The sequence below is a fragment of the Streptomyces ficellus genome (assembly GCF_030406405.1).
Taxonomy (GTDB): Bacteria; Actinomycetota; Actinomycetes; order Streptomycetales; family Streptomycetaceae; genus Streptomyces; species Streptomyces ficellus_B.
In genome coordinates this window covers 1-57,097 of sequence record NZ_JAUEPL010000025.1, presented here as the reverse complement: position 1 = coordinate 57,097, position 57,097 = coordinate 1, and the positions used below count along the sequence as shown (strand labels likewise).

At 71.3% G+C, this 57,097-nt stretch carries 48 protein-coding genes and 3 pseudogenes (1 of these 51 cut by a window edge); 30 read left to right on the top strand and 21 right to left on the bottom strand.

Going from position 1 to position 57,097, the window contains the following annotated elements; genetic code table 11:
• A protein-coding gene (locus QWM81_RS17685; protein ID WP_290113000.1) for a lysophospholipid acyltransferase family protein crosses the window boundary here: on the top strand, positions 1-409 show its 3' portion. Its footprint begins 578 nt before the window's first position; 409 of the gene's 987 nt are visible here — the last part of the coding sequence; the start codon falls outside the window, past its left edge; its stop codon occupies positions 407-409.
• Here QWM81_RS17685 and egtD read toward each other — a convergent pair.
• The 4 genes from egtD to egtA are packed head-to-tail and all read right to left on the bottom strand — an operon-like array spanning position 304 to position 4,647.
• Positions 304-1,269, bottom strand: a complete 966-nt coding sequence (egtD, locus tag QWM81_RS17680; RefSeq protein ID WP_290112998.1) for an L-histidine N(alpha)-methyltransferase — start codon at positions 1,267-1,269, stop codon at positions 304-306. The two genes, QWM81_RS17685 and egtD, sit on opposite strands and share 106 nt — an antisense overlap.
• Complete coding sequence (gene egtC, locus QWM81_RS17675; RefSeq protein WP_290112997.1) at positions 1,266-2,036, bottom strand: ergothioneine biosynthesis protein EgtC; 771 nt, start codon at positions 2,034-2,036, stop codon at positions 1,266-1,268. The genes egtD and egtC overlap by 4 nt, the downstream gene beginning before the upstream one ends.
• Positions 2,036-3,349 carry an ergothioneine biosynthesis protein EgtB gene (gene egtB / locus QWM81_RS17670; RefSeq protein ID WP_290112996.1) on the bottom strand — a complete coding sequence of 438 codons (1,314 nt, stop codon included), beginning with the start codon at positions 3,347-3,349 and terminating at the stop codon, positions 2,036-2,038. Before egtB ends, egtC begins: the two co-directional genes overlap by 1 nt.
• The gene (gene egtA / locus QWM81_RS17665) at positions 3,346-4,647 is read right to left on the bottom strand and encodes an ergothioneine biosynthesis glutamate--cysteine ligase EgtA (RefSeq protein WP_290112995.1); all 1,302 of its coding nucleotides are present in this window, start codon (positions 4,645-4,647) and stop codon (positions 3,346-3,348) included. Before egtA ends, egtB begins: the two co-directional genes overlap by 4 nt.
• A 135-nt stretch (positions 4,648-4,782) precedes the next feature.
• Here egtA and QWM81_RS17660 point away from each other — a divergent pair, with 135 nt between their 5' ends.
• From QWM81_RS17660 to QWM81_RS17650, 3 genes are all read left to right on the top strand, one after another.
• A complete protein-coding gene (locus tag QWM81_RS17660) occupies positions 4,783-5,613 on the top strand; it encodes a TIGR02452 family protein (RefSeq protein ID WP_290112994.1) in 831 nt (276 codons plus the stop codon).
• A gap of 47 nt (positions 5,614-5,660) precedes the next feature.
• A complete protein-coding gene (locus QWM81_RS17655) occupies positions 5,661-5,915 on the top strand; it encodes a hypothetical protein (protein ID WP_290112993.1) in 255 nt (84 codons plus the stop codon).
• A 91-nt stretch (positions 5,916-6,006) separates the two neighbouring features.
• Complete coding sequence (locus QWM81_RS17650; protein WP_290112992.1) at positions 6,007-7,191, top strand: thiolase family protein; 1,185 nt, start codon at positions 6,007-6,009, stop codon at positions 7,189-7,191.
• Positions 7,192-7,287: 96 nt separating this feature from the next.
• On the opposite strand, the gene trxA is transcribed toward QWM81_RS17650, so the two are convergent.
• Positions 7,288-7,656: a thioredoxin gene (trxA, locus tag QWM81_RS17645; RefSeq protein WP_290112991.1), complete on the bottom strand. Its 369-nt coding sequence runs from the start codon at positions 7,654-7,656 to the stop codon at positions 7,288-7,290.
• Positions 7,657-7,781: 125 nt separating this feature from the next.
• Here trxA and QWM81_RS17640 point away from each other — a divergent pair, with 125 nt between their 5' ends.
• Positions 7,782-9,212, top strand: a complete 1,431-nt coding sequence (locus QWM81_RS17640) for a dihydrolipoyl dehydrogenase family protein (protein WP_290112990.1) — start codon at positions 7,782-7,784, stop codon at positions 9,210-9,212.
• 15 nt (positions 9,213-9,227) lie between these two features.
• Here QWM81_RS17640 and QWM81_RS17635 read toward each other — a convergent pair whose 3' ends face one another.
• Complete coding sequence (locus QWM81_RS17635) at positions 9,228-9,707, bottom strand: hypothetical protein (RefSeq protein ID WP_290112989.1); 480 nt, start codon at positions 9,705-9,707, stop codon at positions 9,228-9,230.
• Positions 9,708-9,812: 105 nt separating this feature from the next.
• Positions 9,813-11,426 carry an alkaline phosphatase D family protein gene (locus tag QWM81_RS17630; protein WP_290112988.1) on the bottom strand — a complete coding sequence of 538 codons (1,614 nt, stop codon included), beginning with the start codon at positions 11,424-11,426 and terminating at the stop codon, positions 9,813-9,815.
• Positions 11,427-11,576: 150 nt separating this feature from the next.
• Here QWM81_RS17630 and QWM81_RS17625 point away from each other — a divergent pair.
• Positions 11,577-11,884 (top strand): annotated as a pseudogene (locus tag QWM81_RS17625) (pirin family protein); the annotation flags it as partial.
• A 224-nt stretch (positions 11,885-12,108) separates the two neighbouring features.
• Here QWM81_RS17625 and map read toward each other — a convergent pair.
• Positions 12,109-12,891, bottom strand: a complete 783-nt coding sequence (gene map, locus QWM81_RS17620) for a type I methionyl aminopeptidase (protein ID WP_290112986.1) — start codon at positions 12,889-12,891, stop codon at positions 12,109-12,111.
• Positions 12,892-12,957: 66 nt separating this feature from the next.
• Between map and QWM81_RS17615 the strand changes: the two genes are divergently transcribed.
• On the top strand, positions 12,958-13,260 hold the full coding sequence (locus QWM81_RS17615) for a helix-turn-helix domain-containing protein (RefSeq protein WP_290112985.1): 303 nt from the start codon (positions 12,958-12,960) through the stop codon (positions 13,258-13,260).
• Positions 13,261-13,467: 207 nt separating this feature from the next.
• Positions 13,468-13,769: pseudogene (locus QWM81_RS17610) on the top strand (potassium-transporting ATPase subunit C); the annotation flags it as partial.
• Positions 13,770-13,922: 153 nt separating this feature from the next.
• On the opposite strand, the gene QWM81_RS17605 reads toward QWM81_RS17610, so the two are convergent.
• Complete coding sequence (locus tag QWM81_RS17605) at positions 13,923-15,005, bottom strand: hypothetical protein (RefSeq protein ID WP_290112984.1); 1,083 nt, start codon at positions 15,003-15,005, stop codon at positions 13,923-13,925.
• A gap of 606 nt (positions 15,006-15,611) precedes the next feature.
• Here QWM81_RS17605 and QWM81_RS17600 point away from each other — a divergent pair.
• The 11 genes and pseudogenes from QWM81_RS17600 to QWM81_RS17550 all read left to right on the top strand — a co-directional run.
• Positions 15,612-17,846, top strand: a complete 2,235-nt coding sequence (locus tag QWM81_RS17600) for a S8 family serine peptidase (protein WP_290112983.1) — start codon at positions 15,612-15,614, stop codon at positions 17,844-17,846.
• Between the two features lie 672 nt (positions 17,847-18,518).
• Positions 18,519-19,142 carry an N-acetylmuramoyl-L-alanine amidase gene (locus QWM81_RS17595; protein ID WP_290112982.1) on the top strand — a complete coding sequence of 208 codons (624 nt, stop codon included), beginning with the start codon at positions 18,519-18,521 and terminating at the stop codon, positions 19,140-19,142.
• 127 nt (positions 19,143-19,269) lie between these two features.
• Positions 19,270-22,878, top strand: coding sequence for a PLL family lectin (locus QWM81_RS17590; protein ID WP_290112981.1), 3,609 nt, complete (start codon positions 19,270-19,272; stop codon positions 22,876-22,878).
• Positions 22,879-22,880: 2 nt separating this feature from the next.
• A complete protein-coding gene (locus QWM81_RS17585; protein ID WP_290112980.1) occupies positions 22,881-26,654 on the top strand; it encodes a hypothetical protein in 3,774 nt (1,257 codons plus the stop codon).
• 44 nt (positions 26,655-26,698) lie between these two features.
• Positions 26,699-27,796, top strand: a complete 1,098-nt coding sequence (locus tag QWM81_RS17580) for a hypothetical protein (RefSeq protein WP_290112979.1) — start codon at positions 26,699-26,701, stop codon at positions 27,794-27,796.
• A 7-nt stretch (positions 27,797-27,803) separates the two neighbouring features.
• Positions 27,804-28,529 carry a hypothetical protein gene (locus QWM81_RS17575; protein ID WP_290112978.1) on the top strand — a complete coding sequence of 242 codons (726 nt, stop codon included), beginning with the start codon at positions 27,804-27,806 and terminating at the stop codon, positions 28,527-28,529.
• Positions 28,526-29,455 (top strand): ATP-grasp domain-containing protein, encoded by a 930-nt coding sequence (locus QWM81_RS17570; RefSeq protein ID WP_290112977.1) that lies wholly within the window; start codon positions 28,526-28,528, stop codon positions 29,453-29,455. The genes QWM81_RS17575 and QWM81_RS17570 overlap by 4 nt, the downstream gene beginning before the upstream one ends.
• Positions 29,456-29,695: 240 nt before the next feature.
• Positions 29,696-30,472 (top strand): IclR family transcriptional regulator, encoded by a 777-nt coding sequence (locus QWM81_RS17565; protein WP_435372388.1) that lies wholly within the window; start codon positions 29,696-29,698, stop codon positions 30,470-30,472.
• A gap of 344 nt (positions 30,473-30,816) precedes the next feature.
• Positions 30,817-30,942 carry a hypothetical protein gene (locus QWM81_RS17560; RefSeq protein ID WP_290112974.1) on the top strand — a complete coding sequence of 42 codons (126 nt, stop codon included), beginning with the start codon at positions 30,817-30,819 and terminating at the stop codon, positions 30,940-30,942.
• A 178-nt stretch (positions 30,943-31,120) separates the two neighbouring features.
• The gene (locus QWM81_RS17555; RefSeq protein ID WP_290112973.1) at positions 31,121-31,564 is read left to right on the top strand and encodes a MarR family winged helix-turn-helix transcriptional regulator; all 444 of its coding nucleotides are present in this window, start codon (positions 31,121-31,123) and stop codon (positions 31,562-31,564) included.
• Between the two features lie 88 nt (positions 31,565-31,652).
• A pseudogene (locus QWM81_RS17550) lies at positions 31,653-31,868 on the top strand (MerR family transcriptional regulator); the annotation flags it as partial.
• A gap of 167 nt (positions 31,869-32,035) precedes the next feature.
• Here the strand turns inward: QWM81_RS17550 and QWM81_RS17545 are convergent.
• From QWM81_RS17545 to QWM81_RS17535, 3 genes are all read right to left on the bottom strand, one after another.
• Positions 32,036-32,296: a GlsB/YeaQ/YmgE family stress response membrane protein gene (locus tag QWM81_RS17545; protein ID WP_290112972.1), complete on the bottom strand. Its 261-nt coding sequence runs from the start codon at positions 32,294-32,296 to the stop codon at positions 32,036-32,038.
• Positions 32,297-32,509: 213 nt separating this feature from the next.
• Complete coding sequence (locus QWM81_RS17540) at positions 32,510-33,733, bottom strand: PP2C family protein-serine/threonine phosphatase (protein WP_290112971.1); 1,224 nt, start codon at positions 33,731-33,733, stop codon at positions 32,510-32,512.
• Positions 33,734-34,041: 308 nt separating this feature from the next.
• The gene (locus QWM81_RS17535; protein WP_290112970.1) at positions 34,042-35,745 is read right to left on the bottom strand and encodes a RecQ family ATP-dependent DNA helicase; all 1,704 of its coding nucleotides are present in this window, start codon (positions 35,743-35,745) and stop codon (positions 34,042-34,044) included.
• 480 nt (positions 35,746-36,225) lie between these two features.
• Between QWM81_RS17535 and QWM81_RS17530 the strand changes: the two genes are divergently transcribed.
• The 3 genes from QWM81_RS17530 to QWM81_RS17520 all read left to right on the top strand — a co-directional run bounded on the left by QWM81_RS17530 (position 36,226) and on the right by QWM81_RS17520 (position 38,554).
• Positions 36,226-36,993, top strand: coding sequence for a helix-turn-helix domain-containing protein (locus tag QWM81_RS17530; RefSeq protein WP_290112969.1), 768 nt, complete (start codon positions 36,226-36,228; stop codon positions 36,991-36,993).
• Entirely contained in the window at positions 36,990-37,778 is a 789-nt protein-coding gene (locus tag QWM81_RS17525; RefSeq protein WP_290112968.1) for a helix-turn-helix domain-containing protein, read from the top strand. The genes QWM81_RS17530 and QWM81_RS17525 overlap by 4 nt, the downstream gene beginning before the upstream one ends.
• A gap of 314 nt (positions 37,779-38,092) precedes the next feature.
• Positions 38,093-38,554 (top strand): hypothetical protein, encoded by a 462-nt coding sequence (locus QWM81_RS17520; protein WP_290112967.1) that lies wholly within the window; start codon positions 38,093-38,095, stop codon positions 38,552-38,554.
• 192 nt (positions 38,555-38,746) lie between these two features.
• Here QWM81_RS17520 and QWM81_RS17510 read toward each other — a convergent pair whose 3' ends face one another.
• Positions 38,747-39,043 carry a con-10 family general stress protein gene (locus QWM81_RS17510; RefSeq protein ID WP_353938312.1) on the bottom strand — a complete coding sequence of 99 codons (297 nt, stop codon included), beginning with the start codon at positions 39,041-39,043 and terminating at the stop codon, positions 38,747-38,749.
• A 264-nt stretch (positions 39,044-39,307) separates the two neighbouring features.
• On the bottom strand, positions 39,308-40,036 hold the full coding sequence (locus QWM81_RS17505; protein WP_290112966.1) for a TetR-like C-terminal domain-containing protein: 729 nt from the start codon (positions 40,034-40,036) through the stop codon (positions 39,308-39,310).
• Positions 40,037-40,430: 394 nt separating this feature from the next.
• Between QWM81_RS17505 and QWM81_RS17500 the strand changes: the two genes are divergently transcribed.
• From QWM81_RS17500 to QWM81_RS17490, 3 genes are all read left to right on the top strand, one after another.
• Positions 40,431-40,823 (top strand): STAS domain-containing protein, encoded by a 393-nt coding sequence (locus QWM81_RS17500; protein WP_290112965.1) that lies wholly within the window; start codon positions 40,431-40,433, stop codon positions 40,821-40,823.
• A 136-nt stretch (positions 40,824-40,959) separates the two neighbouring features.
• Positions 40,960-41,379, top strand: coding sequence for a hypothetical protein (locus QWM81_RS17495; protein ID WP_290112964.1), 420 nt, complete (start codon positions 40,960-40,962; stop codon positions 41,377-41,379).
• A gap of 219 nt (positions 41,380-41,598) precedes the next feature.
• Positions 41,599-43,002, top strand: a complete 1,404-nt coding sequence (locus QWM81_RS17490; RefSeq protein ID WP_290112963.1) for a condensation domain-containing protein — start codon at positions 41,599-41,601, stop codon at positions 43,000-43,002.
• 20 nt (positions 43,003-43,022) lie between these two features.
• On the opposite strand, the gene QWM81_RS17485 is transcribed toward QWM81_RS17490, so the two are convergent.
• The 7 genes from QWM81_RS17485 to benA form a co-directional block, all read right to left on the bottom strand.
• Positions 43,023-45,185: a SpoIIE family protein phosphatase gene (locus QWM81_RS17485; RefSeq protein ID WP_290112962.1), complete on the bottom strand. Its 2,163-nt coding sequence runs from the start codon at positions 45,183-45,185 to the stop codon at positions 43,023-43,025.
• A gap of 133 nt (positions 45,186-45,318) precedes the next feature.
• On the bottom strand, positions 45,319-48,099 hold the full coding sequence (locus QWM81_RS17480; RefSeq protein ID WP_290112961.1) for a helix-turn-helix transcriptional regulator: 2,781 nt from the start codon (positions 48,097-48,099) through the stop codon (positions 45,319-45,321).
• Complete coding sequence (locus QWM81_RS17475) at positions 48,092-49,486, bottom strand: MFS transporter (RefSeq protein ID WP_290112959.1); 1,395 nt, start codon at positions 49,484-49,486, stop codon at positions 48,092-48,094. Before QWM81_RS17475 ends, QWM81_RS17480 begins: the two co-directional genes overlap by 8 nt.
• A gap of 173 nt (positions 49,487-49,659) precedes the next feature.
• Positions 49,660-50,442, bottom strand: coding sequence for a 1,6-dihydroxycyclohexa-2,4-diene-1-carboxylate dehydrogenase (locus QWM81_RS17470; protein WP_290112957.1), 783 nt, complete (start codon positions 50,440-50,442; stop codon positions 49,660-49,662).
• Positions 50,439-51,458 carry a benzoate 1,2-dioxygenase electron transfer component BenC gene (gene benC, locus QWM81_RS17465; RefSeq protein WP_290112956.1) on the bottom strand — a complete coding sequence of 340 codons (1,020 nt, stop codon included), beginning with the start codon at positions 51,456-51,458 and terminating at the stop codon, positions 50,439-50,441. Before benC ends, QWM81_RS17470 begins: the two co-directional genes overlap by 4 nt.
• A 38-nt stretch (positions 51,459-51,496) precedes the next feature.
• Positions 51,497-52,024, bottom strand: coding sequence for a benzoate 1,2-dioxygenase small subunit (gene benB / locus QWM81_RS17460; protein WP_290112955.1), 528 nt, complete (start codon positions 52,022-52,024; stop codon positions 51,497-51,499).
• Positions 52,025-52,053: 29 nt separating this feature from the next.
• Positions 52,054-53,451 carry a benzoate 1,2-dioxygenase large subunit gene (gene benA, locus QWM81_RS17455; RefSeq protein ID WP_290112954.1) on the bottom strand — a complete coding sequence of 466 codons (1,398 nt, stop codon included), beginning with the start codon at positions 53,449-53,451 and terminating at the stop codon, positions 52,054-52,056.
• Positions 53,452-53,690: 239 nt separating this feature from the next.
• Between benA and QWM81_RS17450 the strand changes: the two genes are divergently transcribed.
• The 5 genes from QWM81_RS17450 to QWM81_RS17430 all read left to right on the top strand — a co-directional run.
• Complete coding sequence (locus QWM81_RS17450; protein WP_290112953.1) at positions 53,691-54,605, top strand: LysR substrate-binding domain-containing protein; 915 nt, start codon at positions 53,691-53,693, stop codon at positions 54,603-54,605.
• Entirely contained in the window at positions 54,602-55,705 is a 1,104-nt protein-coding gene (locus QWM81_RS17445) for a mandelate racemase/muconate lactonizing enzyme family protein (protein ID WP_290112952.1), read from the top strand. Before QWM81_RS17450 ends, QWM81_RS17445 begins: the two co-directional genes overlap by 4 nt.
• Before the next feature lie 39 nt (positions 55,706-55,744).
• Complete coding sequence (catA, locus tag QWM81_RS17440) at positions 55,745-56,611, top strand: catechol 1,2-dioxygenase (protein WP_290112951.1); 867 nt, start codon at positions 55,745-55,747, stop codon at positions 56,609-56,611.
• A 55-nt stretch (positions 56,612-56,666) separates the two neighbouring features.
• Entirely contained in the window at positions 56,667-56,966 is a 300-nt protein-coding gene (gene catC, locus QWM81_RS17435; protein ID WP_290112950.1) for a muconolactone Delta-isomerase, read from the top strand.
• Between the two features lie 5 nt (positions 56,967-56,971).
• The coding region (locus QWM81_RS17430; RefSeq protein WP_290111028.1) for a CoA-transferase at positions 56,972-57,097 on the top strand (126 nt) is incomplete at its 3' end.

The window sequence follows — 57,097 nt, the reverse complement described above, 5'->3', positions numbered from 1 at the left end:
ACGCATCAGCTACCACCCGACCGGTCCGGCGGCGTTCGTCGGGGACGACCCGCTCGCCGCGTCGCTGTGGCGGGTGGCGGCGGCCCGGGGGCTGACGGCGGAGATCCGGATCCTGCCCCCGATCCCCGCCGGCTCCCACACGGACCGCCGCTCACTGGCCAGGGCGGCCCAGACGGCCGTCCGAACGGCCGTGCGGACCACGCACCGCACCGCCGACCCCACCACGGGCCGGATCCCCGTCCAGCGCACCGAAGGGACCGCCCTTCGGGCCACCGACCGGACCACCGACCGGGAGGCCGCGGTTCACACCGCCGTCGCCAGCGACAGCGCGAACCTCCCCTCACCGTCGGTCCACCAGTGCGCCAGCTCCATCCCGGCGCCCGCCAGCTCCCGCCGCACGCCCTCCTGACGGAACTTCGCCGACACCTCCGTACGCAGCTCCTCACCGGCCCCGAACGGGATCGCCAGATCGAGCTGCGGGATCTTCACGGTCAGCGCCTCCCGCGCCCGCAGCCGCATCTCGATCCACTCCTTGTCCCGGTCCCACACCGCCACATGGTCGAAGTCGGCCGGGTCGGCGTCCGCGCCCAGCTCGCGCGCCAGCACGGACAGCACGTTCTTGTTGAACTGGGCCGTCACGCCCGCCTCGTCGTCGTACGCGGCGATCAGCGTCCGCTCGTCCTTCACCAGGTCGGTGCCCAGCAGCAGCGCGTCACCGGGCGCCAGCAGCGACCGCACCGAGCGCAGGAACGCCTTCCGCTCCTCGGGCAGCAGGTTGCCGATCGTGCCGCCCAGGAAGGCGACCAACCGGGGCCCGGGCGTGCCGGGAAGAGCCAGGCCCCGGGTGAAGTCGGCGATCAGCGCGTGCACCAGCAGCCCCGGCCGCTCGGCGGTCAGCGCCTCGGACGCCGCCCGCAGGGCGCTCTCGCTGACGTCCACCGGCACGTAGTTCTCCAGCCCCGGCAGCAGCGCGTCGATCAGGTGCCGGGTCTTCTCCGAGGAGCCGGACCCGAGCTCCACCAGGGTCCGCGCCGAGGTGGCGGCGGCTATCTCCGCCGCCCGGTCGATCAGGATCTCCCGCTCCGCCCGCGTCGGGTAGTACTCGGGCAGCCGCGTGATCTCCTCGAACAGTTCGCTGCCCCGCGCGTCGTAGAACCACTTGGGCGGCAGTTCCTTCGGCGTACGGGTCAGGCCGTGCAGCACATCCGCCCGCAGATCGGCGCCGGTGGCGTCCTCGGGGAGGGTACGGGTCAACAGGAACGGGCTCACGCGGGTGGCTCCTTGAGCGGGGTCAGCAGAACATCGGTACGGGTCGCGGCGAGCACGGTGCGGTCGGGGACCTCGCGCCAGCCCGGATCGTCGTCGTACGGCTCCGAGGCCACGACCGTGCGGGCACGGCCGGGACCGGCACCGGGGCCGGTCAGGTACCACAGGGTGTCGCCCCAGGCGGTGGCGGCGATGGTCTCGCCGTCGCCCAGCAGCAGGTTCAGCCGCGAACCGGGCGCCGCGGCCGCGACGTCCAGCACGGTGTCGGCCAGCGCCTGAGCCGGCTCGTCCCCGTCCCGCAGCCGGTGCAGGACCAGCGCCCACACCAGGGCGGAGTCGTTGCGCGCCTCCAGCGACAGCAGCTCCTCGGCCGGCAGTCGCGCCGCGAGCCGCGCGAGCGAGCCGGGCCAGCCCCCGACCGCCCCGTTGTGGCTGAACAGCCACCGCCCGGCGCAGTACGGCGCGGCGGCCGCCTCCGCGTCCGCGCCGGCCAGCGTGGCGTCCCGGACGGCGGCCACCAGCGCCCCGGTGCGCACCACCCGCGCCAGGTCGGCGAAGGACAGGTCGGCCCAGATGGGCCCGGCGCGGCGGTAGCGGGCGGGCACCGGGTCCCCGTCCGCGTACCAGCCGACGCCGAAGCCGTCCGCGTTCACCGTGCCGTACCGCTGGCGGCGCGGCGCCCAGGACTGCCGGTACAGCCCGTGCGCGGGCTCCACGAGCACCTCACCGAGCGGTACCGCAGGCCCCACGTAGGCGATATGACGGCACATCAGGCGCCCTCCCCGTCCCGCGCCGTACGGAACCCGGAGAAGATCTGGCGCCGCACCGGCAGGTCCCAGTTGCGGAAGGTGCCCCGGCACGCCACCGGGTCGACCGCGAACGAACCGCCGCGCAGCACCTTGTGCCCCGGACCGAAGAAGACTGCCGAATACTCCTTGTACGGGAAGGCGACGAACCCCGGGTACGGCAGGAAGTCGCTGGACGTCCACTCCCACACGTCACCGATCAGCTGCCGCACACCGAGCGGCGACTGCCCGGCCGGATAGCTCCCGGCGGAGGCGGGGCGCAGATGCCGCTGCCCCAGGTTGGCGTGCGCGGGCGCCGGATCGTCGTCGCCCCACGGGTAGCGCAGCGAGCGGCCGGTGACCGGGTCGTGGCGGGCGGCCTTCTCCCACTCCTCCTCGGTCGGCAGCCGCCGCCCCGCCCAGCGCGCGTAGGCGTCGGCCTCGTACCAGCTGACGTGCAGCACGGGCTCGTCGGCGGGCACGGGCTCGACGACACCGAAGCGCCGCCGCAGCCACTGCCCGCCCTCACGCCGCCAGAACAGCGGCGCCTCGATGCCGTGTTCGCGGATCTGTGCCCAGCCCGCCGGGTCCCACCACCGCTCGTCGCGGTAGCCGCCGTCATCGATGAAGTGCTGGTACGCGCCATTGGTGACGGGCACCGTGTAGATGAAGAATTCCGGCACCACGCGCGCGTGCGCCGGCCGTTCGTTGTCCAGTGCCCATGGCTCGTTGGACGTCCCCATCGTGAAGACCCCGCCGGGCACCCGCACTTCGGCCGGCAGCCCGGTCGCGTCCGGGGCCGGCGCAGGCTCGGGCGCGTGGAGGGCGGCCGGCCCGCGCCGCAGCTGGTGGGTGATCAGCATCGTCTCGTCGTGCTGCTGCTCGTGCTGGGCGATCATCCCGAAGGCGAACGCGGCGTCGACCAGGGGCCGGCCGTCCTCCAGCGGAGTGCGCTCCAGGACGTCCAGGACCTGGCCGCGTACGTCCGAGGCGTACGCACGGGCCTCGGCGGGCGCGAGCAGCGGCAGCGACGGGCGGGTGGCCCTCGGGTGCTCGAAGGCGTCGTAAAGGTGGTCGATCCCGGGGCGCAGCGCCTCACGCCCCGCGACGGCCCGCAGCAGCCACTGCTCCTCCTGGTTGGAGATATGGGCGAGGTCCCATACCAAGGGTGACATCAACGGCGAGTGCTGCGCGGTCAGTTCACCGTCGTCGACACAGCCGGTGAGCAGGTCGGTGCGAGCCCGGGCGGTGGTCAGCGCGTCGAGCGCCCGCCGCCTGAGCGTCTCGGGGTCGGTCACGTGCGGATGTCCTTCCCGGGCGTCCCGGACACGGTCACGGAAACGGGGGTGAGCCGGTCGTCGGCGGGGCAGCGGCCCCGTACGACATGGCGCTCGTTGAACGCGGCGACCGCGTCGCGGACGGCGGCGGTGGCGCCCATCCGGGGCAGTGCCTCCAGGGCGAGCGCGAAGCAGGCGACGGCGGCGGCGCGCAGGGCGGGGGCGGCGAGGCCGTCCCGCGCGGCACTGCGCCACAGCGCGGCACGCGGCGGCGCCGCACCGTCACCGGCCGACCCCGCCAGGCGCTCGACCACGTCGTACGCGGCCCCGGCCGCCTCCGGGTCGTCGAACAGCGCGGCCGTGACGGCGAGCGGAACGATCCAGCCGTCCTCGCCCGGCTGGGCGTCGATCATCCGCAGTTCGAGGTGACCGCGCGGCCGGACGGGCGGGAACAGCGTGGTCAGGTGGTAGTCGAGGTCCGCGCGGGTGGCGGTCCTCGGCAGCCCGTACCGCAGCCAGTCCCGTAACGTCAGCGCCTCCGGCACCGCCCAGGGCCCGTCACCGTCCCGGACGCACATCACCGGCGCGTCCAGCACGTGCGCCGCCCAGGCGGAACGCGGCTCGCGCCCGGTGTCCGGCGCCATGCCCCGCACCGGATCGAGCTCCGCCCACAGGCCCTGCCGGGCCGACCGCAGCCCGGACGGTCTGCCGTGCAGCGTGGGCGAGTTGGCGAACGCGGCGACCAGCACCGGCCCGAGCAGGTGCGCCAGGCGCCAGCGCCGCTCGAAGCCCAGCGGCCCGGGCTCCTCGTGACCGGCGTCCACACACACCTGCACGGAGGCGGAATCGCGCATCATGGCGCGTCCCGCCGGACCCGTACGGTCCAGGTACCTCTCCATCGCCTCGTACCGGGGCTCGCGCAGCAGCAGGTCGCGCGGCGGGTGCCACGGGTCGGTACCGGAGCCGGTGAGGGTGAGACCGGAGGCGGCCAGCGCGGTGCGTACGGCCGTCAGATCGGCCGAGACGGTGGCGACGCACTCCATGAGGGACGCGGCAGGCGGCGAGCTGAGCTCCAGCTGCCCGCCGGGTTCGAAGGTGAGTGCCGACTTCAGCGGCAGGGCCCGCAGCCCGTCGAAGACGGTACGGAGCCGGTCGGGAGGAACGTGCAGGTGCGGGAGGTGCAGATCGTGGACGAACCACTCCAGTTCCACCCCGACGGTCCGGGGCGGACCGGTCTTGAAACAGATGCATCGCAGCAGATCCTCGGCCTCGTCCTCGGCCAGCGGTCCGCCACTCTCCGGTGCGTCGCACAGTGGCATGTGGGCTCCTCCCGTCGAAGGCGTTCCGTCCCACCTAAGCCACCGGCCCGTGATCGCACAAGAGCGCCCTCACGCTGCTCCCAGGTGCGGAAATCCGGTTGCCTGAAGCCTGAATGATTGTCGAGCATGCCGGGTATGAGCGCACGTCTGCGAGAGATCGCGAAGAGGACCGAGGACATCGTCGAAGCGGGCTGTTACCGCGCCCCCGACGGCCGCGAGGTCACCATAGGTCCCCAGGTCACCGCCGCCCTCGCCGGAACCCGGATGTACGGCCCGCAGCCCGTCCGGGTCACCCCCGCGACCGACCGGACGACCCGCTTCGAGGTGACCGGGGAGTCCAGTACGCAGGCGGCGCGGCGGCTCACCGAAGCCGCGCCCGGCCAGGTCGCGGTCCTCAACTTCGCCTCCGCCCGCAACCCGGGCGGCGGCTACCTGAACGGCGCACAGGCGCAGGAGGAGGCCCTGTGCCGCGCCTCGGCGCTGTACGCCACGCTGCTGCGCGTCCCCGAGTTCTACGACCACCACCGCGCCGAGCGCAGCCCCTTCTACACCGACCGGGTCATCCACTCTCCCGGCGTGCCCGTCTTCCGCGACGACCGCGGCGGGCTGCTCAACTCCCCCTACACCGTGGGATTTCTCACCTCGCCCGCGCCCAACGCCGGGGTCATCACCAGCCGTACCCCGGAGCAGGCGGCGCGCATACCGGCGGCGCTCGCCTCGCGCGCGGAACGGGTGCTGGAGACGGCGGCGGCCTGCGGTTACCGGCGCCTGGTGCTGGGCGCCTGGGGGTGCGGGGTCTTCCGCAACGACCCCGGGCAGGTGGCGGGGGCTTTCCGGGCGCTGCTGACCGGGGAGGGCCGGTTCGCCCGCCACTTCGACGAGGTCGTGTTCGCGGTCCTGGACCGTACGCCCCGGGCCACCACGCTGGGCGCGTTCCGCGACACGTTCGCGGCCGTCGCGGCCTGACGGCGCCTGAGGTGCGTGGCCGCGGGAACGTCTCTAGCGTCGGCTGCATGAGCACACATCCGCAGCGTTTCGAGATCCTGCTGGTGCCCGAGCACGTGGAGGGACACGACGCGGCGCACCTTGAGGACTTCGCGATCCGGTCGGCCGTCGTGGAGGCCACCGGTGAGATCGGCGCGTCGGGCTACCCGCGCTACGTCGGCGAGGGCATGGAGGCCGACATCGACCCCGAGACCCGCGCGGTCGAGGCCCTGCTGGTGGACGGCGCCGAGCTGGACTACGGCCTGAGCGCCCGTATCCGTTGACAGCGCCCCGGCCAGGGAAGGAGACTCGGCGGCAGGCTGAAATGAACAATATTTCACCCAGCGAACAGCCGAGGCAGGTGGGAGAGACCCGATGAGCATCCGCGACGTCCACATCGTCGACGCCGTCCGCACGCCGATCGGCAAGTTCGGGGGCGCCCTCTCCTCCGTACGGCCGGACGACCTCGCCGCCCACGTCGTGAAGGCGCTCGTGGACCGCACCCCGGCCCTCGACCCGGCCCGGATCGATGACGTCTACCTCGGCGACGCCAACGGCGCCGGCGAGGACAACCGCGACGTCGCCCGCATGGCCGTCCTCCTCGCCGGGCTCCCCGTCTCCGTACCCGGCGTCACCGTCAACCGCCTCTGCGGCTCCGGCCTCGAAGCCGTCATCCAGGCGGCACGCGCCATCGCGCTCGGTGACGCCTCGGTGGTGCTCGCGGGCGGCGTCGAGTCGATGTCCCGCGCGCCCTGGGTGCTCCAGAAGCCCGAGCGCGCCTTTCCCGCCGGCCACCAGCAGCTCCACTCGACCACGCTCGGCTGGCGCATGACCAACCCGAGGATGCCCGCCGAATGGACCGTCCCGCTCGGCGAGGGCGCCGAACTGATCGCCGACAAGCACGCCATCACCCGCGAACAGCAGGACGCCTTCGCCCTGACCAGCCATCGCAAGGCGGCGGACGCGTGGGCCAAGGGGCTGTACGACGGTGAGGTCGTCCCGTACCCGGGAGCGGAGCTCACCCGCGACGAGAGCGTCCGCGACAACACGTCCATGGAGGCGCTCGCCAGGCTCAAGCCGTCGTTCCGCGCCGACGGCACCGTGACGGCCGGCAACGCCTCCCCGCTCAACGACGGAGCCGCCGCGCTGCTGCTGGTGGACGAGGAGGGCCTCAAGGCCTGCGGCCGCGAGCCGCTCGCCCGTATCCGCGCCTCCGCCGTCACCGGCATCGAGCCCCAGCTCTTCGGCCTCGGCCCGGTGGAGGCCGTCCAGCGGGCCCTGGCCAAGGCGGGCCGCACCTTCGCCGACCTGACCACGTTCGAACTGAACGAGGCGTTCGCCGCGCAGTCACTGGGCTGCCTCGCCGAGTGGCCGGACCTCGACCCGGCCGTCGTCAACCCGCGCGGCGGGGCCATCGCCATCGGCCACCCCCTGGGCGCCTCGGGCGCCCGCCTGGCCGGCTCGGTGGCCCACCAACTGGCCGCCGCGGGCTCGGGCACGGGGCTCGCGGCGCTGTGTATCGGGGTGGGGCAGGGGCTGGCGCTGGTCCTGGAACGCTGACGGCGAAGAACCCTGGAGGGCGAAAACCCTGAAGGGCGAAGAACCCTGACGGCGGCCCTGACCCGGCCCGTCCGCCTCCGTCAGCTTCCGCCTCCGTCAGCTCTGGGGATGGGCCTCCTTGATCGACTTGCGTACCTCGTCCATGTCCAGCTGACGGGCCTGCCCGATCAGGTCCTCCAGGGCCGGCTCGGGCAGCGCGCCGGGCTGGGCGAACACGGCGACCTTGTCGCGGACGATCATCAGCGTGGGAATCGACTGGATGTTGAACGCCTCGGCCAGCTCCCGCTGCGCCTCCGTGTCGACCTTGGCGAACACCAGGTCGGGATGGCGCTCCGACGCGCTCTCGAACACCGGGGCGAACTGGCGGCACGGTCCGCACCAGGCAGCCCAGAAGTCGATCAGGACGAAATCGTTGTCCGTCACGACCTGGTCGAAGTTCTCCTTGGTGAGCTCTACGGTGCTCATGCTGCCTACCTCTTCCCGGTATAGGTGGGGATCGCCCCGCACAACGGTGCCCGGGGCCGCGCTATTCCGACTCCGTACCGACTGCCCATGTGGCCACGGCGCACACGTACCACCAGACTGTGCCCATGACGCAGACGGTGGAGTACGACGTCGTGGTGGTGGGCGCGGGACCGGTCGGCGAGAACGTGGCGGACCGGGCCGCCGCGGCCGGACTGAGCGTCGCCGTGGTCGAGAGCGAACTCGTCGGCGGTGAATGCTCCTACTGGGCGTGCATGCCCAGCAAAGCCCTGCTCCGGCCGGTGATCGCCCGCGCCGACGCCCGCAAGGTGCCCGGACTGCGTGACGCCGTACGGGGCCCGCTGGACGCCGCCGCGGTGCTCGCCCACCGCGACGCGTACGTGTCGCACTGGAAGGACGACGGCCAGGTCCGCTGGCTCGACTCGATCGGCGCCCGCCTCTACCGCGGCCACGGCAGGCTGGACGGCACCAGGAGGGTCGCCGTCACCGGCCCGGACGGCGCCCGGCACGTGCTGACCGCCCGGCACGCCGTCGCCGTGTGCACCGGCAGCCGCGCCGTCCTACCCGACCTGCCCGGCCTCGCCGGTGCCCGGCCCTGGACCAGCCGCGAGGCGACGGCCGCCCAGCACGTGCCCGGCCGGCTCGTGGTGGTCGGCGGGGGAGTGGTGGGCAGCGAGATGGCCACCGCCTGGCAGGCGCTCGGCTCCCACGTCACCGTGCTGGTACGCGGAGGGGGCCTCCTGCCGAGGATGGAGCCGTTCGTCGGCGAGCACGTGGCGGACGCGCTCACCGACGCCGGCGCCGACATCCGTACCGGTGTGGCCGTCACCGCCGTCGAGCGCCCCGACCCCACCGGACCGGTCACGCTCGTCCTGGACGACGGCGGGCGCGTCGAGGCCGACGAGGTCCTCTTCGCCACCGGCCGCGCGCCGCGTACCGACGACCTCGGTCTGGAGAGCGTCGGGCTGGAACCGGGCTCGTGGCTGTCCGTCGACGACAGCTGCCTGGTCGAGGGCAGTGACTGGCTGTACGCGGTCGGGGACGTCAACCACCGGGCGCTGCTCACCCACCAGGGCAAGTACCAGGCGCGTATCGCCGGAGCCGCCATCGGCGCCCGTGCCGACGGCGGGGCCCCGCTGGACACCGGACCCTGGGGCGCCCATGTCGCGACCGCCGACCACGCCGCCGTACCGCAGGTCGTCTTCACCGACCCGGAGGCCGCGGCGGTCGGCCTGACCCTCGCCGAGGCGCAGGCGACGGGCCACCGGGTACGGGCCATCGACCACGACCTCGCCTCCGTGGCCGGCTCCGGTCTCTACGCGGACGGGTACCGGGGCCGCGCCCGTATGGTCGTCGACCTGGAGCGCGAGATCCTCCTCGGCGTCACCCTGGTGGGCCCGGCGGTGGGGGAACTGCTCCACTCGGCGACCATCGCGGTCACCGCCGAGGTCCCGATCGCCCGCCTGTGGCACGCGGTCCCGGCGTACCCCACGATCAGCGAGGTGTGGCTGCGGCTGCTGGAGACATACCGCGGATAGACCCTCCGGCACGCTTCAGCACTTCACCGCCGTCTGGGAGGCGGCGATGGCCCTGTCCAGCGCCTCCAGGTGGGGCCGGATCCGCTTGGTGGCCTGGGCGCCCGTGGCGCCGCGGGGGAGGTCGTCGATGGCCCTGCTGAGACGGTCGTACGCGTCGGAGACCGCGCCCGCCCTGGCCTTGCGGATGCCCCGCGCGCCGCGCGTCACCAGGTCCACGTGGTGGGCCACGTCCTCCCGCAGGTCCCGGAGGTCGTCGTACCCCCTCGACCGGGGGCTGAGGCCGGCCAGCTTGCCCGCGTCCATCCTCAGCCCCCCGAGGTCCTCGCAGAGCGCGTGGACGGCGGCCCTGGTCCGTTGGCGGGGGGACGGGGCGTCGGCGGAGCAGCCCGTCAGTGACAGGGGCACGGCGGCGAGAAGGAGGACGGCGAGTGGCGTACGGCACGGTATCCGGCCGCCCGAAGGCGCCGCGGCGGAGGAAGAGTTGAGGTCGCCCATGGCCCCATGCAATGCCGGGCGCCCGCCGTCTGCCCGCGGGTGGCGCCGAACGGGTGAACCGCGCGGGTCGCGCGAAGGCGCTCACGCGCCGGCGCGCCGGCGCGCTCAGGCCGGATGGAGGCCGGGCAGACCCGTACCGGTGGAGAAGGAGGCGGCCGTGCTGAGCGTGCCACCGGGTCTGGTGACGGCCGAGAGGGTCTTGAAGCTGATGTCGGCCTGGAGCATCCCCAGCGTGATCACGGTGTAGCCCCGGCGCCCGTCGTAGAACTTCAGGTGCGGATTGGCCTGGGTGAGGTTGTTCCAGTTGCCGGGCTTCTGGGCGCCGTCCCTGCCGCTGCTGACGGACGTCGTGGCGATCTCGGTGCCGACGACCCGGGAGGCGGGGTTGTTGAAGTCGGCCTTCAGGTCGAAGCCGTAGGCGACGTGCGCGTCACCGGAGAGCACCATCAGGTTGTCCACGCCCGCCGCTGTCGCCCCGTCCAGGATGCGCTTGCGGGAGGCGGGGTAGCCGTCCCAGGCGTCCATGGAGAGCTTGTAGTCGGGGGTCGGGACGTTGCGCCGCTGGGCGAAGGTGACCTGCTGTGGCACGACGTTCCACGTGGCGTCGGAGTTCTTCCACCCGTCGAGCAGCCAGCGCTCCTGCTCGGCGCCGATCATGGTCCGCGAGGGGTCCTCGGACTCGGGTCCCGGGGTCTGCCAGCCGTCGCCGTAGGCCTGGTTGGAGCGGTACTGGCGGGTGTCGAGGATGTCGAACTGGGCGAGCTGTCCGAAGCGCAGCCGCCGGTACAGCCGCATGTCGGGACCCGACGGATGCTGGGGGGCGCGCAGTGGCTGGTTCTCCCAGTACGCCCGGTAGGCGGCGGCCCGGCGCAGCAGGAACTCCTCGGGCGGTACGGCGTTCTCGGGGATCGCGCCCGCGTAGTTGTTCTCCGTCTCGTGGTCGTCCCAGGTGACGACGAACGGGTGCGCGGCGTGGGCGGCCTGGAGGTCGGCATCCGACTTGTAGAGGGCGTAACGCAGCCGGTAGTCCTGCAGCGTGACGGTCTCGCGGTTGAAGTGCGCGGGCAGCTGCCGATCGGTATAGCCCCGGTGGCCGCCCGCCGCGTCGACGCCGTACTCGTAGATGTAGTCGCCCAGATGCAGCACCATGGCCAGGTCCTCGTTGGCGAGGTGCCGGTACGCCGTGTAGTAGCCGTCGAAGTAGGCGGCGCAGGCGACCGCGGCGAAGGACAGGTCGGGGGTGAAGAAGGCGTCGGGCGAGGGGGCGGTGCGGGTGCGGCCGACAGGGCTGATCCAGGTACCGGTGCGGAAGCGGTAGTAGTACGCGCGGTCCGCGTCCAGCCCCGGCACCTCCACATGGACGCTGTGACCGTACTCGGGATGGGCGGTGGCGACACCGCTCTTGATGACGGCGAAGAACCGCTCGTCGTAGGCGACCTCCCACTGCACCGTCACGCGCTCGGCCGGCAGGCCGCCATCGGCCTCGTACGGACTCGGCGCGAGACGGGTCCACAGCAGGACGGAGTCCGGCAGCGGGTCCCCGGAGGCGACCCCCAAGGTGAACGGGTCCTTGGTGATCTTCCTGGCCTCCAGCTCGGCGGCGCTCGCGGCACCGGCGGCCGGCAGGTTCGTGGTGAACGCGAGCGCGGCGGCGGCACCGGCGACGGTCAGGAAGCGACGGCGCCCCATACGGCGGGCGGCGGCACGGATCTCGGGCATGTGAGTTCTCATATGGCTCGTCATATGCCCGCTTTACACCTGTTGTTGCCCTGGCATCCGGGTGGTTACCTGACGGCCCGTAAGGTGTGACGGTCTTATCAATGGCCTCCCCCTCCCGGCGCTCGCCCGGGCGGGGCTGGGTTGGGTGGCGTGAGCAATCTTGATCGTCAGGCCGCGCTCTCCGTCTGCGGGGGCCGGGGGTTCGGGGTCGCCGAGCCGGTCAGGGAGCTCCTGAGCCCCCGCCGCGTACGCCTGGGGGAATCCACCGAGGTACGCCGGCTGCTCCCCAACCTCGGCCGCCGCATGGTGGGGGCGTGGGCCTTCGTCGACCACTACGGGCCGGACGGCATCGCGGACGACCCCGGCATGCAGGTGCCGCCGCACCCGCACATGGCCTACAGACCGTCAGCTGGCTGCACCAGGACGAGGTCCTGCACCGCGACAGCACGGGCAGCCTCCACGAGGTCGCCCTCACGGCGTGGTGCATGTACTCCCGCTCCAGCCAGAAGCCAGAAGCCAGAAGCCAGAAGCCAGAAGCCAGAAGCCAGAAGCCAGAAGCCGGGAGCCGGAAGCCGGCGGTCCAGGCCGGTAGGTGGCCGGGGCGGGAAAGTTCCGCGACAGACCCTGGCCCGTTCACATGCCCGCGGGGTGCTTGGAGGAGAGGAACACGAGGGCTCCAACCTCACGGCCGCGCCTGATCCGGCAAGGTGAGAATGTCGGCTCCGTCGTGAGTGATAGCGATCGTGTGCTCACTGTGTGCTGACCGGCAGCCTGTAGCACTTCGGAGCGTCCACCCATCGGCATCAGTGACGAGTTGAGCGGTGTCCGCCATGACCCACGGCTCCAGCGCCAGCAGCAGCCCAGGGCGCAGTTTGTATCCACGGCCCGGCCGTCCGGTGTTCGCAACGTGCGGGTCCTGGTGCATCGTCGATCCGATGCCGTGACCTCCGAACTGGGTGTTGATCGGGTACCCCGCCCCGCTGAGGACCGTGCCGATGGCGTGGGAGATGTCGCCGATACGTGCCCCGGGCCCGGCAGCGGCGATCCCTGCGGCTAGCGCGCGTTCGGTCGCACTGATCATCGCGACACTCTCCGGGGGCCTTGCGTCGCCCACGATGAAGCTGATGGCGGCGTCTGCGGCGACTCCGCCTCTGGAGACGGCGAGGTCGAGGGTCAGCAGATCGCCGTCAGCAAGCGTGTAGTCGTATGGCCGTCCGTGGAGCACGGCGTCGTTGACGGCCGTGCAGATGTAGTGGCCGAACGGACCGCGTCCGAAGGACGGCTCGTAGTCGACGTAACAGGACGTGGCTCCCGCCTCGACGATCATGGCCTGGGCCCATCGGTCGATGTCCAGAAGGTTCGTGCCGATCGTGCTGCGGCTCTTCAGCGCCTGCAGGATGTCAGCGACCAGGGCGCCCGAGTCTCGTGCTCGGGCCAGCAGGGTGGGGTTCAGGATCTCGATCACGGGGCGTCCTTCTCGCGCAGCCAATAACTATACCGGCCATACAGTACCGGTATTAGAATCGGAGCCATGGTCAGATTGCCGCTCACTCCCGCAGAGGTCGAACGCGGACAGCGCCTCGGTGCCCTCCTGCGACGGGCCAGAGGAGAGCGCTCGATGCTCGATACCGCGCTCGCCGCACGTGTCTCACCGGAAACCCTCCGGAAGATCGAGACGGGCCGCGTGGCCACCCCCGCCTTCCCGACCATCGCGGCGATCGCCGACGTCCTCGGCCTCTCCCTCGACGCGGTGTGGGCCGAGATCAGCCAGCCCAAACCTGGCACCAGAGCGACCGACTCTGGTCACCACGCACAAGAGCAGTTGGCTTCGTAAGTCCCCATCCCGCAGGGTCTAGCGACCGCGGGACGAGGCTCCGGCGGGGCGGCCCGTGGTCCGGCGGCCTGGCGGTGAGTACGCCTGCTGCGTGCTTCGGCCGCTGGGGAGGCGGCCGCCGGTGGCGCGAGCGCGACCGGATGGATGGGCGCATCCGGAGGCGTACCTCGCCGCGGACATCTGCGTCGGGCGGCCGTGGACGCAATGTTCCTCGAGGACGCCAAGGCCGCCGTCGTACGGACAACTCCACGGCGACGTACAAGGTCAAGCCGTCGGACGTACCCGCCGACGCCGTCACCTCCTGCGGCTCCGGCCTCGACCCCCACATCTCACCCCAGTACGCGAAGCTCCAGGCCCACCGGGTCGCCGAACGCAACGACCTCGGCGTCGACCGGGTGGAGAAGCTGGTCGCCGACCACACCGAGGAACGCATCCTGGGCTTCATGGGCGAGCCACGAGTCAACGTCCTGAAGCTGAACATCGCCCTGAAGGAACTCACCCGGAAGTGACCGCGCCATGGGCGGGAGCCGCCCGGCCCCGCCCATGGCCGCACGGTCGTTCCCGTACATCGAGGAAGGCGGGTCGGCGCGCCGACCGCGCTCGGCAGCCGTTTCCGGGACGCCTTTCCGGCCGAGTGCCGCTCGGCCTACTACGGCGAAGGATCACACCGTGGGCTGGAAACCGTTGATCGTGGCCTCCACCATGCGTGCCACCCGGGCCAGCTCCGCCCTTGTCGGGGCCGCGGGGACCTTGAGGTTCTGCCACACCACCACGAAGTCGACGCCCCGGTTGCTGTCGTGCACTTTCAGCGCCTCCGACACCACCTGCTCCACGACTCCCGCGCTGTTCGGCTTGAGGGGGCCGAGACCGATTTTCGCGTGTGTGGCGGCGATCCCCGAGTCCGGCCAGAGCAGTTCTCGGTGGAACCAGCTTCGGAAGTCACCTGCGAGCATCTGGATCAGGTCGGTGGGGCGGCCGCTCTCCAGGCTCCCGTCGAACATCCGGGTGACGAGCTTCGCCATGTCCACGGCCGTCGTGGCCTGGGCGACCTGGCCGTCGTTCGTGGACGCGATCCGCACCGGCGTCCACTGCCCCAAATAGTCGCCGGCGAGCCATGCGCCCCGTTCCGTCCCGCGGTCGAAGAAGCCGTCGTCCGCCGTTTTGGCGTTCATAAAACCGAAGGCGACACCGTGGATACAGGCCGCCGCAGGTGCGTTCTGCTGCTGGATCAGCATGCCTTTGAGGTGAGTCAGATAATCCTGGGCGAAGTCGACGTCGACCGGCTTCCCGGTCGCGTCGAGTTGCGTCTCAAGGACGGTCCGATACGCCGGCAGGATCTTGGTGTCGTCGGATCCGTGCTGCGCCTTGATCTTGGTGGGCGTGGCGGTGCGTATCTGCCCGTCGAATTCTGAGGAAAGCGATGCGAAGAACATCGCGGGTGTCGCCGGTTGTCGTTCCAGGAGCAGATTGCGGGAGAAGAATCGGAGCGTGTGCGCAGCGTACATCGCGAGTACCTTGACCATGCTCCCTGAGAAGTGCACCTCATGGTGGCGATGCCCTGCCCACGCGCGCGTGTCATTGTCCTCGAGGGCGACCACGGCCAGCGAGACGCGTTCCAGGGCCGTACGATCGGCCCCGGTCAAGCCGTTCATGAAGACGTCGAGTGCGTCCTGCATGCTGCGGTTGCGGTCGGGTGCGCCTTCCGGCTGCAGATTGTCGCCGTACGCACCGGTGAACATTTCCATGATGTGCGACTCTCTCCTGTGTACGAGCCGGGGAGCGCAGTACCCCGCCTCTGCGACCGCCGCTTCCTTCTGCGCCTGTGACGGCGGGGAGTGACTGCGCATCATGTCGATCCGGCCCCCACGGCCGGGAAGGCCCGCTCGGCCCCGGGGGGTGCGGGACAGCTCGTCGGTTCCCCGGTAACTGCTCGGGATGAGGGGAGTGGTCCGAGGTGATTTACCGGACAACTGTTAGCCGCCCGCGGTGATCCGGGCCCCATGGCCCTGTTTTTCCCGCATTCCATCCTTGTATGGAATTCGGCACTCCTCAACCAGGTGACCGGCCGCCGGTCACTGGGGTGCCGGGGGCCTGACGCGGCCGTCCGGGCCTCGGTGCAGCGGGAGCGTTAGGGTGCGGCCGTGACCACGCCCGCCGCGGGCGTGCAGATCGCGACTGTGGGAGCGGGAGCTCGACCTGGTGCTCCCCGCCGGCCCTCGGGCCTTCCACCCCGCAAGGGTGTGCTCCAGGAGTTACATTGACAGTGCGTATGCCTTCGGCTTTCCGGCCTTCCCGGCCCCCTTTCATACAGAATTCAACTGAACTCCCTTGCTCCGGAAGGAGCGAACGCCATGCGTGTGATCGCCTACTACATGCATGAGCGGGAAGCCGCCAAGGCGCTGGAGATGCTCAGCAACGCCTCCGCCACCGGAAGTTTCGTCATCGGGGACATCGACGAGGGTGACCTGCACCGGCTGGAAGCGGCCGGGCTGACGATCGACCGCCTCGACCCGGACGCCCGCGCCGAAACCCCTGCCGTCACCCGCGCCACACTGGCCGGCCGCGACACCGGGGTGGAGGAGGGCCCGCAAGGCGAACCCGTTCCCCTGGAACCGGGCGTGCCGGCGCAATGGATGCTACGGCTGGGGGGACCGCTGCTCGATGACTACCGCCTCAAGATCCTCAACCTGGGCGTCGTCCTCCAGCGCGCCGTTCCCACCCACGCGTACCTGGTCACGGCCACCCCCGAGGAGGCCGAGGACCTGATCGATCTGCCGTTCGTCAGATCCGTGGAGCGTTACGGTCCGCAACTGGCCGCTCCGGTCCGGTTCACGGCCGGGGATGCCGGTGAAGAGCGAACGGTTGAATCCGGCACCTTCATGCGTACATGGGACGTGACGCTGACGGACGCGGACGCCCGCGCCGGTGTGCGGTCATGGCTCCAGGCCCACGCGGACGAAGGGGGCCCGAGGATCGTGGCGGAGGGCGGCCGCCGCCTCCGTATCGAGCTCGCCGCCGGCTCTCCTCTGGAAGGGGAGATCAAGCAGGTTCCCGGCGTCGTGGAGATGACGCAGTACGTACCCCCGAAGCTCTTCAATGACGTCGCCCGCGTGCTGATGGGTGTGACGTCATCGGGGAACCCGGGCACCGACCTGCCCTTCACCGGCAAGGGCCAGATCGTCGCCGTGGCCGACAGCGGGCTCGACGACACGCACCCGGACTTCGACGGCCGTGTCGTCGACACCGTCGCCCTCGGCCGCCCCGGCGACTCCTCGGACCCTCACGGGCACGGCACACACGTGGCCGGGTCCATCGTGGGTGACGGATCGGCGTCCCAGGGCGCCTTCCGCGGTGTGGCGCCCGAGGCGGGGCTGTACTTCCAGTCGATCATGAAAGCGAACGGTGGGCTCAAGCTGCCGCTCTCCCTGGAAGAGCTCTTCGAGCCCGCCTACCAAGCCGGCGCCCGCATCCACAACAACAGCTGGGGAGCGTCGACCGAGGCGGCCTACACAGCCAACTCCGACGACGTCGACGCGTACATGCGACGCCGGCGCGACATGCTCGTCGTCATCGCCGCCGGGAACGACGGTACGGCAGCCGTGCGCCTGCACGCGGAGAAGGGGTTCGTCGACTGGCTGTCGCTGGGCTCCCCGGGATCGAGCAAGAACGCGCTGACGGTGGGCGCGGCCCGCACCAGCAGGACCGACGGACCGGGCGCCCGAATCACCTGGGGTCAGTGGGAAGGGGGCGTGCCCTTCCCGGACGACCCGATCGCCGACGAACGGGTCTCCGGCGACCCCGAGGCGCTGGCCGCGTTCAGCAGTCGCGGCCCGTGCGACGACTGGCGGGTGAAGCCCGACGTCGTCGCCCCCGGCACCGACATCCTCTCGGCACGGGCGACCACCGCCCCCAAGCCGAACTTCTGGGGCCTCCATCCGAACACCAAGTACGCGTTCATGGGCGGCACCAGCATGGCGGCGCCGCTCGTCGCGGGCTGCGCCGCGCTGGTACGGGAGTACTACGTACGCGAACGGCAGACCAAACCGAGCGCCGCGCTCCTCAAGGCCACCCTCATCAACGGAACAAGAAGGCTCACGGCGCAGGACGCGACCGCGGAGGAGCCCCACTTCCACCAGGGCTTCGGTGCGGTGCACCTGCCCTCGACGCTTCCCGACTCGGGCAGCCCGGACCTGGCCCTCGAGTTCGCGGACACATGGGAGACCCCCGCCCGGCAACTGGCGCTGACCGGCGAGGCGATCCGCTTTTCCGTGGAGGCGGCGTCGGGCACGCCACTGCGGGTGTGCCTGGCGTACACCGACCTGCCGGGCCGGGCGCTGCAGAACGACCTCAGCATGCTGATGCAGGCCCCCGACGGCATCAAGCACGCCGGCAACGGAGATCTCCCCCACCAGCTCCTGAGCACGGACAGCACCAACAACGTGGAAGTGATCCGCATCCCGGCGCCCAAGGCCGGCCGCTACCTGATCCAGGTCTTCGCCCGCAGCCTTCTGAAGGGGCCGCAGGACTACGCCCTTGTCGTCACCGGCAAGCTGACGAGCCCCCTCGAGCGGGTGTCCGGCGGCTGACGAGTCAGCTCCGCCGGAACGAGACTTCGGCCGGGCGTCCGTTGGCGTACGACCCGCTGTGACAGGCCTGGCGGCCGTCAGCCCCCGCCGGGCTGTTGGTGGGCCCGCCCCGTAGCGCTCACGGTGCGCTTGCCGTCCTGTGGAGGTAGCGCCCGGTAACGCGGTTGACGCATGGGGTGATTCAGCATGAAGGGGGGCAATCCATGTTGCCGGAGCAGGTGTTTTGAGCGACCCTGGTAGAGAGATTCTGTATCTGACGAGACGCCTGAATGCCTGAACCAGGCGGCCCACGACGAAGCCCCTGGTGCCTTCGAAGCGCGACGTTACGACGACAGCGCGACGTTACGACGACTCCGGAAGACGACCAGTGGGCCGTGTGTCATCAAAGCGGCCAACGGTGGCCTGTTCGACGAACCCCCACGCCGTCGGCCGGCGAGTTCGGCGCGCTCGCGCCCCGCGGGTGCCCGGCTTCGCGGCCGGAGCGAGGAGCCGTCTCGGGGGCACGCGCACAGGCCGAGGCCGGCTGTCGCACGTTGACGCGCCAACGTCGCGTCGTGCGCTCCGGAGGATGAAATGACGACGACCAACGTGCAGTTGACCTGTCCGACCTGTGGAGAGGTGACGACCCATTCGGTTGAGACGGACGGAACGCAGGAGCCGTACGGAGTGCGCATGCACCAACGACTCTCCGGCCTGACCAGGCCCGACGTGGGCTACCGCAACAGTCCGCACCGGTCCGGCGGGAGCCCCATGGTCCCCCAGGGCATCGTGATCCATTACACGGCCGGCCGGTACGACGGGGCCGTCGGCTGGTTCCAGAATCCCGTGTCGCAAGTCTCGGCCCACTTCGTCGTCGCCAGGGACGGACGCCGTATCCAGATGGTCCCGCTGCCGGATCCGGACACCGGGGGGCCCAGGGACGGCAAGTACAAGGCCTGGCACTGCAAGGGTGGCAACAGCGTGTACTTCGGCATCGAGCACGAGTACGGATACTCCGGCGCGACCGGCCCCGCGGACTGGACGGAGGAAATGCTCGACTCCTCCGCCGAGCTGTCCGCCTACTTGTGCGCCCTGTACGACATCCCCATCGATGTACCACTCGACCCGGACACCCGCGACTGGTACACCGGATTCGGCGGGCACTACAACGTACCGGGCAACGACCACACCGACCCGGGGCCGCACTTCCCCTGGGACTACTACATCAACCGCGTGGAGGACTTCTCCAACAGCCTGTGGGAATCGCCGCTGCCCGTCCCTGCCACGACGCAGCAGGTGGCCCACCGGACGCTGTAGCGGCACGGGCGGCGCGCCCGCCCGCCGCGGCCCCCGCCCCGGCCAAGAGCCGCCGACCGGAGGGTGATCGCGCGTCCCGTACGCACCCCTTCACGTACCCCTTCCCAGCACAGCGGAAGGCCGTCAGATGAAAGGCTCGACAGCCCAGGCCCTCGCCGTCTGCTCACCGGCGCCCGGCAGGCTCGATGTGTTCCTCGGTACGGACGACGGAAACGTGTGGCACAAGACGTTCGATGACAAATGGAGCGCATGGCACCCACTCGGCCGCCCCTGGCCGTCCCCCCGCGCGCCGGCCCACTCGGGCTGGCTGACGGCGACGTCCTCCGGCCCCCGGCGCATCGAGTTGCTCGCCCTCACCGCCGGCGGCGAACTGCGGCACAGACGCCTCGCGGACGGGCGGTGGACCGACTGGATGCCACGGGGAGTCCTCCCCATCCGATCGTCGGCGCACAGCTGTACGGTCGCCGCGCCCGCCCCGGAGGACCTGCACCTCTTCTTCGCCGACGGCGGCGCCCACGGCGAGCCGGGCGCCGAGGTCGTGCACTGGCGGCTCGACGGCGGGAAGGCCTCCCGCCACCCCGCCCCCCGGGCCTTCGGCCGGCCCCGGGCCGTGGACGTCATGCCCGGCTGCTTCGACCTCGTCGTCTGCGACGTACGCCGAAGACGCTTCCTCCGCCGGCGCTACGAAGGGGGCTGGTCCCAGCGGTGGGACCGCCTGGAGGACCTCCCCGCAGACGCCTCACCGTCCCGCTGCTTCGCCGCCACGCGCCGCGACCTCTTCACCGCGGGCGGTACGGGCCTGTGGCACCGCACCTGGGACGACACGTCGCACTGGGAGAACCTCGGCGGGGACCTGACGACGGACGAAGGCGTTTCCACCCAACTGGCCGCGGTCTCTTCGGCCCCGGAGCAGACGCACGTATGCGCCCTCTGGGCGAACGCGGCCCTGATGCACCGCCGGTTCGACGGGGCATACGCCACATGGTCGCAGTGGGAGCTGATCGACATCTGGGCCGACACCCAGGGCTACCGCGCCCTGCGCCCCGACGACCTCGTCGCGCTCACCGTCAGGGGCGTGGGACTCACCGAACGCGTCCGGCCCGATGGGGTGGTCGAACTCGTGGCCCAGCAGCCCGGGGCCCGGCTGATCGTGGAGCTCCCGCCCCAGCACATCGCCGAAACCGTGCTGACAGCCGGGTCGTCCAGCCAGGCCAGGATGGCGGGCCCGTCGTCTCTGCGGTTCGCCGTAGGGCAGGAACCCGTGACGCTGACCGTCGACGGGGTGCTGGCAGCCATGGAACGGCTGCCCCTGGTCGCCACACCCGATACCTCGGGCACGGGACAGACACACGGGCTCGAACTGCCCTGGCGCCTACTGCTCGCCCTGCCGGCGGGTTCCCGCTGCACCCACCGCGCGCTGCCCGCCGTGAGCGGCGACGGCACCACCGAACTGTGGCACAGCCGGGTCACGGGCCCCGGCGGCGACGGGCAGCTCGGCGTACAGCCGTACAAGGCCCTGCCCGGCGAGCCCGCCCTGGACACACCACTGAAGTCGTGGACGGCGACGATAGCCGCCCTGGGCCTCCAGTATCCGACATGCCCGGTCGCGGTCGACCGCCTCATCCTGAGCGCGTACGGCGCCTGGTTCTCCGCCTCGGCCGGCTGGCCCACGCTCGACTGGACCCACGAGGCCGCCATGGGGCGCGACTACCACGTCCGGGTCCTCAAACGCGGCGCGCTGTTCCCGTTCGGACACCGCGCCTCCTACGTGGAGATGACCGAGCGCAGGTTCGAGACCGACACCCCCGCTCTGGCCGCCCTGCGCACGAAGCGCATGCTGATCGTCACCGAACCGGCCCGCGACTACGGCGTCGGCGGCAACGCACACGAGCGGGCGTTCCCCTTCCAGCACGTCACCGTCGATCCTCGGCAGGTCACGGACCTGGACGAAGCGCAATGGCTGGCGAACGGTGCCTTCTGGCCCACCCAGGGCGGGGCGGCCGTGCAGTTCACCCTGCGCGGACAGGCCGGCCACGACGTGGTCGACCTGCGGCTGCCGCTGCTGTTCGCCGACGAAGCGGCGACCACGCCCGCTGCCGCGGCCGGCCTCGACGCGGAGTACGCCGGCGGTCCGCGCAGCGGCGGCCTGCGTGACGTGGGCCGCCCGACCGCCGACATCGGCCGCCGCGTCCCCCTCGCCATGCGGACCGCGACGCAGCCCCTCGAAGGCGCGGTGCAGGAAGTGCAGTCGATGACGTTCGGGGGAGTGCGCGCCGGGCCCCTGCCCAACGGAGTGGGTTTCCATCCGACGGTGACCAGGCTCGAACTGGCGCTGCCGGCCGTACGCCAGCTCCTCGGGCCCACTCCCGCCGTGCCGGCCTCCTTCTCGCGGGCGTTCCTCCACGCGGCGGCCGGCGCCGAGCCACCGCACGTGCTGCTGGATCTGCTGGAGAAGAAAGTCCTCGACTTCGGCCCGGCCGGGGCCCGCACGGGGATGCTGGCCGCCCCCACCATGACGGTGAGCCGGCTCTCCCGCACGAAGGGGCTGCTCGTCGGGGACCGGATTCCGACCGACCCCCGCGAGGTGTTCCCCGCCGACGCCAAGCTGTTCGGCGTCGTCCCCCTCCGCGACATCATCTCCACCATCACCTCACAGCCGCAGATCACCTGGACCGAACTGGCCGGTGTGCCGTCGGCGGCGCTCACCTGGACGGAGCGGCTGTCGAGGACGGTCGGGCCGTTCGAACCCGGCGGGGCGTCATCGGTGCACCTCCACGCGGTGACGCGGATGGTCGGTGGACAGCCCGTCCTGCGCACCACCGGGGAGATCAAGGACTTCACCCTGGCGGTCCCCTCGCGAGGCGCCGCGCTCGTCATCCTCACCTTCCGCACGGTGCGCTTCACCGCGAACTCCGGGGAGCGCCCCGGACTCACCTTCGACCTGGCGGACGCGCAGCTCACCGGAGAGCTCAACTTCGTCAGGACCCTGGCCGAAGGCATCCGCCGGGCCGGCCGTGGCGGACCGCGCATCGACGTCTCGGCGGTCCGCGTCAGGGCCACGTACTCGATCGCCGTACCCACGATCCCGATGGGGGTCTTCACCCTCCAGAACCTCGGTGTCGACCTCGCCCTGACGCTGTCGCTCGAGAACCGGCCCATCCTGATCGACTTCGCCTTCGGCACGCGGGAGCGGCCGTTCCTCGTGACCGTCTCCGGCTTCGGCGGCGGCGGCTACCTGGAGCTCGGTGTGAGCGCCGGAGGCGCCGACGGCGGCCTGCAACGGGTCGTGGGCGGCATCGAGTTCGGAGCCAGTGTCGCCATGGACTTCGGCATCGCGGCCGGAGAAGTGCACGTCTTCGGCGGCGTGGTGTTCGTCAAACTGGGCGGCACCATCGAGATCACCGGCTACCTGCGGATCGGCGGCAGCGTGTCGGTGCTGGGACTCGTCCGCGTCTCCGTCGAGCTGACCATCAGCCTCACCTACAACGTCGAGGCGAACGAGATGCGAGGATCGGCCAAGCTCGTCATCACGGTGGACCTCACCTTCTGGTCCACGTCGGTCACCCTCGAATGCCACAAGAGCTTCAAGGGCCCCGACCTCTCCCTGGCCCCCTCTCCGGCCCTCTCGCCGACCGCGGCGCCAGGCCCCCGGTCCTCCTCGGTCGAAGCGGCCCTCGGGCCACAAGGCCAGTCCTATCCATGGCAGACCTACTGCCGTGCGTTCGCAGGGGAGTGAAGATGTCCACCCAGATGCGACGGCAGTTCCTCTGGACGGCCATCCCCGCCGGCCGGGCGGTCCCCCTCACCGAGGGGACCGAGCACATGGCCCTGCTGTCGGTCCTGCTCACGCCGCGGCTCATCGGGCCCGAGGACAGTGCGCTCACCGTGGCCCGCTTCGGCATGCAGAGCTGGCCGCAACGACTGGCCGCCCTCCGCTTCGACGTCTTCCGGGGAGAACAGCTCGTGCCGGCCCGCCGCGTCCCGCACACCACCGCCGCGGGACAGGAGATCACCTTCTCCGTGGCCGAGCAGCTCGCCGCCTGGCAGGGCCTCTTCCCCGGTAACACTCCCGTACGCCCGTACCACCCCGCGTCCTACGACGGACGGACGGTCAGAGAGTTCCCCGCCACGGAGGCGGCCGCCGACGTGCGCCGCGTCTACACGGACACGGCCCGCGCCCACCTCGCACACGACGGTGAGACACCCGAGGACAGCCCCGCGCTGCGCACCGCACTGCGCCAGGTGCGCGAAGGCTGGCAGAGCGGACTGTGGCCGCCGTCCGACGGGCCGGCGAGCACATCGAGCACCTCGGCCAGAGGCTCGGCACTCGCGCGGGCCTACGCCTTCTACCGGCGGGACCCCTCCGAATGCACACCGCTGACGCCGCAGTCGGAAGCGATCGACGCTCGCGAGTTCCACGGGATCGTCGCCCGCCTCGCCGACCATCCCGTCCTGCTGCGCGTCCTGGGGCTGGTGGTCGACCTCGCCGTCCCCGCCGCCCAGCTCACCCAGGGGGACCTCAAGGAACTGCGCGTCGTCCCGCGCCGGCCCGACCCCGACACCAGCCCCCCGGCCGGCTGGGGCAATGCCGCACAGCAGGACCTGTCCCCGAAGACGGCCTACCACCTGGAAGGGCGGCGCTTCGTCCCGGCGTCCTTCCCCAGGCCCGGGGCGACCGAGTTCAAGCGGGGACTGCTGCCCCTGAAGGACGCAGGCGTGGCGCCGTCGGCCAACGCCCGGTACGAAGTGATGCCCTTCGACGTGGACGGAGCGGCCCTGCGGATGGTGGGCGCCGCGGCGTCCGACCGCGACCGCCCGCCGGCCCGTGACGCGCCGGCCGCGGCCCAGGCCCTGCCCGCCCTGCGCTCCATGGGCTTCGCCCTCATCGAGCGGGACCGCGAGCAGGAGCACCACAAACAACTGCAACGAGCCAAGCAGCGCGCCACGCAGGACGGGCTCCTCGGCTCACCCCTGTCGGCGGACTCGCTCCTGGGCGGCTACCGCGTGGACATCCAGGACGCCGAAACGGGACGGTGGTATTCGCTGTGCCGCAGAAGGGTGCGCTACACCATCGGCGGGGTGGCCATGGGCCAGGACGTCTCCGGTGGCGCACGCGGCTTCCTGGAGGAGGGGTACGTCCGGCCCGGCGCGGCCACCACGGGCGCCGGCGCCGAGGACACGCTGTACGTCCACCAGGCCGTGGCGCGGTGGGACGGCTGGAGCCTGGTGGCGCAGCGGCCCGAGCGGACCGTCGACACCGGCGACGAGGTGCCCCAGGTGGCCGCCCCGCCGTTCGAGGCAGTGGTCGAGTGCGAACCGGGCTCCCTGCCCCGACTCCGCTTCGGCAACGAGTACCGGCTGCGCGTCAGGATCGCCGACCTCGCCGGGGGAGGCCTGCGCGGGGACGAGACGGGCCCCGCCGAAGAACAGACGAAGGTCTTCACGCACCACCGCTACGAACCGCTGCCGCCACCGGAACTCCTACCGACGCGCGTCCTCTCCGACGGCGAGACCCAGGACCTCATGGTCATCCGCAGCGACCGGGGGACGTCGGTGGGCGCCTATGCCGCTGCCCACGGGTACCGGCCCTTCGACCTGCGCCACCTCATCGCCCCCGCCTGCGCGCTGGAAGTCGCCATGCAGCATGAGGGCCGGTTCGACGGCGCTCTGGGCGCCGGCGTCCCGGCCGCCGAGGTGAACAGGCTCTTCGAGATCGCCAAGCGCGCCGACCGCGACGTACGGGACATCCCCGGTGTGACCATCCTGGGGGACGGAGCCGCGCCCAGCGCCTCCGCCGGTTACGCCGTACTGCCCGAGGGCGGCGTGACGGTGCCATGGCTGGCCGACCCGGGCGGCACGCACATCGCCCTCAACGCGCGGCCCCGGCCGATCGACCCGGACACCGGCGACCACGGCACCGTCACGGGCCTGCCGAAGATCGCGGTCTGGCGCGGTGAGTGGCCCGGCCTCCACTCCATCGCCCTGCGCCTGGAGGCCGCTGCCAACGGCTGTACGGTGACCAGATCGGCCGATCACCGCACCCTGACGGTCGCCCTCGGACCCGCCGAGCAAGTGACGTTCGACATCCCGTCGTGCCCGAAGACCCGGAACGTCCAACTGTTCGGCATCGCCGGCTGGCTGGGCGTCGACGTCACCGACCCCGCGACGTTCCAGCACATCGTCCAAGGACACAACCGCCTGATCACACCGCCTCGGACCGTCACCCTGGTCCACGCCGTGCAGCGGCCGCTGCGCGACCCCGGCGGGCGGCTGACCGCCCAGCGCAACGCGGGGGACACCGGCGCGGTACTCCGCACCGAGGGGCTGCTGATCGACGTACCCAGCACCGGGCGCATCGACGTCCGTGCCGAGTGGACGGATCACGAGGACGTCCGGCCCGGCCCGCCCGGGGAGCGCGAGAAGAAGGCGGCCGTGGGCTCCTACGACGTCCGTCACGTGCCGCTGTTCCAGGCGCTGGGGACCATTCGTCAGGAATTCGGCGACACGCGCCGCCGCCACGTCTCGTACACCGTGACGGGCGTTTCGCGCTTCCAGGACTGCTTCCCCCGCGCCACGGCCGCGGACCCCGGCGCCTGCCTGGCCACGGGGGTTCTGCAGACCACGGATGTGCCCAGCTCGGCCAGGCCACCCGCCCCCGAACTCCTGTACACCGTGCCCACGTTCCGCTGGAGCCGGACGGTGGACGGCCAGCGGTCGACCACTCGCCGGCGCCACGGTGGCGGACTGCGGGTCTTCCTCGAGCGACCCTGGTACGTCTCCGGGGACGAGGAGGCCCTCGCCCTGCTCACCTGGCCCGCCCCGTCGGCGCCCGCCGACACACTTCGCCACCTCAGCGTCGCCGGCCGCGACCCGATCTGGAGCACCGGTTCCCCGCCCGGCGTGCTGACCCAGGACCACGTCAACGCGCCCCTCGGCGACCGGGCCGACCTGCCGGAACTGCAGCGCACACTTGGTGTCAGCGCCTTCCCCGTCCGATTCGACGAGGAGGCGGACCGCTGGTACGCCGACCTCGACCTGTCGCCGGTCGTCAGCGGTTCGTACTTCCCCTTCGTACGCCTGGCCCTGGCCCGCTACCAGCCCCACACCGTCCCCGGGGTGGCGAACCTGTCACCCGCGGTCCAAACGGAACCGATCCAACTACCGCCCCACCGCCAACTCGTCGTCACCCGCACCACGGGGCGCGCGACGGTGGCCGTGGACGGGCTCGGGCCGTCCGGCCCGAAGACCAACGTCATCCGGACGGAACTCCAGGTCCGGGATGCTCCGGAGGGCAACCCCGACGCGGCCGCGGGCTGGACCACCATCTTCCGTACCGCGTCCGTGCTCGGCCAGGTCCGCGACGTGGACATCCCGCACAGCGGCGAGCGCCCCCTGCGCCTCGTCGTCCAGGAATTCGAAACGCACCCTCCCGCGACGAGCGAGTCGGGTACCGCGATCGACGGTACGGGACGGCTCGTCTACGCCGACATCGTTCCTCTCGGGCAGTGGTGACGCGGCCGTCGCCGCTGTCATCCGGTGCACAACGAGGTGAAGACATGGCTCCCGTATTCCAGATGTTCCCCGAAGCCGGCCCTCTGCAGTTGGCCTCCCGAACGACGAGCGGCCTCCTGCCCTTCATCGTGCCTTCCGACGCGGCGACCATGTTCCTGCGCCTGGTGGCGGTCGGCCCCGGCTGCGAATCCCTCGGCGGAGCGGCCCCCACCATCGAACTGCGGGCGGGGACGGGCGTGATGGCCCCGGTGCCGAACGGGCCGGTTCCGGCCTCCATCACCGACGAGAGCGGCGCCGAGGTCGGCATGGCATCGTTGACACGTGAAGCCCATGACATCTTCATGGTGACGCTGGAGATCAGTAAGAAGAACACCCGCCTGTGGCGCGTCCGCATCACCAACAACGACCCGGAGGAGCTGGGCTTCGTGTGGGTGACGGCAGAGGACGCCGAGGACACCCGTCAGCCGCGCATGCAGTGGTCGGGTTCCTTCCAGCGCAGCGCACTGCCGGGTGAGCCGATCGACAACATCGTGGCCCGGGTGTCCAACGTCGGCACGGGGGTGCTCACCTTCCACGACCTTCCCGGCACCGATCTGGGCGGGGGATTCACCCTGCTCAAAGTGCCGTCCGACATCGCGCCGAACGCCTGCGGAACCCTTGAGATCAAGGTGGACCCCATCCCACCGAGCCAGCCGTACCAAGGACCGCAGGAGTTCGGCAGCGAGTACGAACTGAGGTGCAACGACCGCAACAAGAAAAACGCGACACTGCGCCTCGTGCGCTCCCAAAAGTTCGGGAAGGAGAAAGAGAAGGAGAAGGAGTTCAAGGAGAAGGAAGGAAAGGAGCAGAAGGACAAGGAAGGGAAGGACAACTTCGAGGACGAGCTCATGAAGGCCGGTGACGCCTTCCCGTTGGGGACCGGCCCGGCGCGTGAGGACGCGGGCAGCATCGCCCGGCGACTGGCGGACCTGGAGCAGGCCGTGGACCGGCTCGCCCACTTCATCGGTCCGGAGCTTCGCCCCGACACGTCGATGAGTCCGCTTGCCAACGAGGGCCGAGTCCAACGGGGCTGGGGCGGTACGCGCCCGGCCGGGGATGCCAAGGGCATGAGCGAACGCGGCAAACCGCAGAGTGAGCGGTAGTGCCTCGATGTGGCTCGTACTGTGCGATCCGGCCGACGACGCCGCGCTGTGGGCCGGCGCCGGGCTCCGTGAACGAGGACTCGCCCCGCTCGACGTCATCGCGCCCCGCACCCTGGTCAGCTCGGCGCGGTCCGTCCACCGCCTTGACAGCGGAAGGGCGTGTTTCGAGATCGCTCTGCCCAACGAGCGCGTCCTGCGCAGCGATGACATCGACGGCGTGCTCAACCGCCTGGTCCACGTACCCCTTGAGGATCTGGCCCTCGCCTCGCAGGCCGACCTGTCGTACGCCGCCAGGGAACTGAGCGCGCTCGTGCTCAGCTGGCTGGAGTGCGTCGCCCCGGTCATGGTCAACCGGCCCGACCCCCGCGGCACGGCGGGTGCCTGGCGCACCGCGGCCGAATGGACCGTGCTCGCCGCCACGGCCGGCCTGCCCGTGGGGCCCCTGCCGCTGACGTCCCGCCGGACCTCCGAGCCGGCCACACCGCCGACCACATCGGCCGTGGTGGTCGGGGAACACGTCTTCTGCGACGAACCGGTCCGTCACCTCGCCCCGGCGTGCGGCACCCTCGCCCGCTTGGCCGGCACCGATCTCCTCGGCGTCGACCTGGGTGCCGACGACCGACACCCCCGCTTCGCCGGCGCGACACCACTTCCCGACCTGCGCAGGGGCGGCAGTCCGCTCATCGACCGCCTGTACCGCCATCTCCTGCACCTGCCCGCGAGGCGGACATGATCGTCATCTGCGGCATCGCGAGCGAGGAGCCGATCGCCCTGGTCACCCACGAGCTCGAACGGCTCGGCTTCCCCTACCTCATGCTGCACCAGCGGGATTTCCTGGACACCTCGCTCGACCTTGAGGTCGTCGGCACCGGGATTCAGGGGCGGCTGGTCCACCACGGCCGGGCCGTCGACTGCCGGAGCGTGACAGCGATCTACAGCCGCCTCATGGAGTGGCGTCTCCTCCCGGAGCTTCAGCACGCGGGTGACGGCGAGCGGCAGCTCTGTCAGTCATGGCACGAGGCCCTCACGAGCTGGATCGAGATCGCGCCGGGGTGCGTGATGAACCGCGCCGCCGCCATGGCCTCCAACCAGTCCAAGCCGTACCAGGCCCAACTCATCCGCCGCGCCGGATTCACGATCCCCGAGACGCTGGTCACCAATGACCCCGACCTCGTCCGCGAGTTCAGAGCCCGGCACCAACGCGTCATCTACAAATCGATCAGCGCCGTACGCTCGATCGTCCGCTTCCTCGACGACGAGGCCCTCGAACGGCTGCCCCTGATACGCGGGTGCCCCGTCCAGTTCCAGCGTTACGTTCCCGGCGTCAACGTACGCGTACACGTGGTGGACGGAACGCCCATCGCCACGCGCGTCCGGACCGACAGGGTGGACTACCGCTACGCCCACCGGGACGGCGGGCGGGCGGAGCTGACCCCCTGGCGCCTCCCGCCCGAGCTCGCGGACCGCTGCGCGGCCCTGGCCGCCCGACTCGGCCTCACGCTCGCCGGCATCGATCTGCTCCTCGGCGACGACGGCGAGGTCTACTGCTTCGAGGTCAACCCGAGCCCGGCCTTCAGCTACTACGAGGCCCACACCGGCCAGCCGATCGCCCACGCGATCGCACGTGCCCTCGGACGAGGCGCTTCCACGCCGGTGTGACAGCCGACGCGCGACAGCGACTCCGCCCCGTTTCCGCCAAGAGCACCGTCGCGGTCGACAAGCCGCCACCGTGCCACGGTTGCGGGTCTCGACGCGGCTGGTGGCGTCCTGCACACTGACCGGCACGGTGGAGCACCGTGGAGCAGGGGCATCGCAGGTCGGAAGGCAACGGGAGCGCCGGTGGAACACCATGCATCCAAGGCCGGTGCGCCCAGGGCCGGTGCCCCCAAGGCCGGTCCGGTGACCCGCCGCCGCGGCTCGGAGTCCGGCACCGGGCCCGTGCTGGGCCGCGCGCTGCAGATTCTCGGCGCGTTCAGCGCGGACCGCCCGGAGATGACGCTGAGCGAACTGTCGCGGCGCTCCGGGCTGCCCGTGTCGACCGTGCACCGGATGCTGGGCGAGCTCTTGGCCTGGGGAGCGCTGGAGCGGGGCGACGACGGCAGTTACCGCGTCGGTCTGCGGCTGTGGGAGCTGGGTTCCCTCGCGCCGCGCGGGCAGGGCCTGCGGGAGCGGGCGTTGCCGTTCCTGGAGGACCTGTCCCAGATCACCCGGGAGAACGTTCAGCTCGCGGTGCGCGAGGGCAGCGAGGTCGTGTTCGTCGAGCGCATCGCCGCCTCCGGGGCGGTCCCCGTGCTGACCCGGGTCGGCGGACGCTTCGCGCTGACGGCCACCGGCGTCGGGCTCGCCCTGCTCGCCCATGCCCCCGCCGAGGTGCAGGACCAGGTGCTCGCCGGCCCCTTCGCGCGCTACACCCCGCGCACGGTCGGCGATCCGCGCGAGCTGCGGCGCATGCTGGCCGAGGCGCGGACCAACGGGTACGCGGTCAGCGACCGCCAGGTCACGATGGACGCGCTGTCGGTCGCCGCGCCGGTGCACGGCGGCGACGGTGCGGTGATCGCCGCGGTGTCGCTGGTGGTACGCCATGGCAGCGCCTCGCCACACGCGCTGGCGCGGCTGGTCTGTACGAGCGCTCGGGCGATCTCCCGCGCCATGGTTCCGCGGCCGGCCCACACGTAACCCTGCCGGCCTCAGCCTGGACGCGGCTCCTGCCAGGGCGTGTACGCAAGGGCGAGCCTCTCCGCGTACCCGCCCTGTCGCGTACATGTTTCCCGGCATCCGGAAAGCCCCCTGGTGAGCCGGTCCGGCCGGCCGCACGATGGTCCGCACTTGGTCGACGCCCGCACCCCCTGCCCGCACCCGCTGCCCCCGCAGCCCCTGTTCCGCCGAGGGCGTCGGCGAACGCCACGCAGTCGACAACGGAGTGCTGCCATGGTTCTGCCGTCCTCTTCCCCGTCGCCGGGACCGGTGACCGGCCCCTCTCTGCGCGCCGCCCTCGACGCGGGGCCGATGAGCCGCTTCCAGTGGGGCGCGATCGCGGTGTGGTCGTGCTCAACGTGCTCGACGGCTTCGACGTCCTCGTCATGGCCTTCACCGGCAAAGTCTGCGTCTCGCGCGCCGCCTGCCCGCGTCTGGTCCTGGACCTGTGATGACCGATTTCGGTGCGGTCCGCTCGCTGATGGGGGCGTTGTCTGGATAGAGGGACGGCGAGCGCGGGAAGTCGGGGTCCAGCAGCAACAAGCCCGGAGAGGAGCGCGGCGCCGACGCCCCCCGTGAACAGGCGCCGAGCGGTGGCTATGCTCAGATACCCCCGCTGTCAGAGGAGCCATGAGCGAGCCCGCACTGAACCTGCCCCAACTACTCGTCCAGGCCAAGCGCTGGTTCGATGAGGCCTTGCTCGCCAGCATGCAGGCCGCCGGCGAGCGACCGGTGACCGCCGCCCAGGGCGCCGTCTTCGCCACCCTCGACGAGGAGGGCACCTCGATCTCCGAGCTCGCCCGCAGGATCGGCGTCACCCGTCAGACCGCCCACCAGGCCGTGCACAGCTTGGTCGGTATGGGGCTGCTGGAGCAGGTGCCCGACCCCGCCTCGGCCCGCAGCAGCCTGGTCCGGGCAACCGCCGAGGGCGCCCGCGTCCATCAGCGCGCCCTGGCCACGATCGCCGTCATCGAAGGCGTCCTCGCCGATCGCATCGGCACCCCCGCCACCACGGCGCTGCGCGAGGCGCTGAGCGCACCCTGGGGCGAGCCGCCCCTCGTCGAAGCGCCCTGAGGGGTGCCGCGCGGGCCGGCGGTGACGTGCCTCCGAGGCACGCCGACAGCCCTGGCTCTGCAGGACGTCCTTGACGAACGCCGGCCGCGACGTCCGGGACGCCCGGCCGGCCCACCAGCTCAGGGGGCGGCTACCTGCTGGAGCAGACGCCCCGCTGATTGCCCAGGTGCGGACGGCCGGCGGACTGGAGCCAGTGGAGGCCGCACTGTGCCACTGGCGCGCCCGGCTGTCCGCCCGCGACCGGGCGATGCTGACCGGGGTCACCGAGCTGGCGGCGTACCTCCGCGAACGCGAACGCGGATGAGAGTCGGTCGCCCGCTGCGGCGCGGCATGGGCCGCGTGCCCTGCCCTACGTGCCTGCCGGCCGACGACCGAAGCCGCCGGGCGCGGTCAGCGTGGCGCCCAGCGGCTTCGGTCGTACCGCCCGGTGGCGTCCGTCGTGCGACGCACGCACCAGGCATCGGAGGATCTTCAGGTGCGTCGTCGGGCCCACAAGGGGGTGACGAAAGCGATGAGGACGGCCGCGATGCCGATCTGGAAGACGTGGCGGATCCAGTCGATACCGCCGGTGTCGCGCACGCCGAAGGCGGTGGCGAGTGCGTTGCCGCCGATGGCGCCGACGATGCCGAGGAGGACCGTCAGCCACAGGGGAATGGGCTGACGTCCAGGAAGGACCAGCTTGGCCAGCAGGCCGATGATCAGCCCCGCGATGATGGCCCAGAGAAACGACACAACAACTCCTTCCGCTCAATGCCCCAACGTTCGGGTGCGTTCCGCGTGCCCGCCGCAGGCCGCCGTAAGCCTCGTCCGCCACACAGATCTTCGCGCGGTCACCGGCCACAACACCGTGCTGTGGCCGTCCGCGGGTGGTTGTGAGGTGGGACTCCGCAGACGGTCGGGTCTACGTGTCACGCCTCAACGGCCCACCTCAGGCAGCGGCTTGCCTTATGGCCGGAGGCCCGGCCCCCAGCCCGGGTCACTGTCGTCGGCGTCGAGGCGGCGGCGGGTGGGGTGAGTGCCGTACCAGTCCAGGCACAGGACGGTCGCGTCGTCCTCAAGGCGACCTCGGCAGGCGTCGCGCACGGCGGTGACCAGGATCTCGACGGCCTCGCGCGGGTGGAGCTGTCTTGTCTCGCGGATGAGCGCGGGCAGGTCCACACCGGCCGCGGCGCGTTCCTGCATGCCGTCGGTGAGCATCAACAGCCGGTCACCGGGGAGCAGGTGCAGCTCGTGGACGCGGTACGCGGTGCGGGAGACCACGCCGAAGGGCAAGTTGGCGAAGACCGGCAGTTCCTCCACGGTGCCGCCGCGCAGGAGCAGCGGCTTGGGGTGACCGGCGTTGACCAGTTGGGCGCTGCCCTCGTCAAGGCGGATGCGCAGCAGCTGGCCGGTGGCCATGCCGCGGTTGTGGTCGAGGAGTGCCTGGTGCGCCCGGCGGGCCTGCTCCGCGATGTCGCATCCGACGCGCCGGGCACCGCGCAGCGCGCCGAGCAGCAGGGTGGCCAGCAGGGCGGATTCGGTGTCGTGGCCCATGGCGTCGGTGATGGACAGGTGCAAGGTGTCCCGGTCCACGGCGTAGTCGTATGTGTCACCGCCGATGTCGTCGGCCGGTACCAGGCCACCCGCGAGGGAGAACTGCGCGGCCTCGCAGCACGCGGCGGACGGCAGCAGCTGGTGCTGGATCTCGGCGGCCAGACTGGTGGGCGTGGTACGCCGTCCCCAGTGGTAGAGGTCGGTGAATCGCCGGTCGGTGACGATGATGTACGCCAGCGCATGTGCCGCCTCGCCCACCTGACGCAGCACGCTCTCGTCGGCGTACGGCAGGGTCAGCTCCAGCACGCCGACGCGGTCACCGCGGTTGGTGACCGGGGAGATGGCCCGGTGGCCGCCCTCCCCGTCCGGCTCGACGTGGAGGCGCTGGGACCGCAGGACCTTCTCGTACAGACTTCCCCGCAGGCCGATACGCGGCGCTCGGTGTCCGCCCACCGCCCCGTCGGCGGTCGTGAGCCGTACGAGCTCCTCGCCGATCAGGTCGACGAAGAGGAACGACACGCAGTCCGCTCCGAACCGCTTCTGCAGATTCCGCGCTACGACATCGACGGACTCCACCGGCAAGGCGTCCTCCGCCTCCGCCAGGACATCTCCCAACCCCAGTACGTCGCCGTTCACAACAACCTCCCTCGGTTGCCGCTTCTTGTTACCCGTCCTCCGCCCACTCTCACTTCGCGGCCTCACGGTGGGGGGTTGTTCCCCTCGAACGACTGAAGAGCCCATCGGCGTTGGTCACACGAATGCCTCGGCACTCGCCCGTACGCGGTGACGCGACACGGCCCTGTGCCGGACACACGGCGGCGGACCATCCGCGGGGTTTACAAGACACGCGTCAGGCTCATCCCGCCCCGGCCGGGCTCGCGAGGCCCCCGGCCAGGGTCGCGAGGTCCCGGCCGGGCTCGCGAGGTCCCGGCCGGGGCGCGAGGTCAGTCGGCGGACTCCGTGCGCGCGGTGAGCAGCCCCTTCTCCGCGATCGCGGCCAGGGACAGCGTCCGGTATCCCATCGATTCGAACAGGACGGTGATCCGGTCGCCCTCCTCGCTCATCACCGTGCCGTCGCCCCATTCGCTGTGTCGCACCTGCGTGCCCGCCGGGTACGAGGCGGCTGCGGGATGTTCCGGCCGGGTGTCCGCCGTGCCCCCCACTCCCTCGGCGACCGTGCCGTCGGCCGAGGTGGAGGCGGGTGAGCAGCACACATCACAAGTGCCGCACGGGCCTTCGTACGGCTCCCCGAAGTAGCCGAGGAGGAAACGGCGGCGGCATCCCGTCGTCTCGGCGTACGCCAGCACCATCTCCAGCCTCGACCGATCCTGCCTCCGTCGTGCTTCCGCCGCCTCCGCCGCCCGCTCGGCGGCGTCCTCGGCCATCACGCCGGGAACCGGACGCACCTCCCCGTCGTCGTCGGTGCGCACAGCCCCCGCCTGCTCCAGGAGATTGGCGGCGGCCGTCACACGGCGGTGTGACAGGTTGGTCCGCTCGCTGACGTCATCCAGCGCGACGGCGCCGTTGCGTCCATGGATCTGCTCCGCGACCTCGCCGAGTGTCTCCTCGTCGGGCGCGCGGGCGGCGAAGAGACGCTGGAGGCCACTGTCCTCCGGCCGGTAGTGGAGGACCGCGACCGCGGGATCACCGTCGCGGCCCGCGCGGCCGATCTCCTGGTAGTAGGCGTCGAGGGAACCGGGCACGGAAGCGTGGAGCACGAACCGTACGTCCTCCTTGTCGATGCCCATGCCGAAGGCGGAGGTGGCGACGACTACGTCGGCCTCGCCGGACAGGAAGGCGTCGTGCACCCGGGAGCGCTCACCGGCGGCCAGTCCGGCGTGGTAGGCCGCGGCCGACAGGCCCAGCTCGGCGAGCTCGGCCGCGTACTCCTCGGCGTCCTTGCGTGTCGCGGTGTACACGATTCCGGGCTTGGGCTCCGCCGCGGCGCGCTCCACCACCGCCCGGCGCTTGTCCGCGTCCTCCAGAAAACGGCGAACCTCCAAGGTGATGTTCGGCCGGTCGAAACCCGCCACGACCAGTTCGGGGTCCTCCATGCTCAGTCGCTGCACGATTTCCTCGCGTACGGGAGGAGCCGCCGTGGCCGTCAGCGCGAGGACCGTGGGCCTGCCCATCCGCTGGACCGCCTGGGCCAGGCGCAGGTAGTCAGGGCGGAAGTCGTGGCCCCAAGCGGCCACGCACTGTGCTTCGTCGACGACGAAGAGCGAGGGCGCGGCCCGGGCGAGGCGCTCGACCACCTCGTCCTTCGTCAACTGCTCGGGGGAGAGGAACAGGTACTCGGCGTCCCCGTGCCGCACCGCCTCCCAGGCGGCCTCCGTCTCTCCGGCCGACTGGGCGGAGTTGACGGCGACGGCGTCCGGAGCGCTATGGCTCAGCAGGCCGGCGATCTGGTCCCGTTGCAGGGCGATGAGCGGGGAGACGACGACGGTGGGTCCGGGCAGCAACAGCCCCGCCACCTGGTACACCGCCGACTTCCCCGCGCCGGTCGGCATGACCGCCAACGTGTCGCGGCCCGCCATGACCGCTTCCATCGCGGTCAGCTGCCCCGACCGCAGTTCCCGCCAGCCGAACACCTCGGCGGCGGTGCGCGCCAAGCGGTCCGGCATGCTGGGGTCTCTCTCTTCCGGCATGGTGCCTCTTTTCCTCATCCGCCCGGCAGCCCCGCACACCGGTCACGTACACCCTTGCTCGGATGTGCTCCGCTCATGAGGACCGACTACCCCGTTTCCTCGGCCGTCTCCACGCAGAGCCTCCGGGGCACCTAAGGGCGATGCCCGGTCTCCCCGCCGACCACCACGCTCGACGAACGCGGCCTCCATGGCCGACTCGCCCAGGAGTGCGAGAAGGCCCTCCTGCCCCCTCCTGTCCTCCAGGCGCCGCGCCCTGTTCACAAACGACGGTGTCGCGCCAATCTCGGCGCCTGCCGCAGCTCCCGGCCGAGACGGGGCGACGTGGGACGTCCCAGGCGCTGACCTGCTGGGACGCGCCATCCCACGGCCTCATGCGGGGCCGGCGGGACGTGTCCGGATCCCTCATCGGCTCACCGATCGCGGAGCCGCGCGGGCGGAAGTCGTTGTATGCATGGAACAGACCAACAGGGGGAGTTGACCATGTCCAGATGGAAGGAACTGCCTGCCGCGCTCGACGACAGTGATCGTCAGCTGCTCATCCAGTTACGGCGTCTCAAGGACCGCAGCGGCCTGAGCCTTGCCGGGCTCGCGAGCAAGACGGGCTACAGCCGCTCGTCGTGGGAGCGGTACCTGAACGGAAAGCAGCCCGTGCCCCGGGAGGCGGTCGAAGAGCTGGCCCGGGTATGCGGCACGGACGCGACCCGGCTCGTCGTGCTGCACCAAGTCGCCACCCGGACGCGGAAAGCCGGCGAGCCGGGGGAGCAGGGGGAGCCGGCACCGTCTGCGCCGTCCACCTCTCCGGGACCGCGCCGGCCCCGTCCGGCGCGCACCTTGCCCATGCGACGCACGCTGGCCGCGGCAGCCGCCGCCGTGGCGGTGTCCTTCGGCGCCGGACTGATCACAGCTGGCGCCTGGGACGACGACATTCCCGTGACGACAGCCGGCACCCAGGCCGCCACCACCGGCTATCTGCGCGGTCAGACCTACCGATGCGACATCCACCGCGAGAACGGGGAACTGCGAGCCGGCCACAGCGAGACACGCGAGATGCTGCTCGACATCAACAGCACCGGCTTCGATGTGGTGGAAGCACAGTGCCTGCTCCGCGAACACGGCTTCGACCCCAAGGCCTCCGACGGGCTCTACGACGAGCGGACCAAAGCGGCCACCAAGGCGTTCCAGGCCAAGCGCGGCCTGGTCGTGGACGGAATCATCGGCCCGGACACCTGGGGGGAGCTGCGTCGATGATCACCAGCGCCGCGTGCCGGGAACTGGTGACCGAGCTGCGCCAGGCCCGGGAACAGGCCGGCTTGAGCATGGCCGCGCTGGCTGCCCGTACCCCGTACAGCAAGTCGTCGTGGGAGCGGTACCTCAACGGAAAGAAACCCATACCGCGCCCGGCCGTCGAGGCTCTCTGCCTGATCACGGGGGGACCCGCCGAGCGTCTGCTCGCGCTGTGGGAGCTCGCGGACGCCGCCTGGAGCGGCCGGGGACAGCACCTGGGCGCCGCTGTCCCACCGGCCGCGGTCACCGCTCCGGGCGGGGGGCCCGCTTCGCGTCGGGGACGGTGGGCGGCGTCCGCCGGCGCTGCCGTGGCGCTGGTCCTGACCGTGCTCGGCGTATCGATCGCCGGGGCGCGGCAGGACCCACCGATGGCCGCTGCGGAGCCCTTGGTACGCAATCCCGGATGCACCGCAGAGGCTTGCGAGGGCCGGAATCCGGTCGACATGGGCTGCGGCGGCAGCGGGATGGTCCGGACGCTCACCAGACGCATCGCCTCCGGCGGTCAGCGCCTGGAACTGCGGCACGCCGAAGTCTGTCGCGCCCTGTGGGTGCGGGCCACCGGCCTCAGGACGGGTGACCGTGTCGACATGCTCTTCGCCGATGGGCGGTCCCAGCACGTGATGGCCAAGACCGGCCCCGAGGCCGGGAAGTATCTGTCGACCCCGATGTCCTCCGACACCGGCAGGGCGAGAGTCCGCATGTGCCTGAAGGGGATGTCGAGCGGTCGGGAGGAGTGCTTCCCCGGCTGAGACCTCCGCCGAGTGCGCGCTGCCGGCTGGTGTCACTGATCGGCATCAGCCGGGCCCATGCCGCTCTGTCTCCAGCGGGCCGGCCGAAGAGACCGGACTTTGGGGGCGGGCAGCTCCTCCCCGTCTCCCCATGTCCCATCCCACGCCCTGTCCCAGCAGGTCAGGGCGTGGGACATCCCGTGTGCTCCCACACCGGCGGCCGACTGTGGCCCCCCGTGGAGGGGGCCGGGCATCGTGGCACCACGTCAGGACCACGGCCCGGGAAGCAGGGCCCAAGGGGGCACGCCGGACCGTGGCCGGGGAGGAACACAGCGATGATCACGCGCACGAAGCTCGCGGCGCTCGCGCTCACCGCCGGGGCCGTCACCGTTACGGGCGGCGCCACAGCGCCCGCGTCCGTAGCCCTGAGCGCGCCGGCGGCCCACTCCGTCGTCCAGCCGGCCGGTGCCGCCGCGCCGCAGGGGAGCGCGGCGGCTCAGTCCTGCCTGGGCACCGCGAAGAACTACACCAGCGCCCCGGGCGGCAGCGGCCGCAACGCGCACTGGCCCGGCACGGGCAAGTACGCCTACGCCAGCAAGAACTGCGCCGACATCAACCTGAAGGTCAACCACACCCGCAAGGTCACGGTGTGCTTCAAGAAGACCGGCAAGTGCAACGGCTGGAAGACGGCCAAGAAGGGACAGTGGAAGGTGGTCGCCAGCGGAGTGAGGGACGGCGCCGGCTTCTACATCCAGTTCCAGGGCGCTAACCGGAGCACCGGCAAGATCGCCTACTGAGGCGCTGAAACGGGGTGAACCATACGGGGCGCCGGCCAAAAGGCCGGCGCCCCGCAGCAAAAGAAGAGGCTGCGCCGCACCTGGCCGGAATGCCAGCCGCTTGGCGCAGCCTCAATTGCGGGATACGAAACTCAGCGGAACTCCGCTGAATTCGCCGACCCTTATGAACTCCGCAGACGCGCGGCAGTCGTCCTAGCGGGACCCGCCGCTGGACTGACCGCCCTTGCGGCCCGCCTCCGAAGCCCGTTCGCGGTCGTTGGCGAAGTTACCGCCGCTCTCGTGGCCGCCCTTCTGGCCCGCCTCCGAGGCACGCTCCGGGTCGTTGGCGAAGTTCCCGCCGCTCTCCTGGCCGCCCTTGCGGCCGGCCTCCGACGCGCGCTGCGGGTCGTTGCGGAAGTTGCCGCCGCTTTCGTGGCCGCCCTTCTGGCCGGCCTCCGCAGCACGCTCCGGGTCGTTGGCGAAGTTTCCAGAGTTGGTGGACGCAGCCATCATTGCCTCCCCTTACTCATGTAGTGGGTCTGTCCTTGCAGGGTCGCGGGTGCCCACCTCTGCGGCGGCTAATCAGGTCCTCCGGAATTTCCCTGCCAACAAGCGGACTTGCCCTGGTGAGCCCTTGATAGGCATAGGCCGCTATTGGTGCGGGTAACCGCCTGGGCCCCCCATTGGCGGGAAAGGGAGAACACCCGTTCTGATGGCTCGCCTTGTGGTGCTGTGCCTTCTGGTCACGGAAAAGCCGAGAGCGCGGCGGATGGTTCAGTCGGTGGTCTCGCCCAGGGGAACTTCGAGTCCGATGCCTTCGGCCGCCACGGCGATGGCGAAGTCGAAGAACGCGGCCTCGTCCCGGACGCTGTCGTGGGTACGGCTGAAGACCTGGAACACCAGGAGCCCGATCAGACTGCTCCACAGCACGATGCCGCGCTCGATGATGTCCGAGAAAGGAGCCTCCGGTACGCCGCCGAAGAGCTCCACGGCCTCCGGCCGGAGCAGCGGCGGACCGGGCACCGCCCGCCGGGGCGGGGTGAGTTCACCGGCCTCCAGGGCCGCACGCACAATGCCGGCCAGCACCGCGGGGGTGCGTGAGGCGGGCGGGACCGTGTCCTGCGGAGCGTGGTAGTCCGGGACGGGTGAGCCGTAGATCAGGGTGAAGTCGGCCGGGTTGTCGAAAGACCACTGCCGCAGCGCGCGAGCAACCGCGAGGAGCCGCGCGCCCGCCGGCGCGTTGGCGTCCCGGGCGTCCCGATCGGCCTGCTCCATCGCGGCGCCGGACTCGTCGTAGGCGTCGATGACCAGTGCGGTCAGCAGGTCGTCCCGATGCGGGAAGACGGCTTCTACGTCCCTGACGGGGAGACCGCTTTCGCGGGCAGCAGCCTCCAGGGACAGCCCTCCGGCGCCCAGTTTCATGAGCAGTTGGCGGGCGCTGGCCTTGATGACCGCCGCGGAGCCGATGTTCTCATTGGCAGAGTTGGTACCGGAAACATCCATGGCCAAACCGTACCTGTCAGTTACAACGGCCATGAGCGCAGTTTCCCGGGCGCTTCCGCCCTACCGATGTGATCCGGCCACACCGTCCGTGGGCGACGTTGGGCGCGGGCGGCACCGGCCCCGGCGGCACCGCACCGGCACCGGCGCGGGCGGCACCGGCACCGGCACCGGCCCCGGCGGCACCGCACCGGCACGGGCGCCGGCGAACCTGTGCGGTGTGCGCCGCACCGCACCAGGTCCCGCTGCGGCGGCGTCGAGCAGGTCTCGTATCAGCGGCGCCGGGCGGGCAAGGCGGCCAGATCTTCCATCCGCATCAGCCTCGGCGGTCGGGGTAGGGGGTACGACGTGGTCAGGAAGCGGCCCCTTCCACAGGCATGCTTCCGAGGAGTCCGCGTTGCAGTTCCCGTTCCACCGTCTCACCGCCGGTCAGCTCGTCATCGAGATCAACGACGTGATCGACTTCGACCAGGAAGACGCTGTTCAGCGGGACCTGCGTGCGGTGATCTCACGCTCCGGGGCCCGTACGGTGATCATCGACGTACGCACGCCGCTGGTCACCGCCGCGGCGGTCAATGTGCTGGTGCGCCTCCGGCGGTCCGCCGACCGCCGGGGAGCGGTGCTGTGTGTGGTGGCGCGCCGGCCGTTGGCCCGCAAGGTCTTCCGTATCGCCGGTGTGTACCGGTTTCTGCTGGTGACCGCCACGCTGTCCGGCGCGGTGGCCATCGCCCGCGGCTGCCGTCCCGCCTCCGGACCGCCGCTGCGACGGGGAGACGGGGCCCTCACCTGAGCGTTGCCATCGCCCTCACGCCGTCCCTGCACCGGGGCGTCACTCCAATGCCCGCTCCGCGTGCGCCTGGTCCGTGACGTGGCCGTTCACTGGAAGCGGGCCCCGCCGTCGGCGGGCAGGCGAGAAACGAGTCGACGTGAAGAAGCAACGTGTCCGGGGACTGCCGGCCGTCACCGTGGCGGCACTGGCGTCCTCCCTCAGCGCCGTCTGCTCCGCGCAGGCCGCACCGGCCGCACCGGCCGCACCGGCCGCACCGGCTGTGCCGGCTGTGCCGGCCACCACGGGCGTGGCGTCCGGCGTCCACGGCGCGCCCGCGGCGCACAGCTTCGAGTGCACCGGCCGGACCGACCCGATGACGGAGACCGGGAGCGCCACCTGCCGGAACACCGGGGACAGCAGCGGCCAGTTCAGGGTGCGCGTGCTGTGCGACAACGGTCTCCACGGTGAGTCCCCGTGGGTCGTCGTCGCCCCCGGCGCGGAGGCGACCGCCGTGGCCCGGTGCGCGGCCGGTCCGGGCGGGCCGAACGCGGTGGCCGTGGAGCACAAGCCGGTCTGACCGTGCGTTTCCCCGGGGCGCCGGCGTCTGCATCACCGGTTCGGCAGGGCCGGCAGAGCCGGGCCCCGGTGCGTCACTGCCGCTCGTGGTCTCATCTGCACACGTCCTGAGGCCTGATGGGTGAGCCTGGAGCCGTCACCCGTTCAATCGAAGGTCGTTGAGCCGGTGAGGGTGGTCCTCTCTTGCCCCTCTGCCCCATAGGCGAACGGAGACGTCCCCGTGCGAGTGACCGATATCCAGCACTGTGAGGTCCGGCCCGGACAACTCATCGAGTGGACGCTGGATCCGGCGACCATCGAGACGGCGACACAATTGCCGGAGGATTCCCGGCCACCGGCGTATGTCCAGGAGTCGCACATGCGGACGGCCCGATCCGTGCGCCAGGACGGCCTGTTCGTGCCGACCTGGATCGGCGCGGCATTCGACATCCCGGGCACGGTCGACCTCGACGTGCTGCAAAGCGCGCTGCGAAGCTGGACTCTCCGGCATGAGACGCTGCGCAGCGGCTTCCGTTGGGCCGGGGAGGAGATGCGCCGGTTCACGCTCGACGCCGAGGCCGTGTCGCTGCACCGTGAAGTCGTCGGTGACTTCCACGAGGCGGAGAAGCTGGTGCAGTACCTCCAGGACCGCTTCGACGTCGCGGCGGACGCGCTCACATGGCCGAACTTCATCTACACCGCTGTCGTCCGGGAGGACTGCACGAGCGTGTACATGGCCTTCGACCACAGCAACGTCGACTCCTACTCCCTCCAGCGCATCCCCGGTGAGATCCACGACTTCTACGCGGCGGGCCTCGAAGGCCGCCCCATCGAGCAGGTGCCGGTCAGCAGTTACATCGACTTCTGCGAGACGGAACGGGCGAACGCCGACCGGATCGACGACACTCACGCGGTCGTCGCCCGCTGGCGGGAGTTCATCAACCGGTGCGACGGGAAAATGCCGAGCTTCCCCGTCGATCTCGGTCTGGATCCCAGCGGAAAGCTGCCCACCCAGAAGCTCATGCACGAGATGCTCGTGGACGCCGATGACGCCGCCGCCTTCGAGTCGTACTGCCGGCCCTTCGGCGGCAGTCTGGTCGGCGTCCTGGCCGCCACGAGCCTGATCGTCCACAGGATCGGCGGGCAGCCCGTCTACCGCACGGTCGTGCCGTTCCACACCAGGGCGAAGTCCCAGTGGCTGGACTCCGTGGGGTGGTACGTCGGCGGCGCGCCCATCGAGATCGCCACGGCCCAGGCACCCGATTTCCGCGGCGTCATGGAGCTGGTCCGCGCCGCGCTGCAGGCCAACAGAGCGGTGACGCGCATGCCCATCCCCCGGGTACTCCACCTGCTCGGCTCGGACTTCCGCCCGACGTCACCCGACCTGTACTCGATCGTCTCGTTCATCGACGCCCGCGGCATCCCCGGCTCCGAGCGCTGGGCCGAGCTGAAGGCGTACGGCCTGGTCAGGGTGTCGTACGGCGACCAGGTGTGCGCCTGGGTCAACAGGCTCCACGAGGGACTGCAGTTCGCCAGCCGCTACCCGGACACCGACATCGCGTACGAGAACATGCGGCGGTACGTCGAGCAACTGCGGGACGTCATCGTCTCGGTGGCCCGCGAAGGCCGGGCCGTAACGGTCTGACCCGGGTCTCACCAGCGCGATCACGCACCACGGCAGGGCTCGGACGAGACCGTCTCACCCTGGGGCAGGGCCTGTTCGGCCCAGATGGTCTTCCCCGTGCGCGTATGGCGGCTTCCCCAGCGCTGCGTGAGCTGCGCGACGAGGAGCAGACCACGGCCGCCCTCGTCGAAGATCCGGGCGCGGCGCAGGTGGGGCGCGGTGCTGCTGCCGTCGGACACCTCGCAGATGAGCGCGGTGTCGCGGATCAGCCGCAGCTGGATGGGCGGGACGCCATAGCGGATGGCGTTGGTGACCAGCTCGCTGACGACCAGTTCGGTGACGAAGGTGGCGTCCTCCACGTGCCAGGCGGCCAGCTGCGCGGACGCCAGCTCGCGGGCGCGGGAGACGACCACGGGGTCGCTCGGCAGCCGCCAGGTGGCGACCCGTTCGGGGCCCAGGGACCGGGTACGGGCCAGGAGGAGCGCGGCGTCGTCGGTGCGCCGGTCGGTCAGCAGGGCGCGCACCACCCTCTCGCAGGTCTCCTCCAGTGGCCGGCCGGGACCGGCGAGAAGATCACGGAGCAGGGCATACGCGTCGTCCAGGTCCCGGCCGGGGGATTCGACGAGGCCGTCGGTGTAGAGGGCGAGGACGCTGCCCTCCGGGATGTCGAACTCCGCGGCCTCGAAGGGCAGGCCACCCAGGCCGAGCGGTGGCCCGCTCGGCAGCTCCAGGAAGTCCACCGCGCCGTCCGGGGTGACGAGGCCCGGTATGGGGTGGCCCGCCCTGGCCATGGCGCAGTGGCGGGAGACGGGGTCGTACACCGCGTACAGGCAGGTGGCGCCCACGGCACCGGTGCCGCGCCCGGCCTGGTCGTCTCCGTCGTCCGCCGTCTCCTCCAGGTCCAGGCGCAGTACGAGATCGTCGAGCTGGGTGAGCAGCTCGTCGGGGGCCAGGTCCACGTCGGCCAGGGTGCGCACCGCTGTGCGCAGACGCCCCATGGTGGCGGAGGCCTGGACGCCGTGGCCCACCACATCGCCGACCACCAGCGCCACCCTGGCACCGGACAGCGGGATGACATCGAACCAGTCACCGCCGATGCCCGCGCCCGCGCCGGCCGGTAGATAGCGGGAGGCGACTTCCACGGCCGCCTGCCTCGGCGCGCGGCGCGGGAGGAGGCTGCGTTGCAGGGCCAGTGCGGTGGCCCGCTCGCGGGTGTAGCGGCGGGCGTTGTCGAAGCACACCGCGGCCCTGCCCGCGAGTTCCTCGCCCAGCCGCAGGTCGTCCTCGTCGAAGGGGGCCGTGGTGCGGTGGCGGCAGAAGATCGTCATTCCCAGGGTGACGCCGCGGGCCCGCAGCGGCACCACCATCAGCGAGTGGATGCCATGGGCCCGCAGGCTGCGGGCGCGCTCGGGGCTGCCCGCCGCCCACCACCGCAGCGTGGCGTCATCGACGCGGTGCCGCGACGCCCGGCCGGTGGCCAGGGCGCGCCCGGGTGGCGAGTCCTCGTGGTAGGTGTGCGTCCCGCCGGCCGTGATCACCGCCTCCGGGCAGCCCGCCAGTACGGAGCGCTGCGCGGTCCGGCGGAAGAGCAGCATCTCGCCCTCCCGGGCGGCGTCCGGCTCCTCGCCGCGGTGGACCCAGTCGAGCAGGTCCACGGTGATGAAGTCCGCGAAGTGGTCCGTGCCGACCTCGGCCAGCTCCTCCGCGGTACGGGTCAGATCGAGGGTCGTGCCGATCCGCAGGCCCGCGTCGTTCAGTACGGTCAGCCGCTGACGGGCCCGGTACCGCTCGGTCGTGTCGAGGGCGGCGACGCAGACGCCCCGCACCGTGCCCGTCCGGTCCTTCACCGGGGACAACAACACCTCCAGGGCCCGTCCGCGGAGCCCGCCGGGCAGGATGTACGACGCGTACGGCACCGCCTCACCGGTCGTGATGACCCGCTGGATGACCCGCTCCAGGCCCTCGGCGCCCTCGATCAGCCGCCCCGGCTCCACCTCGCCCGGGCGCAGCCCCAGCAGCTGCCGCTCCGTCCTGCCGACCACGCCTTCCGCGGCCGCGTTGGCGGCGGCCAGCAGGCCCTGGCAGTCGAAGACGACCACGGGGACCGGGAGCTGGTCCAGCGCCCACTGCTTGAGCAGTGCCGTCCCCGCCCGGTCCCCGCCGGACGGCCCGTGACTCCGCGATGCGGCGACGTCCTTGTCCATGGGTGCATCACTCGTCCTGCCGAGGCTGTCGCCCGCGATCCGTCGGGCCGGTTCCACGGCGCTCGTCCCACTCCCCAGCGTGATCCCTTTCTGGCGCACTCTCAAGTGCGTGGCCTGCCCGTCCGGGCACGGCTCAGCGGAATCTCGCGGCCAGTTCGCTGCGGGAGCGGATTCCGAGCTTCGAATAAATGTGAGTGAGGTGGTACTGCACCGTCTTCACCGAGATGAACAATTCGAGGGCCGTCTGTTTGTTGCTCGCACCCGCGGCGACCAGGCGGGCGACGGCCTCCTCCTGGGCGGTGAGGCGGGGCAGGTCCGACGCGGCACGGCCGGTCTGCAGCCCGCCCGCCTTCAGCTCCCGCTCGCACCGCTCGACGTAGGTGCGGGCGCCCAGGGTGACGTAGGCGTCCCGCGCGTTCTTCAGGACCGTGTCGGCCTCGCGCCGCTTTCCCGCACGGCGCAAGGTCTGGCCGTACGCGAAGTTCACGCCCGCACGGTCGTACGGAAGGGGCAGGCCTTCGAGGTGCGCGAGCGCCCGGTCGAAGTGCTCGCGGGCGGCCTCGATGTCGCCCTGGGCCCCGGTCACCCGCCCGCGCACCAGACCCAGCCGGGCCAGGGTGGAGCGATGCCCGCGGCGTGCGGCGAGGCTCTCGTACGGAGAGAGGAAGGCGTTCGCCTCGTCAATGCGGCCGGTCATCACCAGGGCGTTGGCGTAGAGGTCCTGCCAGGGCCAGAACCCCGGCTCGTCGATGCCCTCCCGTGATCGGAGCTGGACCACGGGAGCGAGCGCTTCCACGACCCTCTCGTAGTCTCCGCGCGCTTCCGCGACCTGGGCGCGTGCCAGGCAGGCGGGCAGCAACATCACCTCGTAGTGGTGCGTGCCGGCCGAGGCCTCCTCGACGTGGCGGCCGGCGGCGTCCCAGTCCCCGCGCAGTGCCTGGATCTGGGCTCCGGTCCAGTGCACCAGCGGGCGGACGAGTTCGATCCTCACCTCGGCGAGACGAGCGGCTGCCCGCTCCACGGTTTCGAGGGCCTCCGGCCACGCACCCAGGGCGAACTGGGTCCGGGCGAGCCACCCCTGTGCCCACAGGGAGATCCGGGTCGACCCCATCCGATAGCCGGTCGGCACCGCTCCTTCGAGTTCGCGGCGCGCGGCCTCCGGCGCGTCGAGCGCGAGGTCCACCCAGCCGCGGCCGAGCTGGAAGCGCTGCGGCTGGGCGCCGCCGGAGAGCTTGGCGGCGGCCGACTCATAGGCGGCCACGGCCTCGTCCGCCCGTCCCATGGCCGCCAGTCCGATGCCCATGACGGCCTCGGACTCGATGGCCGAGGGATCGTCGGGGTCCGCCAGTTCGATGGCACGGCGGGCCCAGTCGACCAGGCCGGGCGCATCCCAGCGCCCCAGGGCGTGCAGCACCCGGCGCTGGCAGATCTTCGCCGTCAGGTCGGGACGCCGTTCCCGCTCGCAGCGCGTCCATGCCTGGGTGAGGAAGTCCTCGGCCTCCGAGGCGCGGCCGCGCATGATGGCCAGATAGCCCAGGACGACGTCGCGCAGCGTGCCGGCCGGGAAGCTCTCCAGCTCCTCGGCGAAGATCGACGCCTGGGGCACGTCGCCGGCCCCGATCATGGCGTCCACCGCACGCAGCAACCGGTCCTGACGCGCGGCGCCGGCCACGCTCAGGCGGCTCGCCTTGACCAGGGTGTCCGCCACCGTGGACCACTCGCCCGCGGAGGCACGCTCGGCCGCGTACCGGTCGAGTTCGTCGGCCAGTTCCGCGTCCGCCGTGGTGGCGGCGGCGACGCGGTGCGTCAGCCGCCGGCCCCGGTCCTCGGTGACCGCCGCGGCGCGACGGTGCAGTTCGCCGCGCGTGGTCAGCCCCATGCCGGTGAGGACGGCGGCCCGGACCAGCGGGTGCGGGAAGGACAGCAGTACGCGGCCGGGGTCGACGGTAGCGGTCAGCAGCCCCGCCGCGTGCGCCTGATCCGCCGCGGGGAGCGGGTCGTCGATGCCCGCGACCGCGGCGGCCTCCGCGACGGGCACCTCGTCGGGCAGGACGGAGCACGCCTCCACCAGGGCCCGGGCCGCGTCCCCGCACCGCGCGAGCCTGTGCCGTACCGCCGACGCGTAGCGGGACGGAGCCGGCAGGACGGGCTGCCAGTCCTGCCAGGTCTCGCGCGGCAGCTCACGCAGCAGCCGGCCGATGTGCAGCGGGTTGCCCCTGGTGTGCCGGCACAGATGGCGAGCGGTGGGGAGGGCGAGCGTGACGCCACTGGTCTCCCAGGCCAGTGCCCTGACCTCCTCGGGCCCCAGCGGGCCGAGCCGTACGGCGTCGTCACGGCAGCCGTCCAGGAACGCCAGGGTCTCCACGGGCACGGTCTCGAACGGCTCGTACGGATCGTCCTCGCACGGATCGTCCCGGGCGAGCAGAAGGACGAGCACCCTCTCCGTCGACATCCCGCGCACCGCGGACCCGATCGCCCGCAGGCTCTCGACGTCGGCCCAGTGCGCGTCGTCGACGACGACCACGAGCGGTTCCGGCCGCTGCCATGCCCCCCAGAGCTCATGGAGCCGCCGCGCCGCCTCCAGCACCGCCCGCGGCGACGCGTCGGGCGGTGTCCCGTCCCGCGGCGACTCGCCGTGAACGACCAGCGGCTTCCCGCAGGCGCGCGCCAGCTGCCGCGCGACTCCCAGCGCCACGCCGGCTTCCCAGGGCACGCCGGCGCCGCGCAGGACGCGCACGGGCTCCGAGGCGGCGAGGACATGCTCGACCAGGGCTGTCTTGCCGCTTCCCGGCGGGCCTTCGACGAGCACCATCGAGGGGTGCCCCGCGCGGGCGGCGCCGAGCGCACGGGTCAGCGCGGCGACCTCACCGGCCCGTCCGAACAGGCTGCGCTGCGGCTCAGGACGGTTATCCATTTCCCAGCACGCTAGCACCGCCTTCGGCCCGGGGCCCCGGCGTGGCGAGGGCCGGACCGACGGCCCGGTCGACGGCCGGCGGAGCCGGCCGGCGCGGGACGAAACCGGTCACCAGCAGGCCGAGGAGGGCGACCGCGGCGAACACGTAGAACGCGTACAGCGGTGGGACGCCGGCACCGACGAGGGCCCCGCCGACGACCGGTCCGCCGATACCGCCGAGCCGGCCGAATCCGGCGCACCAGGCGACGCCCGCGGCACGGGCCACCGTGTCGTAGTACGTGGACACGAATCCGTAGATGAGGACCTGGGTCCCCAGCGTCCCCACCCCGGCGACGGCGACGAGGCCGAGCAGGACACCGAGCGGCAGCTCCATCGTCAGCAGCGCCAAGGAGACGGCGGCCAGCGCGAAGGTGGCGGCGACCACGCGCTGGGGGCCGAGCCGGTCGGCGACCCGCGAGGCGAGGAGCCCGCCGACGATGGCGCCGCCGTTGAGGGCCAGCAGGAAGGCCAGGGCGTACGACGTGCCGTAACCGTTGCGGCCCATGATCTCGGGCAGCCAGGTGTTGAGTCCGTACGTGAGGAGCAAGGCGCAGAAGCTGGTCAGGCCGAGGAAGAAGGTGGCGACCGCGTAGCGCCGGGTCGCCAGCGCCGGGAAGCCGACCTTCACCTTCGGCGGGTAGGCCGCCGCGCCGGCGGGCCGTTCAGCGGCCGGCAGGGGGACCCCGGTGCGCTCGCAGACGCGGCGGGCCCGCTCCTCGTGGCCGCGGGCGAGCAGCCAGGCGGGTGACTCGGGCAGCCGCAGCACCGCCACGGGCAGCAGCAGGACGATGGGCAGGGCCCCGACCAGGAACAGACCACGCCAGCCGATCGCATCGGAGGTGAACATCGCGAGCAGCGCCGCCAGGACGCCACCGGCGGGCACGCCGCTGTAGACGATCGCGTTGTAGAAGTTCCGCCGGTCCGGCGGGGCGAACTCGGCGACCATGGCGCCGACCGTGGCCACCAGGGCTCCCACGCCGACGCCGGTGAAGAAGCGCAGGAACCCGAAGGCGGTGACGCTCGTGGTGACCGCGGTCAGTCCCATGCCGAGGGAGAACCAGGCGATGTTGACGAGCATGATCCGGCGACGGCCGACGTGGTCACCGATGGCGCCCGCGGCCAGTGCGCCCACCATGACGCCTATGAGGGCGTAGCTGCCGAGCGCTCCGGCCTCGCCGGGGGTGAGGGCACCGAGCTGCGACGGGTCCCGCAGCAGGGTCGGTACGACGGTGCCGTAGACGACGAGGTCGTACCCGTCGAAGAGCAGGGTCACGGCGGCTATGCCGACGATCCAGCGCAGGGTTTTCCGGTGGCGCGCTTCGCGCCGGATGTCCTGCCGAGCGTTCATAGCGGTACCCCATGATCATAAGCGGGTGGACCTGCCGCGGCGACCCGGTCGTGGGCAGACCGGGCGGCGGCGTGCGGCAGCGGGAAGGGGTGCGGGGGGTGCGCCGACGCCGGCTCTTGTGGGCCGGAGCGCCGGACGGAAGGGGCGGTGCGGTGGCGGCGGGGCCGGGGCGATCAGCCCAGGTCTCCGCCGGCGACCGGAAGCACCGTGCCGGTGATGTAGGACGCCTCGTCGGAGGCGAGGAAGACGATCGCCGCTGCCTGCTCCTCCAGCGAGCCGTACCGCTTCATGAGCGACGAGGCGATGGTCTGGTCGACGATCTGCTGGTACCAGGCCTTCTCCCGGTCGCTGCCGGCCGCCGGGCCGCGGGCTACGCGGCGGGCGGGGGCCTCGGTGCCGCCGGGGGCGGTGGCCACGACCCGGATGCCGTACGGGGCCGCTTCCAGCGCCAGCGAGGCCGTGATGGCGTTGACCCCGCCCTTGGCCGCCGCGTACGGGACGCGGTTGACGCCGCGAGTGGCGACGGACGAGACGTTGACGATGGTCCCGCTGCCCTGGTCGATGAGACGGGGGAGGACGGCGCGGCAGGTCCACAGGGTCGGGAACAGGGAACGCTGGACCTCCGCCCGGATCTGCTCGGGCGTGTAGTGCTCGTACGGCTTCGCCCAGATCGTGCCGCCCACGTTGTTGATGAGGCAGTCGATCCGGCCGTGCCGCGCGTGGGCCGCCGAGATCGCCGTCTCGGCACCCTCGTACCGTTCCAGATCCGCCACGACGGCATCGGCCTTCAACTCATCGGCGATCTCCCGGACGAGGTCGGAGCGGTCGACCAGGACGACGTCGGCCGACTCGGCCACCAGGCGCCGGGCGACGGCGAGGCCGATGCCCTGGGCGGCGCCGGTGACGACGGCCTTCTTGCCCGCGAACCTGCCCGGGTGCGCGTACACCCGGTTCACCGGGCGCTCCCCGCCGCCACCGCGAACTTCTCGTAGTGGAACCCCCCCGGGGTGATCCCGAGGGAGGTGATGTGCGCGCGTACCGCCTCCACCATGGCGGGCGGCCCGCACAGATAGACGTCGGCGTCGCCGTCGTGCAGGGACTTCTCGTCGATCAGCCCGGTGACGTAGCCCGTGTTGCGGGCGCCGGCGGCCGGATCGGCGACGCAGTGGTCGAAGGTGAAGCCGGGGATGACGTCGGCGTAGTCGTCCAGCGTGTCGAGGTGGACGAGGTCCTGGTCGGTGCTCACGCCGTAGATGAGGTGGACCGGGTGCGCGGCCGGGGCCTGCGCCAGCCGCTCCAGCATCGACAGCAGCGGCGCCAGCCCGGTCCCGCCCGCCAGGAAGAGGGCGGGGCGGGTCAGTTCGCGGAGGTAGAAGCTGCCCATCGGGCCGGTGAACGTGACGCGGTCGCCGACCTCGGCCCGCTCGGTGAGGTAGCGGGACATCGCACCGCCCTCGGTGATCCGGACGAGGAAGGAGGCCTGCTGCTGGTTCGGCCCGGAGCTGAAGGAGTACGAGCGGGTCAACTCCGTGCCGGGGACGGTGACGTTGACGTACTGACCGGGCAGGAAGTCCAGCGCCGCGCGGTCGTCGACGTCGAGCGCGAAGCCCACGGTGGTGGGGGAGTGGCGCTGGATGTCCGCGAGGGTGGCGGTGTAGGTGCCCGCGGCCGTCTTGGCGGCGGCCGAGCTGGAGGGGATGCGCAGGACCAGGTCGCTCTGCGGCGTCATCCGGCACGGCAGGCAGTAGCCGAGCGCCGCCTCCCGCTCGCTCAGCGCCTCCTCGATGTAGTCCCCGCCGTCGTAACTGCCGGACTCGCACAGCGACTTGCACGTACCGCAGGCGCCGTCGCGGCAGTCGAGAGGGATGTTGATACGGGCCTTGTACGAGGCCTCGGCGACGGTCTCGTCCGGTCCGCAGTCGATGAACCGGGTGATGCCGTCCTCGAAGCTCAGGGCGACCTGGAATGCCATGGCGGTGCTCATTTCGGGTTGCGGGAGGGGAGGGCCGCTCAGACGTGGTAGATGTCGACCACGTGGTGGACGTAGTCGTTCTTCAGCACGACCTTCTTGGTCCTGATCAGGGGGCTGGGGCCGGTGAAGTCCACGCGGTAGAAAGACGTGCCGAAGTACGTGTCGACGGTCTGGTAGCGGTAGTAGAGCGTGAACCAGTTGAAACGCACATCCACCAGGCCGTTGTCCTCCCCGGTGATCTCCACGTTGGTGATGTTGTGGCCGGTGCGCGGCTCGGGCAGGCTCGTGGCGCTGGAGCGGTCGGTGCGGATCCGGAAGACCCGGTCCTCCAGCCCGCCGCGGTTGGCGTAGTAGATCAGCGAGATCTCGGTGTGCGGGTCCCGGGTGAGCTCGTCGTCGTCGGCCCAGGCCGGCATCCAGAACTCGGCGTCCGGGTGGTAGCACTCCAGCCACTTCTCGAACTCGCGGTCGTCGAGGTGGCGCGCCTCCCGGTGGAGGAACTGGCGGACCGCTTCGAGCGTGACGCCGCTCGTTCCCGTCCCTGTCCCTGTCGTCGTCATGGTCATATTGCTGCTCCCTTCCATGCTCACCGCGGTCACGCCGACCGGGCGGTGTTCTGGGTCACGGTCCCGGCCTCGGTCACGGTCCCGGCCTCCGCGTCCAGCGCGCGGCGCATGGTCTCCAGCCAGTAGCCGTGCTGGATGCCGTAGAGGCCCTCGTCCTCCGTACGGACCCCGCTGGCGAGGGGGCTGAGCCCGATGCGCTTGGCGTCCTCGTCGGGGCCGTCGATCCGGTGCACGGCACCGCGGCTGAGGTCGTTCCACGGGGCGGAGCCGGCCAGATAGGTCTTCTGGCAGGAGCGGAACTCCTCCAGGTCGTCCGGGGTCGCCATGCCGGTGGCGTTGAAGAAGTCCTCGTACTGCCGGATGCGATGGGCGCGGGCCGTGGGCGACTCGCCCTTGGGCGCGATGCAGTAGATCGTGACCTCGGTCTTGTCGACCGAGAGGGGGCGGAAGTGCCGGATCTGGGAGCTGAACTGGTCCATGAGGTAGACGTTCGGGTAGAGGCACAGGTTGCGGGAGACGCCGATCATCCAGTCGGCCTTCTCCTCCCCGAACTCCGCCACCAGTTCGTCGCGCCGTTCATTGAGCGGCCGGTTGGCGGGGTCGAGCCATTTCGTCCACAGCAGCAGGTGGCCGTGCTCGAACGCGTAGTACCCGCCTTGCTGCTTGGACCAGCCCCCCGCGTCCATCGTCTTGATGTCGTTCGCCGACTCACCCGCGACCCGGCGGGCCTGGGTCGCCGCGTAGTTCCAGTGCGTGGCGGACACGTGGTAGCCGTCGGCGCCGTTCTCCGCCTGGAGCTTCCAGTTCCCGTCGTACGTGTACGTCGACGAGCCGCGCAGCACCTCCAGCCCCTCCGGTGACTGGTCGACGACCATGTCGATGACCTTCGCCGCCTCGCCGAGGTGCTCGGTGAGCGGCCTGACGTCGGGGTTGAGGCTGCCGAAGAGGAAACCGCGGTAGTTGTCGAAGCGGGCGACCTTGGTCAGGTCGTGCGAGCCGCCGGTGTTGAACTGCTCGGGGTAACCGGCGCCGCGCGGGTCCTTGACCTTGAGGAGCTTGCCGGTATTGGCGAACGTCCAGCCGTGGAAGGGGCAGGTGAAGGTGGTGCGGTTGTCGGTCTTGCGGCGGCAGAGCATCGCCCCGCGGTGGCTGCACGCGTTGATGAGAGCGTGCAGTTCGCCCTGCTTGTCGCGGGAGATGACCACGGGCTGCCGGCCGATATAGGTCGTGAAGTAGTCTCCAACGTTCGGAATCTGGCTCTCGTGCGCGAGATAGACCCAGTTCCCCTCGAAGATGTACGTCATCTCCAGCTCGAAGAGCTCCTCGTCGGTGAACACGCTCCGGCGGACGCGGTACACGCCGCTCTCCGGATCCTCCACCAGGGCACCCTCAAGGATGGCCCGCGCACCGCTGTCGGCCTCGGTCATGGTCCGTCCCTCCCGATCGTTCGCCACCCGGCTTCGGCGGCTCTTTCGTTACGACTGCTTTTCAGCACCATGACACCGCGGTGAAGAGTGGGGCCCCAGACGTTTCCCCAGGGTTGACCCAGGGGGGTATTGATATCCCTCGCGTCTCAATAGGGTGCAATCAAGTATTTGTCCGTCTGGGATTCCGGTTCCTACGATGAGGCGCAACCGAGGGCCCCGGAACAGAAAGGGGCAGTCCGATGGAACTCAGGCACCTGCGGTATTTCGCGGCCGTTGCCGACACCCGCCATTTCGGCAGGGCGGCACAGCGTCTGCACATGGCCCAGCCCCCGCTCTCCCAGGCGATTCGCCGGCTGGAGACGGAACTGGGCGTCGAACTGTTCACCCGTACGACCCGGCAGGTCACCCTGACCGGCGCCGGCGAGGTCTTCCACGCCGACGTGCGGCGCATCCTCACGGCCGTCACCGAAGCGGCGGCCCGGGCCGGGCGCTTCGCGTCGGGGGTGGAGGGAGTGCTGCGGGTGGGCCTGACCGGATCGGCCTCGTACCGACAGCTGCCCGCCCTGGCGCGGCTGGTGAAACGCGACATGCCAGGGGTGACGCTGGAGGTGCACACGGAGATGCTCACACCCGCCCAGGAAACGGCGCTGGCGGACAGACGCCTGGACATCGGCGTCCTGCGGCCGCCCACCCGACGGGAGGGCATCGTGCACCGGGCCGTGGCCGACGAGGCGCTGGTCCTCGCCGTGCCCGAGGGGCACTGGCTGGGTGACGCCGATGCCGTACGCGTCGAACAGCTGCGGCACGAGGACTTCATCATGTACGCGGCCGGGCTCAACTCCGTCGTCAACGACACGGTGGTCCGCAGCTGCCTGGCGGCCGGCTTCTCCCCGCACCGCGCCCACGAGGTCACCGAGACCTCGGCGGCGCTCGCCCTGGTCGCGGCCGGCCTCGGGGTCGCCGTGCTGCCCGATTCCATCCGCTCGGCGCCCCGCGAAGGGGTGCTGTGCAAGCACATCGAGGACGCCCTGCCCGTCCGCCTCGCCATGGCGTGGCGCGATGACGACCCATCTCCCCTGCTGAGAAACCTGCTGCACATTCTGGAGAAGAACAACATGTTCATCGCGCCCGAAATATCCGGGGAAACGGTATGAAGATTGTCAAGGTCGAGGCGATACCCTTTTCGATTCCGTACAGAAAGCCGCTGAAATTCGCCAGCGGCGAAGTGCGCACCGCCGACCACGTACTGGTACGGGTGCACACCGACGACGGACCGACCGGTGTCGCCGAGGCGCCGCCCCGGCCCTATACGTACGGTGAGACCCAGGAATCCATCGTGGCCGTGATCGACAAGATCTTCGCGCCGCAGATCACGGGCCTGTCGGCGCTGGAGCGGGAAGCGGTCCACGAGAGGCTGGACCGGACCGTCGGCAACCCCACCGCCAAGGCCGCCCTCGACATGGCGCTGTGGGACATCCTCGGCCAGGCGGCCGGCATGCCGGTCTCCGGGCTCCTCGGCGGGTACACCAAGCGGATGCGGGTGAGCCACATGGTGGGCTTCGCACCCGCCGAGCGCATGGTCGCCGAAGCCGAACGCGTACGGGACACCCACGGCATCACCACCTTCAAGGTCAAGGTCGGCCGCCGCCCCTACACCGACGACGTCGAGGCCTGCCGCGCCCTGCGCGACGCCCTCGGCCCGCAGGCCGAGCTCTACATCGACGGCAACCGCGGCTGGACCGCCTCCGAGGCGGCCCGCGCCCTGCGGGAGATGGCCGACCTCGGCCTGACGTTCGCCGAGGAACTCTGCCCGGCCGACGACGTACTGGGACGGCGCTGGCTCGTGGCACAGAGCCCCATCCCCTTCATCGCCGACGAGAGCGCCACCCGCGCGGCCGAGGTCACCCGCGAGCTGCTCGGTGGCTCCGCCACCGCCATCAGCATCAAGACCGCCCGCACCGGGTTCACCGCCTCGCAGCGCGTGCTGCACCAGTGCGAGGGGCTGGGTGTCGAAGTGCTGATGGGCAATCAGATCGATGGCCAGATCGGCACGCTGTGCTCCGTCGCCTTCGGCGCGGCACACCGGTCGTCCGCCCAGCGGGCCGGTGAGCTGTCCAACTTCCTCGACATGAGCGACGACCTGCTCACCGAGCCGCTGTCCATCACGGACGGCACCCTGCGCCTTCGCGAAGGCGCGGGGCTGGGGATCGACATCGACCCCGACAAGCTGGCGCGCTACCGCCAGGACATCTGAGAACCACCAACCGCACCGCAAAGGAACAGGACCGGAAACATGACCATCACGCCCACGCCCAACCCCGCCGAAGAGGCCACCGCGGCCGCATCAGGCGCCGCCGCCACCGAGAAGTTCCGCAGCAGGCAGCACACGGGCAGCGCCATGGCCGACACCAAGCGCGTCGACACGCTGGCCTCCGAAATGCTCTCGGCGGTCCACGACATCATCCGCCGCCACAAGGTCACCTACGCCGAGTACGACGCGCTGAAGGCTTGGCTCATCCAGGTCGGCCTGGACGGCGAGTGGCCGCTGTTCCTCGACGTGTGGGTCGAGCATGTCGTCGAGGAGGTCGCCAACGAGAACCGCCAGGGCAGCAAGGGCACCATCGAGGGCCCGTACTACGTCCCGGACTCCCCGTCCTTCACCGCCATCGCCACCCTGCCCATGCGGGAGGACGAGCCCGGCACGCCTCTGCTGTTCCAGGGGCAGGTGACCAGCGTGGACGGCACACCGCTGGCCGGCGCCAAGGTCGAGATGTGGCACGCCGACGCCAACGGCCTCTACTCGCAGTTCGCCCCCGGACTGCCCGAGTGGAACCTGCGCGGCACCGTCCTCACCGACGACCAGGGCAACTTCCGTATCCACACCAAGGAGCCGGCGCCGTACCAGATCCCCACCGACGGCTCCTGCGGCAAGCTGATCGCCGCGGCCGGCTGGCACGCCTGGCGCCCCGCCCACCTCCACCTGAAGGTCTCCGCCCCCGGCCACCAGCTCATCACCACGCAGCTGTACTTCCGGGGCGGCAGCCACGTCGAGGACGACATCGCCTCGGCCGTCAAGCCCGAACTGGTCCTGGACCCGGCTCCCGCGGCGAGCGGTACCGGCAACGAAGTCACCTACGACTTCGTGCTGGACAGGGCCTGACTCTTTCCGTCTTACGCACAGCGGCACCCCGATCTCTACCGGCAGAGGAAACACCATGCTGTTCGCAGTGACGATGGACGTCGAGATCCCGCACGACCTCGACCCCGAAGTCCGCGAGGACCTGATCAACCGTGAGAAGAGCTACTGCCAGGACCTCCAGAGGAAGGGCACCTGGGTCCACATCTGGCGATACGCCGGGCAGTACGCCAATCTCAGCGTCTTCGACGTCGCGGACCACGAGGAACTGCACCGCATCCTGTGGAATCTGCCGCTCTTCCCCTATCTGTCCATCGCCGTCACGCCCCTGGCCGCCCACCCGTCCGCGCTCGACGACACGGCGGGGGTGGCGGCCTGATGGCGATGGACAAGGTGGTGGGGTCGGCTGCGGAGGCTGTGGCTGATGTGGGGGAGGGGGTGTCGTTGGCGGTGGGTGGTTTTGGTCTCAGTGGTGTGCCGAGTGTGTTGATCGGGGCGGTGTACGAGAGG

Bases quoted from the DNA above. Each gene is read 5' to 3' on its own strand.
- QWM81_RS17595 (WP_290112982.1), top strand. From the start codon at position 18,519: ATGCACCAACGACTCTCCGGCCTGACCAGGCCCGACGTGGGCTACCGC.
- catC (WP_290112950.1), top strand. From the start codon at position 56,667: ATGCTGTTCGCAGTGACGATGGACGTCGAGATCCCGCACGACCTCGAC.
- QWM81_RS17525 (WP_290112968.1), top strand. From the start codon at position 36,990: ATGATCACCAGCGCCGCGTGCCGGGAACTGGTGACCGAGCTGCGCCAG.
- QWM81_RS17520 (WP_290112967.1), top strand. From the start codon at position 38,093: ATGATCACGCGCACGAAGCTCGCGGCGCTCGCGCTCACCGCCGGGGCC.
- QWM81_RS17450 (WP_290112953.1), top strand. From the start codon at position 53,691: ATGGAACTCAGGCACCTGCGGTATTTCGCGGCCGTTGCCGACACCCGC.
- QWM81_RS17485 (WP_290112962.1), bottom strand. From the start codon at position 45,185: ATGGACAAGGACGTCGCCGCATCGCGGAGTCACGGGCCGTCCGGCGGG.
- QWM81_RS17615 (WP_290112985.1), top strand. From the start codon at position 12,958: ATGGTCAGATTGCCGCTCACTCCCGCAGAGGTCGAACGCGGACAGCGC.
- QWM81_RS17635 (WP_290112989.1), bottom strand. From the start codon at position 9,707: ATGGGCGACCTCAACTCTTCCTCCGCCGCGGCGCCTTCGGGCGGCCGG.
- benC (WP_290112956.1), bottom strand. From the start codon at position 51,458: ATGGCATTCCAGGTCGCCCTGAGCTTCGAGGACGGCATCACCCGGTTC.
- QWM81_RS17510 (WP_353938312.1), bottom strand. From the start codon at position 39,043: ATGGCTGCGTCCACCAACTCTGGAAACTTCGCCAACGACCCGGAGCGT.
- egtA (WP_290112995.1), bottom strand. From the start codon at position 4,647: ATGCCACTGTGCGACGCACCGGAGAGTGGCGGACCGCTGGCCGAGGAC.
- QWM81_RS17590 (WP_290112981.1), top strand. From the start codon at position 19,270: ATGAAAGGCTCGACAGCCCAGGCCCTCGCCGTCTGCTCACCGGCGCCC.
- QWM81_RS17535 (WP_290112970.1), bottom strand. From the start codon at position 35,745: ATGCCGGAAGAGAGAGACCCCAGCATGCCGGACCGCTTGGCGCGCACC.
- QWM81_RS17650 (WP_290112992.1), top strand. From the start codon at position 6,007: ATGAGCATCCGCGACGTCCACATCGTCGACGCCGTCCGCACGCCGATC.
- QWM81_RS17445 (WP_290112952.1), top strand. From the start codon at position 54,602: ATGAAGATTGTCAAGGTCGAGGCGATACCCTTTTCGATTCCGTACAGA.
- benB (WP_290112955.1), bottom strand. From the start codon at position 52,024: ATGACCATGACGACGACAGGGACAGGGACGGGAACGAGCGGCGTCACG.
- benA (WP_290112954.1), bottom strand. From the start codon at position 53,451: ATGACCGAGGCCGACAGCGGTGCGCGGGCCATCCTTGAGGGTGCCCTG.
- QWM81_RS17530 (WP_290112969.1), top strand. From the start codon at position 36,226: ATGTCCAGATGGAAGGAACTGCCTGCCGCGCTCGACGACAGTGATCGT.
- QWM81_RS17605 (WP_290112984.1), bottom strand. From the start codon at position 15,005: ATGGAAATGTTCACCGGTGCGTACGGCGACAATCTGCAGCCGGAAGGC.
- QWM81_RS17630 (WP_290112988.1), bottom strand. From the start codon at position 11,426: ATGCCCGAGATCCGTGCCGCCGCCCGCCGTATGGGGCGCCGTCGCTTC.
- QWM81_RS17505 (WP_290112966.1), bottom strand. From the start codon at position 40,036: ATGGATGTTTCCGGTACCAACTCTGCCAATGAGAACATCGGCTCCGCG.
- QWM81_RS17600 (WP_290112983.1), top strand. From the start codon at position 15,612: ATGCGTGTGATCGCCTACTACATGCATGAGCGGGAAGCCGCCAAGGCG.
- trxA (WP_290112991.1), bottom strand. From the start codon at position 7,656: ATGAGCACCGTAGAGCTCACCAAGGAGAACTTCGACCAGGTCGTGACG.
- QWM81_RS17660 (WP_290112994.1), top strand. From the start codon at position 4,783: ATGAGCGCACGTCTGCGAGAGATCGCGAAGAGGACCGAGGACATCGTC.
- egtC (WP_290112997.1), bottom strand. From the start codon at position 2,036: ATGTGCCGTCATATCGCCTACGTGGGGCCTGCGGTACCGCTCGGTGAG.
- QWM81_RS17575 (WP_290112978.1), top strand. From the start codon at position 27,804: ATGTGGCTCGTACTGTGCGATCCGGCCGACGACGCCGCGCTGTGGGCC.
- QWM81_RS17570 (WP_290112977.1), top strand. From the start codon at position 28,526: ATGATCGTCATCTGCGGCATCGCGAGCGAGGAGCCGATCGCCCTGGTC.
- QWM81_RS17585 (WP_290112980.1), top strand. From the start codon at position 22,881: ATGTCCACCCAGATGCGACGGCAGTTCCTCTGGACGGCCATCCCCGCC.
- QWM81_RS17555 (WP_290112973.1), top strand. From the start codon at position 31,121: ATGAGCGAGCCCGCACTGAACCTGCCCCAACTACTCGTCCAGGCCAAG.
- QWM81_RS17640 (WP_290112990.1), top strand. From the start codon at position 7,782: ATGACGCAGACGGTGGAGTACGACGTCGTGGTGGTGGGCGCGGGACCG.
- QWM81_RS17475 (WP_290112959.1), bottom strand. From the start codon at position 49,486: ATGAACGCTCGGCAGGACATCCGGCGCGAAGCGCGCCACCGGAAAACC.
- catA (WP_290112951.1), top strand. From the start codon at position 55,745: ATGACCATCACGCCCACGCCCAACCCCGCCGAAGAGGCCACCGCGGCC.
- QWM81_RS17580 (WP_290112979.1), top strand. From the start codon at position 26,699: ATGGCTCCCGTATTCCAGATGTTCCCCGAAGCCGGCCCTCTGCAGTTG.
- QWM81_RS17480 (WP_290112961.1), bottom strand. From the start codon at position 48,099: ATGGATAACCGTCCTGAGCCGCAGCGCAGCCTGTTCGGACGGGCCGGT.
- QWM81_RS17655 (WP_290112993.1), top strand. From the start codon at position 5,661: ATGAGCACACATCCGCAGCGTTTCGAGATCCTGCTGGTGCCCGAGCAC.